The organism is Streptomyces sp. NRRL F-5123 (assembly GCF_000721495.1).
Taxonomy (GTDB): domain Bacteria; phylum Actinomycetota; class Actinomycetes; order Streptomycetales; family Streptomycetaceae; genus Actinacidiphila.
Window position 1 is genome coordinate 340,301 of sequence record NZ_JOHY01000001.1, and the last position, 56,274, is coordinate 396,574.

Consider the following 56,274-nt stretch of genomic DNA (forward strand, 5'->3'; position numbering starts at 1 on the left):
CGAATCGGCGCCGTTCACGCGGTGCTTCCGCCGTACCGGTACGAGCAGTACGAGATCACGGAAGCGCTCGCGAGACTGACGCCGAGCCCGGCAGGGCAGGAGCGGCGGGGCCCCTCCCGTGTCCCGGGACCCGACGTCCTCGCGCGTATGCACGCCGCGTCCGGCGTACGGACCCGGCACCTCGCGCTCCCCCTCGAGAGCTACGCGCGGCTCACGGGTTTCGGCGAGGCCAACGACCGCTTCATCGAGCAGGCCCAGGTGCTGGGCGGCGAGGCGGTGGGCGGCGCGCTGGAGGCGGCGGGCATCGCGCCGGACGAGGTGGATCTGGTGATCTCCACCTCGGTCACGGGCGTGGCCGCCCCGTCGGTCGAGGCACGGCTCGCGGGACGGCTGGGGCTGCGGCCGGACGTGAAGCGGCTGCCGCTGTTCGGGCTGGGGTGCGCGGGCGGGGCCGCGGGCCTCGCGCGGCTGCACGACTACCTGGACGCTCGCCCGCGCGCGGTGGCCGTCCTGCTGTCGGTGGAGCTGTGCTCGCTGACGCTGCAGCGCGACGACACCTCCGCGGCGAACGCGGTGGCGGGCTCGCTGTTCGGGGACGGCGCCGCCGCGGTCGTGGCGGTGGGGCGGGAGCGGGAGGCGGCCGGGCCGGAGGTGGTGGCGGCCCGCAGCCGCCTCTACCCGGACACCGAGGGCCTGCTCGGCTGGGACATCGGCGCCGGCGGCTTCCGTATCGTGCTGGGCGGCGAGCTGCCCCGGCTGGTGCGCCGTCATGTCGGGCCCGAGATCGAGGACTTCCTCGCCGGGCACGGGCTGAAGCCGCGGGACGTGACCGGCTGGGTGTGCCATCCGGGCGGCCCGCGGGTGCTGGAGGCGGTGCGCGAGGCGCTGGACCTGCCGGCCCGCGCGCTGGAGGCGTCCTGGCGCTCGCTCGCCGAGGTCGGCAACCTCTCGTCGGCGTCGGTGCTGCACATCCTGCACGACGTGCTCTCGGGCGAGCGCCCGCTGTCCGGCAGCCCGGGGCTGGTGATGGCGATGGGGCCGGGCTTCTGCTCCGAGACCGTCCTGCTGCGCTGGTAGGGGGCCGCCGATGTCCGCGTACACCCTGCTGGTGCTGCTCGTGGCCGCCGAGCGGCTGCTCGAACTGGTCGCGGCCCGCCGCGGCGCGCGCTGGAGCTTCGCGCGCGGCGGCACGGAGTTCGGCGCCGGGCACTACCCGGTGATGGTGCTGCTGCACACCGGGCTGCTGGCCGGCTGCCTGGCCGAGGTCCACGCCGCCGGGCGGCCGTTCGTCCCCGCGCTGGGCTGGCCGATGCTGGGGCTCGCGCTCGCCGCACAGGCGCTGCGCTGGTGGTGCGTCGGGACACTGGGGCCGCGCTGGAACACCCGGGTGATCGTCGTCCCGGGGCTGCCGCTGGTGGACCGCGGGCCGTACCGGGTGCTGCGGCACCCCAACTACCTGGCCGTGGTGGTGGAAGGCGCGGCGCTGCCACTGGTGCACGGGGCGTGGCTGACGGCGCTGTGCTTCAGCCTGGCGAACGCCGCCCTGCTCGCGGTGCGGCTGCGGTGCGAGAACGCCGCTCTCGCGACGGCGGCGCCCGCGTGATCGACCTGCTGGTGGCGGGCGGCGGTCCGGCGGGCCTGGCAACCGCGATCCACGCCGCCCGCGCGGGCCTCGACGTGGTGGTCGCGGAGCCCCGGCCCGGGCCGGTGGACAAGGCGTGCGGCGAGGGCCTGATGCCCTCGGCGGTACGGCGGCTGGCCGCGCTGGGCGTGGACGTGCCGGGCGCCACGCTGCACGGCATCGCGTACCTGGACGGGCGGCACCGCGCCGAGGCCCGCTTCCGCGGCGCGCCCGGGCGGGGGGTGCGGCGCACCGCGCTGCACGCCGCGCTCGCGGAGACCGCGGCGGGACTCGGCGTGCGGACCCTGCCGCTGCGGGTCGACGGCGTGCGGCAGGACGCCCGCAGCGTCACCGCCGCCGGCATCACAGCCCGCTACCTGGCCGCGGCCGACGGGCTGCACTCGCCGCTCCGGCGGGCGCTGCGGCTCGGCACGGACGGCGGACCGGCCGCGGCGGGGGAGCGGCCCGCCCGCTACGGGCTGCGCCGGCATTTCGCGGTGCCGCCGTGGAGCGACGTCGTCGAGGTGCACTGGTCGGCGCGCGCCGAGGCGTACGTCACGCCGGTCGGCCCGGATCTGGTGGGCGTCGCGGTGCTGACCGCCGACCGCGGCCCCTTCGCCGCGCACCTCGCCGCCTTCCCGCGGCTGCTGGAGCGGCTGCCCGCGCAGGCCGCGACCGCGGCCCGCGGCGCCGGTCCGATGCGGCAGCGGGTACGTGCCAGGAGGGCGGGCCGGGTGATGCTGGTGGGCGACGCGGCGGGCTACGTCGACGCGCTGACCGGCGAAGGCGTCGCGGTGGCGCTGGCGGCTGCCGAGCAGCTGGTCCGCTGCGTGCTGGCGGACCGCCCGCAGGACTACGACGCGGCATGGCGCCGTGTCACCCGCGACTACCGGCTGCTGACCGGCTCCCTGCTGTGGCTGCGCGACCGCCCCTGGTCGGCCCGCCGTATCGTCCCGGCCGCCGCCCGCTGCCCGGCGCTCTTCAGCGCCGCGGTCAACCGCCAGTCCTGACGGCCCGTCCGCACGGGTCCGGTGCCGGGGACGCCCCCCTCAAGGCGTCCCCGGCTGTGGCGCCGTACGCCCGGCCCACGCGCCGGGCGTACGGCTCTCCCTCCCGCACCGGCGGCGGGGTCCATGGGGGAACCGGCTAGTCGGCCGCGGGGCCGTAGCGGAACCAGTCGTAGTCGGCGTGGCCCGTGCCGCCCGCGGGGCCGGTCGCGTACGGGCCGAGGTAGACGCCGGTGAAGCCGCCGGCGACCTGGCTGCTGAGGAAGCGGCCGTCGACGGTGCCGACGTCGCGGCGGCCGTCCGGGGACCGGGTCACGGAGAAGGTGTAGGCCTGGCCGCGGGTGCGCAGGGCCAGCCGCAGCGGGCCCGGGCCGACCGGGAGTTCGCCGCGGACGGTGCTCGTGCCGGCGACGTGCTCGGTCAGCCGCACCACGGTGCCGCCGTCCGCGGCGGTCGTGACCAGCAGCGTGATGTGGTGGGTGTCGTTCTGGAGAACCGCGATCCCCGCGGCCTCGCCCGGCGCGCCGGGCGTGAAGTCCAGCTCGGTCTCGGCGGCGCAGTCGATGTGCTGCTGGCGGCGCCCGACGAAGGCGGGGGTGCTGCGCTCGGCGAGGGTCTGCGGGAGCAGCCGCAGCCGCAGGTGGCCGGGCCGCTCGGTGAGGCTGTAGGCGTCGGCGGCGGGGCCGCGCAGCAGGTTCCAGACGGCGGTGTCGAGCGTGCCGGCGTCGAAGTGGTCGGTGGTGTCCGGCACGGGCCAGGGGTGCGCGGGCAGCGCGACCTCGACATGCTCGGTGAGCCGCCCCTCGCCGGGGTTGAGGACCGGCCAGCCGTGCTCCCACTCCACGCGGGCCAGGAAGGTCTCGCGGCCGAGGTTGGAGTGCGGGCCGCCGTAGATGCGGGAGGCCAGCATGAGCGCGTACCAGTCGCCCGCCGGGGTCTGGACGAGGTCGGCGTGGCCCACGCCCGACACCGGGTAGGAGCGGCCCAGGTGGCGGTGGGTGAGCACCGGGTTGCCGGGGTGGTTCTCGTACGGGCCGGTCAGCTCGCGGCTGCGGGCCACGGTCACGGCGTGCTCGTGGGCGGTGCCGCCCTCGGCGAGCAGCAGCACGTACCAGCCGTCGACCTTGTAGATGTGCGGGCCCTCGGCCCAGCGGGCGTCGACCAGCGCGCCGCTGAAGAGCACGTGCTCGGGGCCGGTGAGCTTGCCGGCCTCCAGGTCCAGGCCGCGCAGCCAGATCTCGGTGCGGCCGCCGGTGCCGGGGATCTCGCGGGTGCCGAGCAAGTGGGCCGAGCCGTCGTCGTCGAAGAAGAGCGAGGGGTCGAAGCCGGGCGCCTCGGGCAGCCACACCGGGTCGGACCAGTCGCCGGCCGGGTCGTCGGCGGAGATCAGGAAGTTGCCGGAGGCGCCGCGCCCAGCGACGACCGTGCAGACCAGGTGGTAGCGGCCGTCGGCGTACCGCAGCGTCGGCGCGTAGATGCCGCCGCTCGCCTTGATGCCGCCGAGGTCGATCTGGTCGGCGCGGTCGATCGCGTGGCCGATCGGCCGCCAGTGGACGAGGTCCCGGCTGTGGTGCAGCGGGATGGCGGGGTGGTAGGCGAAGGACGAGCTGGCCAGGTAGTAGTCCTGCCCGACGCGGATCACCGACGGGTCGGGGAAGCAGCCGGGGAGGACCGGGTTGGTCGCCGTGAGCGTCATGGGTGATGCGTGTCCTTCGCTGGCCGAAACTTTTCGGGCGCACACCGCAGACCGCGTCAGGTCTGCGGCCGGGTCGCCGGTGACCCGGTCAACGCTCTCGTGGTCATCGGCGCTGACCACGAGAGCGCCGCCGTGCCCGCCGCGGCGGGCGGGAAGGTGCCCGCGCGGAGGTCGTGCTGGGACGCCCCGGAGCGTCGAAACTTGCGAAATGCTGTCGGAAGTTTCAGCGTGACGTTAGAAGCGGCGACCGGTCCCGTCAACCCTCCCGCCGCAACTCGCCCGCGCGGCGGGCCCGTACGCCCGCCCGCGGAGCCCGGACGGGCCGGTGTCCGCCGCGCACCGGTGCTGCGGGCCCGGGGCGTTGCCTATGCTGGGAGCCCACCTGCGACAGGAGGCACCGGTGGCGGCAGACAGCGCGGGCCGGGTCACGATCGCCGACATCGCCCGCGAGGCCGGGGTGTCCCTGCCCACGGTCTCCCGGGTGCTCAACGGGCGAAGCGACGTGGCCGCGGCCACCCGGCGCCGGATCGAGGACCTGCTGGCCGAGCACGGCTACCGGCGCCGCGCCGGCAGCGGCGCGAGCCGCGCCAACCTCATCGACCTGGTGTTCAACGACCTCGACAGCCCCTGGGCGGTGGAGATCCTGCGCGGCGTGGAGAAGGTCGCGCACGCCGCCGGCGTCGGCGCGGTGGTCTCCGCGGTGCACCACCACGCGGCCTCCATGCAGCAGTGGCTGGTCGGGGTGCGCTCGCGCAACTCCGACGGCGTGATCCTGGTCACCTCGCAGCCCGCGCCGCAGCTGAACGCCGAGCTGCGGCGGCTCGGCATGCCGCTCGTGGTGATCGACCCCGCGGGCGTGCCGACCTTCGACATCCCGACCATCGGCGCCACCAACTGGGCCGGCGGCCGCAGCGCGGTGCTGCACCTGCTGGGCCTCGGCCACCGCCGGATCGGCATCATCACCGGGCCGCCCGCCCTGCTGTGCAGCCGCGCCCGGCTGGACGGCTACCGCGCCGCCCTGGAGTCGGCCGGCGCCGAGGTCGACGACGCCCTGGTGCGGGAGGGGGACTTCTCGCACGAGTCGGGCTTCACCCTCGGCGCCGAGCTGCTGGCCGCCGCGCGCCCGCCGACCGCGGTCTTCGCCTCCAGCGACCAGATGGCGCTGGGCGTCTACGAGGCCGCCCGGCAGCGCGGCCTGCGGGTGCCCGACGACCTGAGCGTGGTCGGCTTCGACGACCTCCCGCAGGCCCGCTGGTCGCCGCCGCCGCTGACGACGGTGCGGCAGCCGCTCGCCGAGATGGGCGCGGCCGCCGCCGACATGCTGCTGCAGCTCGTCCAGGGCCGCACCCCCGACGTGCTGCGGGTGGAGCTGTCGACGTCCCTGGTGGTCCGCGACAGCTCCGCCGCGCCGCGTCAGGACTCCGACGCCGGCACCCGGCCCGGCGGCTCGGGCTCGGCGGTGGGCAGGAACCGCCCCACGAAGATCTTGTAGAGCGCCCCGCCCAGCACTCCGCCGACCAGGGGGCCGAGGATCGGCACCCACCAGTAGAAATTCCCCCACTGGTCCCGCCAGGCGGAGTGGTAGCCGGTGATGAAGCTGGCCAGCCGGGGGCCGAGGTCACGGGCCGGGTTGATGGCGTAGCCCGCGTTGGCGCCGTAGGCCATGCCGATCGCCACCACGATCAGGCCGATGATGAACGCGCCGAGGTTGGCGCCCGGCGGGGTGTTGAGCACGTCGGTGACGGCCAGGATCAGCAGCAGCAGGATCGCGGTGCCGATCACCTGGTCGCGGAAGGCCCCCCACTCGTGCACCCCGGCGGTCAGCGAGCCGTTGCCGGGCAGCGTGGAGAAGACGATCTGCGTCTTGAAGGTGTGCCCGGGGTCGGCGTGCCCGAGGATCTCGCTGTAGTTCCAGCGCACGATCAGCGCCGCGACGAAGGCACCCGCGGTCTGCGCGAGCGCGTACGGCACCACCTTGCGCCACGGGAAGCCCTTGAAGGCCGCGAGCGTCAACGTCACCGCCGGGTTGAGGTGCGCGCCGCTGAGCCGGGCCGCCACGTACACGCCGAGCGTCACGCCCAGGCCCCAGGCCCAGGCGATCGCGTCGTGCCCGCCGAGGCCGCCCTTGGGGGCGGTGAGGTCGCCGCCCGCGACCACCTGGGCGACCACCCCGGCGCCGATCAGCAGCAGGATCATCGTCCCGGCGAACTCCGCCGCCAGCTCGCCGACCAGTCCCGAGCCCCGTGCACGTGACGCCATGGCTACCGCTTCCCGCCGGCCCCGCGGGCCGACTGTGGTCGCTGTCGAGTGCGCGCACCGCTCCGGTGCGTGAGAGATCCACCGAAACACGGGCGCGGCGCGGGGGCGCGCGGGATTAGCCCGTCCGGTCGGAGCGCGGCCCGGTCGCGATGGCGGGCGAGGGGGCGCGCCGCGGCAGGCGCGCCCCCTCGTCGTGCTCCCGACGGCAACGGGATATCTTGATATCAAGCAATGTTCTCGATGCCGGCAACGTAGTGCTGGAAACTGGAGCGGAGTAACCGGTGGCTGACTCGACCATCATCTATACGCACACCGACGAGGCGCCTGCCCTGGCGACGTATTCGTTCCTGCCGGTGGTCGAGGCCTACGCCTCGACGGCCGGCGTCACGGTCGAGAGCCGTGACATCTCGCTGGCGGGCCGGATCATCGCCGCCTTCCCGGAGTATCTCGAGGAGGGGCAGCGGATCGACGACGCGCTCGCGGAGCTGGGCCGGCTGGCCCGCACGCCGGGTGCGAACATCATCAAGCTGCCGAACGTCTCGGCGTCCATCCCGCAGCTCAAGGCCGCCCTGGCCGAGCTCCAGCAGCAGGGCTACGCGCTGCCCGACTACCCGGACGACCCCAAGTCGGACGAGGAGCGCGACATCCGCGCCCGCTACGACAAGATCAAGGGCAGCGCCGTCAACCCGGTGCTGCGCGAGGGCAACTCCGACCGCCGCGCCCCCGCCTCGGTCAAGAACTACGCCAAGGCCCACCCGCACCGCATGGGCGCCTGGACGCCGGAGTCGAAGACCAACGTGGCGACCATGGCCGCGGACGACTTCCGCAGCACCGAGAAGTCCGCGGTGATCGCCGCCGACGGCGCGCTGCGCATCGAGCTGGCCGGCGACGACGGCAGCACCACCGTGCTGCGCGAGTCGGTGCCGGTGCTGGCCGGCGAGGTCGTCGACGCCTCCGTGATGCGGGTCGCCGCGCTGCGCGAGTTCCTGGCCGCCCAGGTCGCCCGCGCCAAGGCCGAGGGCGTGCTGTTCTCGGTGCACCTGAAGGCCACCATGATGAAGGTCTCCGACCCGATCATCTTCGGCCACGTCGTGCGCGCCTTCTTCCCGAAGACCTTCGCGGAGTACGGCGCCGCGCTCGCCTCCGCCGGGCTCACCCCCAACGACGGCCTCGGCGGCATCCTCAAGGGCCTGGAGTCGCTGCCCGAGGGCGACCAGGTCAAGGCGTCCTTCGAGGCCGAACTGGCCGACGGCCCGCTGCTGGCCATGGTCGACTCCGACCGCGGCATCACCAACCTGCACGTACCCAGCGACGTCATCGTGGACGCCTCGATGCCGGCCATGATCCGCACCTCCGGCCACATGTGGGGCCCGGACGGCAACGAGGCCGACACCCTCGCGGTCATCCCGGACAGCAGCTACTCCGGCGTCTACCAGACCGTCATCGACGACTGCCGCGCGCACGGCGCCCTGGACCCGGCCACCATCGGCTCGGTGCCGAACGTCGGCCTGATGGCGCAGGCCGCCGAGGAGTACGGCAGCCACGACAAGACCTTCGAGATCCCGGTCACCGGCACCGTACGCGTCCTGGACGCCGGCGGCGAGGCGGTCCTGGAGCAGGTCGTCAGCGCCGGCGACATCTTCCGGATGTGCCAGACCAAGGACGTGCCGATCCGCGACTGGGTCAAGCTCGCCGTCACCCGGGCCCGCGCCACCGGCGCCCCGGCGGTCTTCTGGCTCGACGAGGGCCGCGCGCACGACGCCAACCTGATCGCCAAGGTCCGCGAGTACCTGCCCGAGCACGACACCGACGGCCTCACGATCGAGATCATGACGCCGGAGGCCGCCACCGCGTACTCGCTGGAGCGCATCCGCCGCGGCGAGGACACCATCTCGGTGACCGGCAACGTGCTGCGCGACTACCTGACCGACCTCTTCCCGATCCTGGAGCTGGGCACCAGCGCCAAGATGCTCTCGATCGTCCCGCTGATCAACGGCGGCGGCCTGTTCGAGACCGGCGCCGGCGGCTCCGCCCCCAAGCACGTCCAGCAGCTGGTCAAGGAGAACTACCTGCGCTGGGACAGCCTCGGCGAGTTCTTCGCGCTCGCCGCGAGCTTCGAGCACCTGGCGAACGCCACCGGCAACGCGCGGGCGCAGATCCTCGCGGACACCCTGGACCGCGCCACCGGCACCTTCCTCAACGAGGACAAGTCGCCGAGCCGCCGCCTCGGCGGTATCGACAACCGCGGCAGCCACTTCTACCTCGCCCTGTACTGGGCGCAGGAGCTGGCGTCGCAGTCCGACGACGCGGCTCTCGCGGCGGCCTTCGAGGGGCTCGCGAAGACCCTCGCGGAGCACGAGGAGGCCATCGTTACCGAATTGATCGCTGTCCAGGGGCAGCCCGCGGACATCGGCGGCTACTACCAGCCGGACCCCGCGAAGGCGGCCGCCGTGATGCGCCCGTCGGCCACGTTCAACCAGGCCATCGCCTCGCTGGGCTGATCGGCAGCCCCTTCGGACACCTGTCCGCAACACCCCTGTCACCCCGGCCGGTCGGTCACCGAGCCGGGGTGACGGCGTCTCGGTGCGTGATCCCTCCGATGATTTACTTCTTGACGAGCGGGCAGGGTGCCGAGTTGACTTCGCGGCACGTGGGCCGCGTCGTGGCGGCCTTATCAGGGGAGGCACCGCCCAAATGAACACGACAGCCCGCCGAATTGTCGTCGGAACCGCAGTGGCCGCGCTGGCGCTCGCCATGGGCGCGTGCGGCAAGGCCGGTGACGACAAGAAGTCCGACACCAAGGACAGCAGCGCCAGCAGCGGCGGCGGCAACAAGTCCATCGGTCTGCTGCTGCCGGACACCGTCACGGCCCGCTACGAGAAGTTCGACCGGCCGCTCATCGAGCAGAAGATCAAGGAGCTGTGCTCCGACTGCAGCGTGGAGTACGCCAACGCGGGCGGCGACCCGGCCAAGCAGGCGCAGCAGGTCAGCGCGATGGTCGCCAAGGGCGTCAAGGTGCTGATCCTGGACGCGCAGGACTACGTCGGCATCAGGTCCTCGGTCCAGGCGGCGGTGGAGAAGGGCATCAAGGTCGTCGCGTACGACCGTCTCGCGCAGGGCCCGGTGTCGGCCTACGTGTCCTACGACAACGAGAAGGTCGGCGAGCTGCAGGGCCAGGCGCTGCTGGACGCGATGGGCGCCAACGCCACCCCGCAGTCCAAGATCGTGATGATCGACGGCGACGAGGCCGACCCCAACGCGGCGGAATTCAAGGCGGGCGCGCACAAGGTCCTGGACGGCAAGGTGACCGTCGCCTACGAGCAGTCCGGCCTGTGGAAGGGCGATGTCGCCAACCAGAAGGTCACCGCGGCGATCAGCTCGGTCGGCAAGGACAACATCAAGGGCGTCTACTCCGCCAACGACACGATGGCCGGCGGTATCGCCACCGCCCTGCACGCCAAGGACATCAACGTACCGCTGACCGGCCAGGACGCCGACCTGGCCGCGATCCAGCGGATCCTGACGGGCAGCCAGACCTCCACCGTCTACAAGGCCGCCAAGCCGGAGGCCTTCGCGACCGCCGAGATCGCGGTGGACCTGCTCCAGGGCAAGGACTTCAAGTCCGTCGCCGACACCACCAAGAAGAGCGGTTCCGGCGAGATGGTGCCGGCCAAGCTGCTCGACGCGGTCTCGGTGACCAAGGCGAACATCAAGGACACCGTGCTCGCCGACGGCACCTACACCGCCGCGCAGATCTGCACCGGTGACGCCGCCGCCGCCTGCGCCGCGGCCGGCGTCAAGTAACCACCGCCGAGCGGCACCGCACCACCGCAGCACAGAGCGGGATTCACGCGTCCAGCGCGTGAATCCCGCTCTTCTTCTTGACGGCATGCCATGGCCCCCTTGACACTGCCTTACGGATTCAGGGGTTCCTTCATCCGCAGACTGAGAGCGTTTTCAACCAGCTGAATCCAAGGGCCGTGGCCGTGTCATGGCCTGAAATGCGCAGTGCTGAGCGCGATTCGACCCCCACATACGCGCTGACCTGGCCTTCACTTCGCGAAGCCAGGGAAAGGACCTCACCATGCGCAGAACCCTCCTCCCGGACCGGCCCCGGACGCCCTCCCGCCGGCGCCCCGTCGCCCTGTCGGCCGCGCTGGTCCTCGCCCTCGCCGGGCTGCTGGGCCTGATCGGCACCGCCGGAAGCGCCTCGGCGGCCTCCGACTGGACCCAGAGCGTGTCCGAACCCACCTCCACGCAGGCGAAGTTCACCTTCACCCCCACCTCGCCCGCGAGCTATGTGATCATCCACTACCAGGCGGGCGCCGCCGGCCAGCAGAACGTGCAGATGGCCGCCTCCGGCAGCAGCTGGACGTACACCGTCTCACCGGTGTCCGCCGGCACCGTCCTGACGTACTCGTTCACGTACACCAAGAACGGCCCGCAGTACGACACCCCGCAGTTCACGTACACCCAGGGCAGCGGCGGCGCCACCAGCACGGGCACCAGCACCGGAACGAGCACGGGCACCAGCACGGGCACGAGCACCGGCACCAGCACCGGCACCAGCGGCGGCAGCACGGGCGGGACGACGCCGCCTGCGGGCAACTGCACCGGGCAGTCCGACACCCCGGACTTCGGGCCCAACGTGCACGTCTTCGACCCCTCGATGGGCAACGCCGCCATCCAGGCGCAACTGGACGCGCAGTTCAACCAGATGAAGGACACCGGCACCGCGCAGTTCAGCGAGAACCGGGTCGCCGACCTGTTCAAGCCGGGCACCTACAACGTCGAGGACAACGTCGGCTTCTACACCTCCGTCGCGGGCCTGGGCCAGAACCCCGACCAGGTCACGATCAACGGCGACGTCACCGTCGACGCCTTCAACGCCTCCGACGCGGGCAACGCCACCCAGAACTTCTGGCGCAGCGCGGAGAACCTGGCGATCAACCCCTCCAGCGGCACCAACCGCTGGGCCGTCGCGCAGGCCGCGCCCTTCCGCCGGATCGACGTGCACGGCAACCTCGCCCTCTACCCGGCCGGTTACGGCTGGGCCAGCGGCGGCTACATCGCCGACACCAAGGTCAGCGGTCAGACCGCCTCGATCTCCCAGCAGCAGTGGTACACCCGCGACAGCAACCTGGGCAGCTGGGACGGCGGCGTGTGGAACATGGTCTTCTCCGGAGTGGCCGGCGCGCCCGGCAACACCTTCCCCAACCCGCCGGAGACCACGCTCGGCACCACCCCCGTCTCGCGCGACGTGCCCTACCTCTACATCGACGGCAGCGGCAAGTACCGCGTCTTCCTGCCCTCACTGCGGCAGAACGCGTCCGGCGCGAGCTGGGCGAACGGCTCCACCGCCGGCAGTTCGCTGCCGATGAGCCAGTTCTACGTGGTCAAGCCCGGCGACACCGCGGCCACCGTCAACAGCGCCCTGGCGGCGGGCTGCAACCTGTTCGTCACCCCCGGCGTGTACCACCTCAGCCAGACGCTCCAGGTGAACCGGGCCGACACCGTGGTCCTCGGCATCGGCTACCCGACCTTCGTACCCGACAACGGCGTCAACGCCATGCAGGTCGCCGATGTGGACGGGGTCCGCCTCAAGGGCCTGCTCTTCGACGCCGGCACCACCAACTCGCCGGCGCTGCTGACGATCGGCCCGTCCGGCTCGGCCGCGAGCCACGCGAGCGACCCGACGAGCATCCAGGACGTCTTCTTCCGCATCGGCGGCGAGCGCGCGGGCAAGGCCACCACCTCGCTCGTCGTCAACAGCGACAACACCCTCATCGACCACATCTGGGCCTGGCGCGCCGACCACGGCAACGCCGGGACGGTCGGCTGGGGCACCAACACCGCCGACACCGGCCTGGTCGTCAACGGCGACAACGTGCTGGCGACCGGCCTGTTCGTGGAGCATTACCAGAAGTACGAGGTGATCTGGAACGGCAACGGCGGCCGCACGATCTTCTTCCAGAACGAGAACCCGTACGACCCGCCGAACCAGGCCGCCTGGACGAACCCGAACGGCCGCAACGGCTACGCGGCCTACAAGGTGGCCGACGGCGTCACCAGCCACGAGGCGTGGGGCCTGGGCAGCTACTGCTACTTCAACGTCAACCCCGCGGTGAACAACTACCACGCCTTCGAGGTGCCCAACACCTCCGGCGTGCGCTTCCACTCCGTGCTCACCGTCTCGCTGGGCAATGTCGGCACCATCAGCCATGTCATCAACGACACCGGCGCCGTCACCCCGACGAACACCACGCCCGTCAACGTCGTCAACTTCCCCTGAACGGCGGTGTTCTCCGCACACGCGCCGGGTTCCCGCAGCACGCGGGGCCCGGCGTCCGGCGTCGAGGGGCCGGGGGCGCGCGGGGCCGAGCGGCCGGGCCCCCGCGTGCCGTGGGGCCGAGGGGCCGGGGCGCGCGGGGGGAGCGCGCGACGCGCACCGAATCCGCCCCGGCCGCACCCGTGACGTGATCGCGCTACGGGCCGATAATGCCGCTCATGAAGTCGGCGATCACCTGGGTGTCCGTCACGCTGGTGATCACCGGCGCGGCGGCCGCGCTGTTCTGGCTGGTCCGCGGCCGCCGCGCGTTCGGCACCCCGGTGGAGCGCGCCGCCTTCGCCGCGCTGCACGAGGCCTCGCTCGCCGCTCCGCTGCTGCGCGACGGGCTCAACCCCGAGTCGGCCCGCAAGGCCGCGCGCCATCTGCGGGCGCTGCTGGCCACCCCGGCGCTCGCCGTGGTCGCCGGCGGCGAGCTGCTGGCGTGGGACGGCGCCGGGCGCCGGCACGCGGCGCAGGCCGTCGCCCACACCGCGGACGCGATGGAGGCCGGCCGCCCCTGGCTGGTGCCCGTCGGCGCGATCGAATGCGCCGACCTGGACTGCCCGGTGCGCGCCGCCGTGGTGGTGCCGCTCGTCGTCGACGGCCTGGTGGTCGGCGCCCTCACCGTCTACGCCCGCCAGGTCTCGGCCGGGCTGGTGCGGGCCGCCGGCGAGGTCGCACACTGGGTCATCGCCCAGCTGGAGCTGGCCGAGCTCGACCGCTCCCGCACCCGCATGGTCGAGGCGGAACTGCGCGCGCTGCGCGCCCAGATATCCCCGCACTTCGTCTACAACTCCCTCACCGCCATCGCGTCCTTCGTGCGCACCGACCCGGCCCGGGCCCGCGAGCTGCTGCTGGAGTTCGCCGAGCTGACCCGCTACAGCCTGCGCAAGCACGGCGAGTTCAGTACCCTCGCCGAGGAGCTGCGGTCGGTGGACCGGTATCTGCGGCTGGAACGCGCCCGGTTCGGCGCCCGGCTGCGGGTCGACCTGCTGATCGCCCCCGAGGTCCTGCCCGTCGCCGTGCCCTTCCTCTGCCTCCAGCCGATCGTGGAGAACGCGGTACGGCACGGCCTGGGCCCCAAGGCGACCCCGGGGCTCATCACCATCAGGGCCGAGGACGCCGGCGCGGAGTGCCGGATCAGCGTGGAGGACGACGGCGTGGGCATGGACCCCGAGGAGGTACGGCTCCAGCTCGCGGGCGAGGCGGAGGGCGACTCGCTGGGCCTGGGCAACGTCGACGAGCGGCTGCGCGCGGTCTTCGGCGACGACTACGGGCTCGTCGTGGAGACCGCGCCGGGCGCCGGGACCAAGGTCAACGTCCGGGTGCCGAAGTACCGGAACGGAGTGCACGCCTCATGAGACCCCTGCGGATCCTCGCCGTGGACGACGAGCCGCCCGCCCTGGACGACCTCAGCTACCTGCTGCGCGGCGACCACCGGGTCGGCCGGGTGCTGGCCGCCGACAGCAGCGCCGCGGCCCTGCGGCTGCTGGAGGCCGAGCCCGTCGACGCGGTTTTCTGCGACATCCGCATGCCGGGTCTTGACGGCCTGGACCTGGTCCGGGTGCTGGGCCGCTTCGCCCACCCGCCGGCGGTCGTCTTCGTCACCGCCTACGAGGACTTCGCCGTCGACGCCTTCGCCCTCAAGGCCTGCGACTACCTCCTCAAGCCGGTCGGCGGCGAGCGCCTCGCCGAGGCGGTGCGGCGCGTCGCCGCGCTGCTGGACGCGCCCGCGGAGCCGCGCGGCGAGGCCCGTGAGGAGCGGCCCGCCGAGCGCCGCGCCCCCGGCCCCGGGCCCGAGCGCATACCCGTCGACCTCGGCGGGGTCACGCGCTTCGTCTCCCGCGACGACGTCGCCTACGTCGAGGCCCAGGGCGACTACGTCCGGCTGCACACCGCGGGCCGAGCGCCGCTGGTCCGGGTGCCGCTCGCCGTGCTCGCCGAACGCTGGGAGCCGCACGGCTTCCTGCGCATCCACCGCAGCTTCCTGGTCTCGCTGCGGCACGTCGAGGAGCTGCGCTCGGACGCCGGTCACTGGACCGTACGCGTCGCGGGCACCGAACTCCCCGTCAGCCGCCGCCACACCCGCCAGCTGCGGGACGTGCTGGTGCGCTGGGCGCCCGCCCCCGGACCGGACACCGTATGACCGGCGGGCCGGGCGAGGCACCCCAGGCGGCGCGCCGGGTCGCCGTCTCCGCACCGCGCCGGCACCGCGCCGGCGGCTACTCCGCCCGCGCCCGCGCCGCCGACCTGCACGCCCAGCCGCAGCTCGCCCAGGTCTACGTGCGCTCCCTGGTGCGCAACCAGCTGCGGCTCGCCCTCGGGGTGCTGGCCGTGCTGGGCGCGGTGCTCGGCGGGCTGCCCGCCGCCTTCGCGCTGCTGCCGGGGCTGCGCACCGCGACCGTCCTCGGGATCCGGCTGCCCTGGCTGCTGCTGGGCGTCGTGGCCTACCCGCTGCTGGTGGGCGCGGCAGCCTTCCACGTCCGGCACGCCGAGCGCGTCGAACGGGACTTCACCGACCTGCTGGGCGGCCCGGACCCCGCGGAGGCGCGACCGGCTCCCGAGCCGCGGCCGGGCGGCCCCGACGAGGCGGAGCCGCCGGACGGCGGACCCGACGCGCCGCACGAACCCCCGCGCGCCGCCCGGTGAACCCGGGCCTGGGCCTGGCCGCCCTCGCCGTCGTGCTGGTCGCCACCGCCGCCTTCGGCATCTACGGCCTGCGGCTGTCGCGCGCCACCTCGGACTTCTACGTCGCCTCCCGCGAGGTCTCCCCGCTGTGGAACGCCGCGGCGATCGGCGGCGAGTATCTCTCGGCGGCCTCCTTCCTGGGCGTCGCCGGGCTCGTCATGGCCTACGGCGTGGACATGCTGGCCTACCCGGTCGGCTACACCGCCGGGTATCTGGTGCTGCTCCTGCTGGTCGCCGCGCCCCTGCGGCGCTCGGGCGCGTACACCCTGCCGGACTTCGCCGAGGAGCGGCTCGGCTCGGTCGCGGTGCGCCGGGTCGCCGCGGTGCTGGTCGCGGTCATCGCGTGGCTCTACCTGGTTCCGCAGCTGCAGGGTGCCGGCCTGACGCTGGAGACGGTGACGGGCGCGCCACGCTGGACCGGAGCGCTCGTCGTCGCCGTGGTGGTGGTCGGGGTCGCGGCGGCGGGCGGCATGCGCTCGGTCACGCTCGTCCAGGGCTTCCAGTTCTGGCTGAAACTCACCGCCATCGCCGTGCCCGTCGTCTTCCTGGTGCTGGCCTGGCGTTCGGCCGGCGCGCCCGCCCTCACCGGCCCCGACGTCCCGCGCTTCCACGGCACCACCGTCGTACGCCTCCAGGACGCGGTGCGCTTCGACGTCACCGCCCCGGTGACGGTACGGGTCACCGGCACCCTCGACGGCAGGACGTACCCGGCCCCGCCCGCGGACACCGCAGGCCCGCACCCCTCAGGCAGCGGCCCAGCCACCGTACGGCTCGGCAAGGGCGGGCACACCGCGGCCGGCGGGGCCGCACTGACCTTCCCGGGCGGCGCCGCTGTCCCGCACCGCCACGGGCTCACCCCCGCCACCGGCGCGAGCTGGGCGAACCCGCTGTCCGGCGCGGGCGGCAGATCCCATCCGCTGTACGCGCTCTACTCGATCCTGCTGGCCACGCTACTCGGCACGATGGGCCTGCCGCACGTCCTGGTCCGCTTCTACACCAACCCCGACGGCCGCGCCGCGCGCCGCACCACCGTGCTGGTGCTCGTCCTGCTCAGCGCCTTCTACCTGCTGCCGACGGTCTACGGGGCGCTCGGCCGGGTACTGGCGCCGCAACTGCTGCTCACCGGGCAGACCGACACCGCGGTCCTGGTGCTGCCGCAGCTCACGCAGGCGGGGGAGGGCGGCCGCCTGCTGGCCGCGCTCGCGACCGCGGGTGCCTTCGCCGCCTTCGTGTCCACCGCCTCGGGCCTGACCGTGTCGGTGGCCGGCGTGGTGTCGCAGGACCTGCTGCGCGGCTCCACCCGCGGTTTCCGCTGGGCGTCGCTGGTCGCGGGGGTGCCGCCGCTGGTGATGGCCACCGCGACCGACGGCCTGCCGGTCGCCGACGCGATCGGGCTGGCCTTCGCGGTGGCCGCGTCGTCGTTCTGCCCGCTGCTGGTGCTGGGCATCTGGTGGCGCGGGCTGACCGACCGCGGGGCGCTGCTCGGGCTCGTCGCAGGGGGCGGGCTGGCCGCGGTCGCGGTGGTGCTCACCAGCGTCCGCGGGCCGGGCAGCGGCTGGAGCGCGGCCCTGCTGGAGCAGCCCGCGGCCTGGACTGTGCCGGTCTCCTTCGCCGTGATGGTCACGGTGTCGCTGCTGACCCGGCACCGCCTCTCGCCGGCCGCGGTGGACCGGGTGATGCTGCGGATGCACCTGCCCGAGGAGGTCGGTTCGGGCCCTGCGCCGCTGCCCGGCCCCCGCGCGTCCGCTGCCGAGCGCGCCTGACCCGGCTCCCCGCCGTACCGCCGGCCGCCGCCTGAGCGGGCTCCCCGCCGTACCGCCCGGCGCGGGGGCCGGCCGCCGGGCGCACCGGGCCGACCGTTCACCGACTGCTCGCCGACCGCTGGGCGCACCCGGCGTACCGCCCGTCGTGCCGAGCGCGCCGCTGGGCGAATGTCACCGACCGTAGCCTCCCCGCCCGTTGTCCGCGGACCTACGGTGTGCCGCGACCCGAAACGGTCATTCCCCCTACCGCCCTGCCGTTCCTCGATGAGGAGGGATTCCGCAGATGAGCACTTCTGCGCCCGCGCCCACCATTGCCGACCCCGGCCCCCTCGGCCTGGCCGGCTTCGCCGCCACCACGTTCGTCCTGAGCTCCTTCAACGCCAACCTGATCGACGCGAGCCTGGAAGCCGTCGTGCTGCCGCTCGCGCTCTTCTACGGCGGGCTGGTCCAGCTGCTGGCCGGCATGTGGGAGTTCCGCAAGGGCAACACCTTCGGGGCGACCGCCTTCTGCTCCTACGGCGCCTTCTGGCTGTCGTACGCCGGGTACGCGAAGTTCGTCGCGGGCGGGCTGCCCGCCGACACCGCGCACCAGGCGACGGGGCTCTTCCTGCTCATCTGGGCGATATTCACCGTCTACATGACGGTGGCCGCGCTGCGGACCAACGGCGCCCTGCTCGCCGTCTTCGTGGCGCTGTCCGCCACCTTCGTCGTGCTGACCGTCGCGGAGTTCGGCGAGTCCTCCGGCGCCACCAAGGTCGGCGGCTGGCTCGGCCTGGTCACCGCGGTTCTCGCCTGGTACGCGTCCTTCGCCGTGGTCACCAACAGCACCTGGAAGCGCGGGGTGCTGCCGCTGTTCGCGGCGGCCGACACGGCGCAGGGCGGACCGGTCGAGGGCGCTCACTGATGTCCGACGAGACACTGTCGAACCTGCTCAGGGAGGACCGGCGGTTCCCGCCGCCGGCCGCCCTGGCGGAGCACGCGAACGTCACGGCCGCGGCCTACGACGCGGCCGCGGCGGACGACGAGGCCTTCTGGGCCGAGCAGGCCGCCCGGCTGGACTGGGCCGAGCCCTGGACACAGGTGCTGGACTGGAGCCGGGCGCCCTTCGCCCGCTGGTTCACCGGCGGCCGGCTCAACGTCGCCGAGAACTGCCTGGACCGGCACGTGAGGGCCGGCCTCGGCGACCGCGTCGCCTTCCACTGGGAGGGCGAGCCCGGCGACACCCGCACGCTGACCTACGCCGGTCTGAAGGACGAGGTCTGCCGTGCCGCCAACGCGCTGCTGTCGCTCGGCGTGCGGGCCGGCGACCGGGTCGCCGTCTACATGCCGATGATCCCCGAGACCGTCGTCGCGATGCTGGCCTGCGCCCGGATCGGCGCCCCGCACACGGTGGTCTTCGGCGGCTTCTCCGCCGAGGCGCTGCGCAGCCGCATCCTGGACTGCGACGCCCATGTGGTGATCACCGCCGACGGCGGCTACCGCAAGGGCGCCGCCTCCGCGCTCAAGCCCGCCGTGGACGAGGCGCTGGAGCAGTGCCCCGACGTGCACAGCGTGCTGGTCGTCCGGCGCACCGGCCAGGACGTCGGCTGGACCGAGGGCCGCGACGCGTGGTGGCACGACCTGGTCGACGCGGCGAGCGCCGAGCACACCCCCGAGGCGTTCGACAGCGAGCACCCGCTCTACATCATGTACACCTCGGGCACCACCGCCCGCCCCAAGGGCATCCTGCACACCACCGGCGGCTACCTCACCCAGGTCGCGTGGTCGCACTGGGCGGTCTTCGACATCAAGCCGGAGACGGACGTCTACTGGACGGCCGCCGACATCGGCTGGGTCACCGGGCACTCGTACATCGTCTACGGCCCGCTCGCCAACGCCACGACGTCCGTCCTCTACGAGGGCACCCCCGACTCCCCGCACCAGGGCCGCTGGTGGGAGATCGTGCAGAAGTACGGGGTGACGATCCTCTATTGCGCCCCCACCGCGATCCGCACCTTCATGAAGTGGGGCGACGCGATCCCGGCCGGCTACGACCTCACGTCGCTGCGGCTGCTCGGCTCGGTGGGCGAGCCGATCAACCCCGAGGCGTGGGTCTGGTACCGCAGGGCCATCGGCGGCGACCGCACCCCGGTCGTCGACACCTGGTGGCAGACCGAGACCGGCGCCCACATGATCAGCCCGCTGCCCGGCGCGAGCACCTGCAAGCCCGGCTCCGCGCTGCGCGCGCTGCCCGGCGTGTCCGCGGAGGTCGTCGACGACCAGGGCGAGCCGGTGCCGAACGGCTCGGGCGGCTACCTGGTGCTCACCCGCCCGTGGCCGTCGATGCTGCGCACCATCTGGGGCGACGAGCAGCGCTACGTCGACACGTACTGGTCCCGCTTCCCCGGCCGCTACTTCGCCGGGGACGGCGCCAAGAAGGACGACGACGGGGACATCTGGCTGCTCGGCCGGGTGGACGACGTCATGAACGTCTCCGGGCACCGCATCTCCACCACCGAGGTCGAATCGGCCCTGGTGTCGCACCCGCTGGTCGCCGAGGCCGCCGTCGTCGGCGCCGCCGACGCGACGACCGGGCAGGGCATCGTCGCCTTCGTGATCCTGCGCGGCGACGCGGCGCAGGGCGCGGCGCAGGACCCGGCGGCCGAACTGCGGGCCCACGTCGGCCGGGAGATCGGGCCGATCGCCCGGCCGCGGCAGATCCTGGTCGTCGCCGAACTGCCCAAGACCCGCTCCGGCAAGATCATGCGCCGCCTGCTCCGGGACATCGCGGAGAACCGCGAGCTCGGTGACGTGACGACGCTGACCGACTCCTCGGTGATGGACGCCATCCGGGAGCGGCTGCCGGACGCGCCCGACGGCTCCTGACCTTCCCCGCGTCACCCGGGAGCCGTGGCCCCCGGGCGGACCCGTAAGGGGGCCCGCCCGGGGAAGAGGTGCGGGAGTCCGGCCCGTTACGGGGGCGGGCCGGACTCCCGCGCCTTCACGCGCGCCGCGTCAGCAGCCGATCGGCGAGGTGCCCACGGCGACGTCGTCGAACCACAGCGTGTCGTCACCGGTGCCGTAGCTCTCCCAGCCGAAGCGCAGCGCGGTCGGCCGCGGCGGCGTGGTGCGCGAGAGCCACTGCTGGTCGATGTCCGCGGTCGGCACACCGTCCACCCGCAGGCCCGCAACGTCCTGGTCGTTCAGCCAGGTCTCCAGGTTCGGCGAGGTGGTGCCGATGGCGAACCGCAGGCACTGCCAGCTGCCGGTCGGCAGCGGGGTGCTGAGCGCCACTCCCGCCGGGCTCTGCGCGGGCAGCGTCGCGTCGTCCGTCTCGCGGTTCCACTGCAGGGCGCCGTTCTGGCCGCCGATCCGCAGCGCCTTGCCCGACTGCGAGGAGTCGGGCATCGACACGAAGGCGACGTGCGCGGTCGGCAGCGCGGTGGTGTGCCGCACCCACATCCGCACGTACACCGTCGGGCCCACCGAGGACAGGTCCTGGGTGCTGGCGACGAACATGTGGTTGCAGTAGCCGGCGTGTCCGTCCACCCGGATCGAGCGGCTGCCGCTGTGCGCGACGGAGGTGTCGACGGTCGCGGTGCCGCTGCCCGAGCAGTCCGGCGCCGCGGTCGTCCACTGGCCGGACGGCGCGCTGCCGGTCTGGTCCTCGAAGCCCGAGCAGATCACCGCGCCCGAGCAGCCGGCCGGCGGAGCGCTGGTCGGCGGCGTGGTCGGCGGGGTCGTCGGGGGCGTCGTGGGCGGGGTGGTGGGAGGTGTCGTCGGGGGAGTGGTGGGCGGGTTGCTGGTCGGGGGGGTGCCGTTGGCGGTGCACGCGGTGCCGTTGAGGGCGAAGGCCGAGGGCGTGGGGTCCGCCGAGCTCCAGGTGCCCTGCACGCCGAAGTCGGCGGAACCGCCGGTGGCGAGCGCCGCGTTGTAGCCGGCGTCGGCGGCGGTGACCGCGGTGCCGGTCTGGGTGACGGTGGCGTTCCAGCCGGACGTGATCTTCTGGTCGCCCTGGTAGTTCCACACCACCCGCCAGCCGTTGACCGCCGGGCCGTTGTTGGTCACCTTGATCTGGGCGGTGAAGCCGCCCGTCCACTCGTTGACGGTGTAGCCGACCGAGCAGCCGGAGCCGGCGGCGCCGTGGGCGGCGGGCAGCGCCACCAGGGCGGGCAGCAGCAGCGCGACTGCGGCCACCGGCCACAGCCACGGTCTGACGAGTAACCGACGCGAGGATGCGCGCACGGGGGACCTCCTGGACATGTGGGGGGAGTTGCTGCTCGCCACATGACATCCACATGCCGTATGACATCCACATGCCGTATGGGAGCGCTCCCACACTATGGAAGGGGCTCAACACCCTGTCAATGCCGCGTGCGCGGATGCCGTCCGTCCGGACGGGCATCCGCGCACGCGGGCTGCCGCCGTCAGCCCTTGCTGGAACCCAGGGAGAGGCCGGCGATGAACTGCTTCTGGAGGCAGATGTAGACCACCAGGGTCGGCACGGCCGCGATGAGCGCCGCCGCCGCGATCATGTTCTGGTTGCTGACGAACTGCCCCTGGAGGTTGGCCAGGGCCGAGGTCACCGGCCGCTTGTCGCCCGACGACATCAGGGTGATCGCCCAGAAGAAGTCGTTGTAGATCCAGGTGGTCAGCAGCGTCGCGAGCGCCGCGAGCGCCGGGCGGCACAGCGGCAGCGTCAGCCGCCAGAAGCGCGTCCACAGGGAGGCGCCGTCCACCAGCGCGGCCTCGTACATCTCGTCCGGCACCGCGCGCATGTAGTTGCTCAGCACGAAGACGCAGAAGCCCAGCTGGAACGCCACGTTGATGGCGACCAGACCGAAGACCGAGTTGTACATCAGCCCGCTGTCGCTCAGGAAGTGCGGCAGCGTGATCTTCAGGTACATCCGGTACAGCGGAGTGATGATGACCTGCTGCGGCAGCAGGTTGCCCGCCGTGAACAGGATCAGCAGCGCGATGTTGACCTTGACGTTGATCTTGCTCAGCACGAAGGCCACGCCCGACGCCAGCGCCAGCACGATGATCACCGAGGGGACGGTGATCAGCACCGAGTTCCAGAAGAAGTGCAGCATGTCCGACTGGGTCCACGCGTCACTGAAGTTCTTGAACGTCAGATGGTGCGGCATCGAGACGTAGCCGTACTTGCGGGTGTCGGAGTACGGCCGGACCGCCACGTACAGCGCGAACGCGATGGGCAGCAGCCACAGCACGCAGGACACGATGAGGAAGACCTGGGAGGCCGCCTGGCCCCACGGCCGGGTCCTCCGGCGGCCGGGCGCGGACGGGCGTGCCGCCTTGGCCGGCCGGGTGAGGGCTTCGGTCGTCATGGTGCTTCCTCCCGGCGGAACGTCTGGTAAAGGAACACCGAGATCGGCACCAGCGAGATGACCAGCAGCACGACCCCCAGCGCGGAGCCGAAGCCGACCCGCTGGGTCTCGCCGACGATGTTCGAGGTGACCAGCACCGACAGCAGTTCGAGGCCGTTGATGCCCTTGTTGGTGATGTAGACCAGGTCGAAGGCGCGCAGCGACTCGATCACGGTGACCACCATGACGACGATGTTGATCGGCTTCATCACCGGGAAGACGACCCGCCAGAAGGTCTGCCAGGCGTTGGCGCCGTCCATCCGCGCGGCCTCGCGCAGTGTCGGGTCGACGGCCTTGAGGCCGGCGAGGTAGAGCACCATCACGTAGCCGGCCTGCCGCCAGGTCGCCTCGACCAGCACCGCCCACAGGTTCAGATGCGAATTGCCGAGCCAGTCGATGGCGTTGTCGTTGCCGTTGCGCCCGATGACGGTGTTGATCAGCCCGAAGTTCTGCGAGTAGATGAACTCCCAGATGATGCCGACCAGTGCGAGCGACAGCATCACCGGCAGGAACAGGATGCTCTGGTACATCCGGCTGCCCTTGATACCGCGGTCGATGATCACCGCGAAGAGCATGCCCAGCGGGGTCGCGATCAGGACGAACACCGCCAGCCAGATGAGGTTGTGGCGGACCGCCGGCCAGAACTCCGGGTAGATCGTGGTGGCCTGGTGGTAGTTCTGGATGCCGTACCAGCATCCGTTGTTGAGGATCGAGGGGACGTTGGGCTTGCACGTCTGGCTGTGCAGGCTGCCCACGCCGTTCCACTTGGTGAACGACAGCAGCACGGTGCCGATCGCCGGGAACCACACGAAGGCCAGGTCCAGCAGCAGCGGGATCCCCAGCAGCAGCGCGACCACCACGCGGTCGCGCCGGGTGAGCTTGCGGACGCCGCCGCGGCGGCGGCGCGGGGACGGGGCGGCGGTGGCCCCGTCCCGCACCGCTGCCGCGGTGTCCGCAGCGGACGTCTCGGTCATGACGTGTAGATCGACTTCGCCTGGGCCTCGGCGCTCTTCTGCAGCTTGGCGATGTTGCCCGTGCTCGGGTCGTCGATGAACTTCTGGATGATGGAGATCATCGCGTTCGCCATGGCCGGGTCGGAGTCGCGGTCCATGAACTGGGCGACCGACTTGCACTTGCCGATCACCTCGACCGACTTCTTCTGGATCGCGTTGTACGTCGGCACCTGGAGGCCGTTGGCCAGGCCGACGTCCCACTGGTCGGTCTTGAGGTACGCGGCCTCGGCCGGGCCGGTGCCGATGTACTCCAGGATCGCCTTGGCGGCCTCGGGGTTCTTGGCCTTCTTGCTGAGCATGAAGCCGTCGGTGGGGGCGTCCATGTAGTCCTGGCCCCACTTGGGGTTCACCGTCGGGAAGGTGAAGAAGTCCAGGTCGGCCAGGTCCGCCTTGTCCGTGACGTACTGAGCGGCGACCTGGTTGGTGCCCTGGAAGGCCATGCCGGCCTGCTTGGTCTCCAGCGTCTTGACCGCGTCCTGCCAGATCCGGCCGTTGGCGCCGGACTGGACGTAGGGCATCAGCTCGGCCCAGTGCTGGAAGACCGTGGTGACGCCCGCGTCGGTCCACGGGATCTCGTGCTTCATCAGCTTGATGTGGTAATCGTAGCCGTTGATGCGCATGTTGAGGATGTCGAAGGTCCCCAGCGCGGGCCAGCCGTCCTTGTCGCCGAAGGCGATCGGCACCAGGCCGTCCGTCTTCATCTTCTTGGCGAGCGCGACGTACTCGTCCCACGTGGTCGGGACGCTGTAGCCGCGCTTGGCGAACTCGCTCTTGTTGTAGAAGACCACCCAGGGGTAGTTGTAGAGCGGCACCAGGTACTTCTTGCCGTCCAGGCCGGTGGACAGCTGCTTGGCGGAGTCGCCGAAGTTGCCGCCGATCTTCTCCCAGACGTCGTCGATCGGCTGCGCGAGGCCCTGGGCGGCGAAGTACTGCATGCGGTAGCCGGCGAACCAGGTGAAGAGGTCGTCCGGGGTGCCCTGCAGGTAGCTGGTGATGTTCTGCTGGAAGGTGTTGTGGTCGACCGTGTTGATCTTCACCTTCACCTGGGAGGACGCCGTGGCCCCGGCCGTGAGGGCGGCGAACGCGGCCTTGGCGGCCGGGTCGGAGTAGTTCGACCCGAAGGTGACGGTGCTGCCCGCGACCGACTTCCCGGAGTCGCCGCTCTTGCTGCTGTCGTCAGAGGAGTCGGAGCTGCTGCACGCCGTCAGCAGCCCGCCGGACACTGCCGCGAGCCCCGCGGCGCCGGCCGCGCCCCTGAGCAGGTTCCTCCGCGTCGGGGACGGGCTGCTGCCCGCATCGGTACCCGACGTCTCGACGTCCGACATGGTGCCTCCATGTGTGTGTGGGCGCTTATAGGGGACTTGTGGGAGAGCTGAAGGCGAAATGCTGACGGAGCGGAGGCTCTCGCGGGTCCATGGGCCCGAGCCGTTTCCAACAGAAGTCACCAAGATGAAACGCCATCGCAACTGCAGGGTAGTTCTACGCCACATGCAGATGGCCGTCAACGCCTAATTCCTGATGCGTTGCCGGACCGTGATGTCCCCAGGGTGTTGAAACATGTTCGCTTCGGTTGGCATTGCCGCCGCCGCACACGACGGCCGCCGTACACCCCCTGCAGGGCCTACGGCGGCCTGCCCGTGCCGTGTCCGGCTCCGGCGGGCTCCGGGGTGCCGCGGCCGCCTCAGCCGCGCCGCTGGGGCGCCGCGGCCGGCTGGTCGATGAGCAGGTCGGCGGTGCGGCTGCCGAGGGTGGTGCCGGCCTGGACGAGGGTCACCGTCAGCCGCAGCCGGTCGGCCGTGCAGCCGGGGAAGACCAGGTAGCCGGTTGCGGAGGTCACCGACGCGTGGGGGGCGACGGTGACCGGGCGCGGCAGCGGGTCGACGACGGGGCAGCCCGCCGGTAAGCCGGCCGAACTGCCGGAGAGGAAGCGCCCGTACCAGGTCTCGCCGACCGTCTGCGGCTCGCCGGTGCAGTTCGTCACCGTGAGGGAGGCGGAGGAGGTGCCGCCGGGCGACACCGACGGCGGGGAGAAGGCGAGGTCGCCGGCCACCACCGCGGGCGCGCACGCGGCGGGGGGAGCGGTGTCCGCGGCGGCGGGGCCGCCGGCCGCCGGCACGGCCGCGGCGGCGAGGGCGGCGGCAGGAAGTGCGAGGAGACTGCGCAGCATGACCGGATCCTGACTCTCGGCGGGCGGGGCCGCCCGGTTGCGGAACTGACCGCTCCACGGTGGGGGGCGCCCGGCGGTGTTGGCAATGGCCGCGCCGCGGCGCTCGGGCACCGCCGGGCGGGAACCGGCCGTCCGGGCAGGGCGCATGGCGGGGCCGACCGGCGGGCTGTCGGGCAGGTGGCCGACCTTCGTCCCCGCGATCTACGCGCGCCATAGAATGGGGCGCGGCGGCCGGCGGCGGGCGCTGCGACCGCGGAGACCACACCCCGGTACCGTGATCCGATCCGTACCGGCCCACCGGCCTGAAAGGCTCACATGAAAGCTGAGATCGCGGAGTCCGCCGGTGCGCGGCACGCCCGGATCCTCGGAGTCGGCTCCTATCGCCCGCGCCGGATCGTCGGCAACGACGAGGTGTGTGCGCACATCGACTCGACCGACGAGTGGATCCGCTCCAGGACCGGCATCGTCACCCGCCGCTGGGCCGCACCGGACGAGACTTTGGGCGTCATGGCCGAGCAGGCCGCGAGCAAGGCCGTTGCGGCGGCCGGCATCACTCCCGCAGACATCGGCCTGGTGATCGCCGCGACCTTCACGCACCTGAAGCAGACGCCCGCGATCGCCACCGAGATCGGCCACCGGATCGGCGCGGCCGGCGCGGCCGGCTTCGACATCTCGGCGGGCTGCGCCGGCTTCGTGCACGGCCTCGCGCTCGCCGCGGACGCGGTGCGCTCGCGTGGCGGCCACGTGCTGGTCGTCGGCGTCGAGCGGATGACCGACATCCTCGACCTGACCGACCGCTCCACCGCGTTCATCTTCGGCGACGGCGCCGGGGCGTGTGTCGTCGGCCCGTCCGACACCCCCGGGATCGGCCCGGTCGTGTGGGGCGCGGACGGCTCGCAGGCCGACGCGATCACCCAGAGCGTGCCGTGGGACGCGCTGCGCACCGACCCGCAGCAACCTTTCCCCGCGCTGCGCCAGGAGGGTCAGCGGGTCTTCCGCTGGGCGGTGTACGAGGTGTCGAAGGTCGCCGTGCGCGGGCTGGAGGCGGCCGGGCTGACCGTCGACGACCTGGACGCGTTCGTCCCGCACCAGGCCAACGAGCGCATCATCGACGCCATGACCCGCTCCATCGGCCTGCCCGCCCGGGTCGCCGTCGCCAAGGACATCGTCACCACCGGCAACACCTCGGGCGCGTCCATCCCGCTGGCCATGGACGCCCTGCTGGCCTCGGGCAAGGCCGTCTCCGGCGACACCGCGCTGCTGGTGGGCTACGGCTCGGGCCTGTCCTACGCCGCCCTGGTCGCCGCACTGCCCTGACGCGGGCCCGGCCGCCGCGGGTGCGGGGTGCGGGGCGGAAGCCCCGGACCCCGCACCTGCCGCCTCAGCTCCCCGCCGCCACCGCGTCGAGCGCCGCCGACAGCCGGGAGCCGGCGAAGTCCCGCACCCACGCGAGGTGCTCGCCGGTGGTGCCGCGGGGCACCACCTCGACCAGCATGATCAGGTAGAGGTAGCACCGGTAGAGCGCCAGCCGCACGCGCGCGGCCGCGTCGAAGGAGGTGCGCCCGCCCGCCGCCCCGTAGCCGGCGAGGAAGGCGGGGTCGTCCTCCAGGTGGCCGAAGAACAGCGACAGCGACGGGAAGTCCGCCAGCGGGTCGCCCCAGAACATCCGCTCGCCGTCGATCAGCCCGCCGACCGTACGAGCCCCCGGCTCCCCGTCCAGCAGCACGTTGCCCGACCACAGGTCGAAGTGCACCAGCACCGGCCGCGTCACCTCGGCCAGCGCCGGCGCGCCGCCCGCGAGCAGCGTGCGGATCTCCGCGACCGGCCGCGGCAGCCACGGGCCGTACGCCTCGGCGTCGGCCAGCAGCGCGTCCGTCATCGCCGCGAAGGCGGCCGGCCAGCCGGCGGCGAGTGGGGCGAAGCCCTGCGCGGGGTAGCCGAAACCGGCGCCGCCGTGCACCGCGTGCAGCCGGCCCACCAGGCCGCCCAGTTCGGTCAGCAGCCGCTCGTGCTCGCCCGGCGCCATCGCGTCGGCGACGCCGTTCCACGGCACGCCGGGGGAGTGCGTCATCACCAGGAAGGGCGGGGCGCCCGCGTCCTCGCGCCACTCGCTGTGCACCACGCGCGGGGCGGGGACGCCGGCCGCGGCGGCGTGCTCGTAGAACAGCGCCTCGCCGCACAGCAGTTCCGCCTCGTAGCGCAGCCGCGGCGTGCCCTCGGGCGGCGGCACCTTCAGCACCAGCCGGTCGCCGCCGACCAGGATGACCGAGAAGAGCGCGTTGTACGAGCCGCCGGGAATCCGGTCGCGCGACACGACCTGCGCGGCGTCGATCCCCGCGCGGGCCAGCAGCCTGTCCACCGCCTCGTCCGTCACCGTGTGCGCAGCCGCCATGTGGCCCCCTCCTCGGTCGCTGACGGCACCTTACGGTGCAGGCCGGCCGTACCGCCGGTCGGGTGCTTGTCGCTCCGCTGATGATTGGTCACCGTAACGGCGGGAAAGTCAGATGAAAGCGGGATCCAGAGCGCAGGGGCTCGGACGAGGGGGACGGGTCACAGAGGGTGATGCGGACGGAGGACGGGAGCGGATGAGCCGGCAGACCACCGACCCGCGGCCCGAGGGACGAGGCGGCCCCGGCGGTTCCGGAGGGCCGGCTTCCGGGCCCGCGGAGCAGCCGCCGTCCGCCCGGCGCCGGCGGCTGCTGCCGTGGAAGCACCGGCGCGACCTGACGCCGGAGCAGCTGCGCCGCCGCAGGCTCGTCACCCGCGGCCTGACCGGCACGTGCCTGGTCTGCACCGGCTGGCTCGGCTGGTCCGTCGCCCAGGCCCTCACGTACCCCGGCAAGGACAGCACCACCGCCAGGCTCGCCGAATGGGCGCGCGACCACGAGCTCGGCTTCGTCGTCGACAAGCTGGAGGACGTGCAGTACTCGATGCACCCGCCCAAGGTCGGCGGCGACCTGCCCGCCGACGCGCTGGCCCGGATGAGGGCCACGCAGCCGGCCGTGCCCACGCCCGCGCACCTCCCCTCCCAGCCCCTCGTCCCGCTGCGCGCCCCGCTGCGCCCGCCGGTCACCCCCGCCCTTCCCGGCGAGGGCGTCTACCGCACCCTCGCCACCGCGGGCGGCGAGCCGATCGTGCAGGGCACCTACGTCCGCCCGGACGGCGCTCACACCTCGTACGAGGCGGCGGTCGCCTGGATCAGCGGCAAGCACAGCCGCTTCCAGCTGCACCCCGGCTTCCGCGAGCCCGGCGGCGCCTTCGACGTGCCGCCCACCGTCCCCGAGGGGCAGCGCACCGGCCTGGTCGCCACCTGGAACGGCGGTTTCCGCATCACCGACGGCGGTTCCCGCGGCGGCTTCTACCTCGACGGCCGCACGGCGGGCGAGCTGCGCGACGGCGCCGCCTCCGAGGTCTTCTACCGCGACGGCTCGATGCGCATCGGCGTCTGGGGCCGGGACGTGACGATGACCCCCGAGGTCGTGGGCGTGCGCCAGTGCCTGGAGCTGATGGTCGACGGCGGCCGCGTCGTCCCGGACATCGGCGACGACTCCAAATGGGGCGTCAGCGACCAGAGCCGGATGTTCGTCCCCCGCTCCGGCGTCGGCGTCACCGCCGAGGGCGACATCGTCATGGTCGTCGGCCAGGCCCTCTCCGCCCGGACCCTCGCCGAACTGATGCAGCGCGCCGGCGCGGTCCGCGCGATGCCCCTCGACATGAACCGCGCCTGGCCGTCCTTCATGTCCTACGACGGCACCCGCACGCCGTCGAACCCGAAACCCACCAACATCCTCGACTTCGAGGACCCCCCGGACCGCTACTACACCCAGGCCACCCGGGACTTCGTCGCCGTATACGGCCGCTGAGCGCCTGAGCGCCTGAGCGGCTGTCAGGCCTCCGGGGCGAGGAAGGCCGCGAGCCGGTGCCAGGCGTCCCCGGCCGCCGCGGGGCGGTAGGTGTCGCGCTCGTCGGCGAGGAAACCGTGCGGGGTGCCGGGGTAGACCACGACCTCGTGCGGCACGCCCGCGGCGGCGAGGCGCTCGCGGACCCGGGCGGTCTGCTCGGGCGTGGCCACATGGTCGTCGGCGCCGGCGAGGTAGAGCACACGGCAGCCGCCCCGGCCGGCGATCCGCGGGGTGAGGTCGAGCAGCGGTTCCGGGCGGCTCAGCGCGGTGCCGGGGGTGTCCAGCCAGCCCGGGTAGACCGCGGCGACGGACGCGAGCGGAACGCGCGTCGCCGCGAACCAGGCCAGGTGCCCGCCGAGGCTGAAGCCGGCCATCGAGGGGCGCCCCACGGTGTCCGCGCGCTGCTCCAGATGGGCGAGCACCGCCTCCAGGTCCGCGCCCACCTCCTCCCGGGTGAGCCGGCCGATCAGTTCCAGGCCGCGGGCCCGGCCCCCGGCGTCGGCGATGCCGCAGTGGCCCGGGGCGGTGCGGTGGTAGAAGTCGGGCACGACGGCGACCAGCCCCAGCCCGGCGAGCCGGTCGGCCACCCGGCGGATGTACGGCGTCACCCCGAACATCTCGAAGCCCACGACCACCGCGGGCCACGGCCCTTCCCCGGCGGGCCGGGCGACGTACACGGCCATCGGCCGCGGCGCGCCGGGCACGGCGACCGCGGCCGACCCACGGACGACCGGCACGGCGCCTGCGGCCGCCCCCGGCTCCGCGGCGGCTCCCCGCCCCCTGACCGCTTCCTGCCCGGCAACCGCTTCCTGCCCGGCGACCGCTTCCTGCTGCCCGGCGGCTTCCTGCTCCATGACGGCGACACTCCTGGTACGGGTCTGCGTGACGCCTCCGATTCTGCGGGCGGCCCCACCGCCCGGTCCAAGACCCGTTCCGCCCGCGGCGATACCCTCGGGGCATCGCCGCGGGCAGAGCGCGGACGGGGGAGAGGCGGGGCCGTGGATCTCGACCTGCGCAAGGTGCGCTACTTCGTGGCCGTGGCCGAGCGGCTGCACTTCGGGCGCGCCGCCGAGGACCTGCTCATCGCGCAGCCCGCGCTCAGCCGGCAGATCCGCGCGCTGGAACGGGAGCTGGGCGCCGAGCTGTTCGTCCGCGACAGCCACCGGGTGCGGCTCACCGCCGCCGGCGAGCGGCTGCTCGACGACGCCCGGCCGCTGCTCGCCGCCGCGGACGCCGCCCGCCGCCGGGCCGGCCGGGCGGCGCACGGGGCCGGCCGGCTGGTGGTGGGCTTCCGCAGCGGCATCCGGGTGACCGAGGCGGTACGCGGCTTCGGCGCCGCGCATCCGGACGTCGCCGTGGAGGTGCGCCGGGTCGACTGGGACGACCAGGCCGCCGCCGTGCTGGACGGGCGCGTCGACGTGGCGTACGTCCGGCTGCCGGTCGTCGAGCCCGGCCTGGAGCTGACCCCGCTCTACGGCGAGCCGCGGATGGCGGCGCTCCCGGCCGGGCACCCGCTGGCCGGGAGCGCGGAGCTGACGGCCGCGCAGTGCGCGGCGCAGACCGAGATCCTGCACCTGTGCACCAACGCCGAGGCGTCCGGCCCGCGGCAGCCCCCCGCGGTGCGCACGGTCGAGGAGAAGCTGGAGTACGTGGCGGCGGGCCGCGGGCTCACGTACCTGCCGCGCTCCACGGCCCTGCTCCACCGCCGCCCCGACGTCGTCTACCGCCCGGTCGTCGACCTGCCCGAGGACCGGGTCGCGCTCGCCCGCCCGGCGGGGGAGCCGGCGCCGCTCGCCGCGGCCTTCACCGCGGCGGCCCTGCGCGCGGCGGCTGCGGCGCACCCGTGACCGTACCGCCTGCTCAGCCGCAGCTGAGCAGGCCCACCTTCTGCTTGGCCGCCAGGACCCGCCGCACGCTGTCCGACACCGCGTTGGCGAGCACCTTGTCCTTGGGCATCTGTGCGAGCACCGCGGACGTCATCGGCGCGATGTCGGAGGCCTTGACGGTCAGCAGCAGGTTGCCGCCGGCCTTGAGGTAGTCCACCGCGCGCTCGGCCGGGGTGCGGTCGCTGACGGCGGCGGCCTGGCCGAGGTCGTCGGAGATGACCGCGCCCTTGAAGCCCAGCGAGTCGCGCAGCATGCCGCGGATCACCGCCGAGGAGAAGGCCGCCTGGTTGTGGGGGTCGATCTTGGAGTAGATCGCCGAGGACACCATCACGAAGGGCGCGCCCGCCGAGACGGCGCTGCGGAAGGGCTGGAGGTAGGCGTCGTTGCGGGTGGTGACGTCGTCGGTGACGCCAAGGGTGAAGTCGGTGTTGCCGGTGACCCGGCCCAGGCCCGGGAAGTGCTTGGGGCTCGCGAGCAGGCCCGCGTCCAGGGTGCCGCGCAGGAAGGCGGTGCTGTGGGTGGCCACCGCCGAGGGGTTGGTGCCGTACTCGCGCTGGAGCTTGCCGATCGGCGCGTTGACGTTCGTCAGGTCGGGCGGCACGGTGTCGGCGACGGGCGCGAGGTTCATCGTGACGCCGGCCGACTTCAGCTCCCTCGCCCACTTCTCGGCGTCCTTCTGCAGGGTGGCCGCCGGGAGCTTGCCCTGGTCGACGGCGGTCGGGATGGTGCTGAAGCCGGGGCCGTTCAGGACCTGGACCCGGCCGCCCTCCTGGTCGGTGGAGACCAGCATGCCGACCTTGGCGCCCTTGACCGAGGGCGCGAGCTTGCGGACCTGGTCGGTGACGCGCTTGACCGCCGCGGTGCCGGAGTTGGTGTGCCCCATCAGGAAGACCGAGCCGACGCGGCCTGCGGTGATCGCGCTCGACTGGGCGGAGGTCATTCCGGTGCTGGTGACGGAGGTCATGAAGAGCTGGCCGACCTGCTGCGTGCGGCTCATCCCGGCGACCGCCTTGTCGACGCAGCTCGCCGGCTTGGCGGTGGCGGACGTGGCGGGCGGCGGCGCGGCGGTCCTCGACGGCGACGCCGAGGTGGCGGTGGGCGACGGGGTGGCGCTCGTCGGGGTGACCGAGGCGGGGGAGGAGACCGTCGTCGTGGTCGCCCCGCCGCTTCCGGACGAGCCGGAGCCGTCGCCGCACGCGGTCAGGGCGGTGGTGGCGGTCACGATCAGGCCGAGGACGAGCCCGGTACCGCGCAGTCCGGGACGGCGCGGCGGGCGGTGCCGGCCGCGGGGCGCGGGCGCGCGGCGGGCGCGCGGGGCGGCGGGGCTGGGGGTCGGCTGGCGCACGGCGGGACCTCACACCTCATCGGTCGTCGTCCGGCGGAGCCGGACGGCTGCGGCTGCTGCTTCTTCCGCTCCTCCGCGCCGCCCGGGACGCCGGTCGTCCCGGGCGGCGGGAAGAAAAACCCTCGTGAGTTGATCATCCTGCCCCGCCCTTCCGTTTCCCGCATCTCCTGCGCCGCCGTACGCACACTTCTTGACGGTGCGCGAGCTGCGGGGCCAGCATGTGGGAGCGCTCCCATGGGCGGGTGGGCGGCTGACAACTCCCGGTCGGCCGACCGCCCGCCCCTGGGTGCGTTTCCCCCCACCACGACCATGGCCCTCCCAGGAGGACGCGTGCCCAGAACCCGCGTGCCCCGCAGAACCGGCAAACCCTTCTCCGTACTCCCGGCATTCCCCGCATTCCGCGCACTTCCTGCTCTCGGCGCTGTCCGCGTACGAGGCGCCGCCCGCCGCGCCCGGACCGCGGCGGTCACCGCAGCGGCCGCGCTGCTGCCGCTCACCATGGCGGCCACCGCCGGCGCCCCCGCGGCCCACGCAGCCGCCCCGGCCGCCGCGCCCGCCGCCGCCGGGAGCTACAACTACGCCGAGGCGCTCCAGGACTCGATGCTCTTCTACGAGTCGCAGCGCTCCGGCAAGCTGCCCGCCGACAACCGCGTCACCTGGCGCGGCGACTCCGACCTCACCGACGGCGCCGACGCCGGACTGGACCTGACCGGCGGCTACCACGACGCCGGTGACGAGGTGAAGTTCGGCTTCCCGATGGCCTTCTCGATGACCATGCTCGGCTGGGGCGGCATCGACGAGGCGTCCGGCTACGCCAAGAGCGGCCAGAACACCTACCTGCTGCGCAACCTGCGCTGGGGCGACGACTGGCTGCTCAAGGCGCACCCCTCGGCCAACGTCCTCTACGGCCAGGTGGGCGACGGCGGCAGCGACCACTCCTTCTGGGGCCCGCCCGAGGCCAACCCCTCGCCGCGCCCCTCGTTCAAGATCGACGCGTCCTGCCCCGGCTCCGACCTCGCGGGCGAGGCGGCGGCCGCGCTCGCGTCCTCGTCCATGGTCTTCAAGCAGAGCGACGCCGCCTACTCGGCCACCCTGCTGGCCAACGCCAAGCAGCTCTACACCTTCGCCGACACCTACCGCGGCACGTACGACAAGTGCATCACCGCCGCCCAGGGCTACTACAACTCCTGGAGCGGCTACTGGGACGAGCTGGTCTGGGGCGCGCTGTGGCTCTACCGCGCCACCGGCGACAGCACGTACCTGACGAAGGCCGAGACGTACTTCGCGCAGCTGCCGAAGATGAACCAGACCACCACGCCGGAGTACAACTGGACGCTCGCGTGGGACGACAAGTCCTACGGCGACTACGTGCTGCTCGCCGAACTCACCGGCAAGCAGACCTACGTCGACGACGCCGAGCGCTGGCTCGACTGGTGGACCACCGGCGTCAACGGCCAGAAGGTGAGCTACTCGCCGGGCGGTGAGGCCTTCCTCGACACCTGGGGCTCGCTGCGCTACTCGTCCAACACCGCCTTCGTCGCGCTCCAGTTCTCCGACTGGCTCACCGCGCAGGGCAAGGACGCGTCGAAGGCGCAGACCTACCACGACTTCGGTGCCCGGCAGATCGACTACGTCCTCGGCGACAACCCGCTGAAGGAGAGCTACGAGATCGGCTTCACCAACTCCGGCAAGAACACCAAGTGGCCGCAGAACCCGCACAGCAGGGCCGCGCACGGCTCCTGGTCGCAGTCCATGACCGAGCCGGCCACCACCCGGCACCTCGACTACGGCCTGCTGGTCGGTGGCCCCGGCTCGGCGGACGACGGCTTCTCCGACGAGCGCTCCAACTACGGCGAGACGGAAGGCGCGCTCGACTACAACGCGGGCTTCTCCGGCGCGCTGGCCGCCCTCACCGACGAGTACGGCGGCAGCCCGCTGGCGAACTTCCCGCCCAAGGAGACCCCGGACGGGCCCGAGGAATTCCTCCAGGCCGCGGTCAACGCGTCGGGCACGAACTTCTACGAGCTGAAGGTGCAGGTGGTCAACAAGTCCGGCTGGCCCGCCCGGCACCTCACCCACGGCAGCTTCCGCTACTACTTCACCCTCGACCCGGGCACCAGCCCCTCGCAGGTCACCCTGACCTCGGCGTACAACCAGTGCTCGGCGCCGACCGGGCCGACGCAGTTCTCCGGCAGCGTCTACTACGTGACGGTCAGCTGCGAGGGCCAGGACATCGCGCCCGCCGGGCAGTCGGCCTTCCACCGCGAGGTGCAGTTCCGGCTGAGCTTCCCCGGTGCGCACGACCCCACGAAGGACTGGTCCTACCAGGGCGTCTCCACCACGCCCGGCTCCACGCCGGTCACCGTGAACGACATGGTGCTCTACGACGGTTCGACCGCCGTGTGGGGCAACGCGCCCAGCGGTGACGGCGGCACCCCGCCGGCCACCACCCCGCCGGGCGCGCCCGGCAAGCCCACCGCCTCCGCGGTCGCCGACTCGTCGGTCACCCTCACCTGGGCCGCGGCCACTCCCGGCAGCCTGCCGCTGGCCGGCTACCAGGTCTACGCCGGGTCCACGCTGCTCGCCACCACCACGGCGACGAGTTACACCGCCACGGGCCTGACGCCGGGCACGCCGTACACCTTCACCGTCAAGGCCGTCGACACCGCGGGGAACACCTCGTCGGCGTCCCCCTCGGCGACCGTCACCACCACCACGACCGGCACCCCGCCGGGCGGCGGCACCGGTGCGGCCTGCACGGCCGTCTACAAGGTGACCAACTCCTGGTCGGGCGGCTTCCAGGCGGACGTCCTGGTGACCAACGCCGGCTCGGCCGCGCTGAACGGCTGGACGCTGACCTTCACCTTCGGCGGTGACCAGAAGGTCGGCAGCGGCTGGAGCGGCACCTTCACGCAGTCCGGCCAGAAGGTCACGGTGACCAACCCGTCCTGGGCGGCCTCGCTGCCGGCGGGCGGCACGGTCGACCCGGGCTTCACGGCCACCTACTCCGCGAGCAACGCGGCGCCCACGGGCTTCGCCCTCAACGGGGTGGCCTGCACCTGAGCCGCACCCGCTTCCCCCGACCCGTTGACCCCCCCGCGGCGAGCGCTCCCCCGTTCGCCGCGGGGGCGGTGGGCTCCGCCGGAGAGCGGGACGCCACGGGGGCCGGGCGGGCGGCCCCGCAGGAGCTCGCTCAGGCCAGGCTCGCCAGGCGGCGGGCCAGGAAACGGCGTTCGGCCTCGGTCGGGGCGAGGTCCAGGGCCGCGCGGTAGGCGGCCGCCGCTTCCGGGGTGCGGCCCAGGCGGCGCAGGAGGTCCGCGCGGGTCGCGGGCAGCAGGTGGTAGCCGGCGAGCGCGCCGGACGCGTCGAGGGCGTCCGCCAGGGCCAGTCCCGCGGCAGGGCCCTGCACCATGGCCACAGCCACCGCACGGTTGAGCTCGACGACGGGTCCGGGCGCCATCCGGGCCAGCTCCCCGTACAGTCCGGCGATCTGCGCCCAGTCCGTTGCCTCGGGCTTCTCCGCCTCCGCGTGGCACGCGGCGATCGCGGCCTGCACCTGGTAAGGGCCGGGCCGCCGACGGGCGAGCGCCGCGTCCAGGACGGCCGTGCCCTCGGCGATGCGCTGCCGGTCCCAGCGCGAGCGGTCCTGCTCCTCCAGCGGCACCAGATCCCCGGCGGCGTCGGTCCTGGCTGCCGCCCGGGCGTGGTGCAGCAGCATCAGCGCCAGCAGCCCCGCCGCCTCCGGCTCTTCTGGCAGCAGCCCGGCGAGCAGCCGCGCGAGCCGGATCGCCTCCGCGGTGACGCGCTGCTGGTCGGGGCCCGCGGCCCCGGGCGCGTACCCGGCGTTGAAGAGCAGGTAGAGGATGGCCAGCACGGCCTCCGTCCGCTCGGGCAGCAGCTCCTGCGGGGGCACCCGGAAGGGGATCCCGGCGTTCCTGATCTTGTTCTTGGCGCGGGTCAGCCGCTGCGCCATCGTGCCCTCCGGCACCAGGAACGCGCGGGCGATCTCCGCGGTGGTGAGCCCGGTGAGGGTCCGCAGGGTGAGCGCGACCTGCGCGGGCAGCGGCAGCGCCGGGTGGCAGCAGGTGAAGACCAGCCGCAGCCGGTCGTCGGGCAGCCCGTCGTCCCCGGCGAGCGCGTCCGAACCGGCGTCCGGCGGCCCGGGTTCGAGCCGGGCCGCCTGGCGCAGCTTGACGCTCTCGTTGGCGGCCCTGCGCAGCAGGTCCAGCGCCCGGTTGCGAGCGGTGGTGGTCAGCCATGCGCCCGGGCTGCGCGGCACCCCGTCGCGCGGCCAGCGTTCGAGCGCGTGCTCGAACGCGTCCTGCGCGCACTCCTCCGCCAGGTCCCAGTCGCCGGTCTGCCGGATCACCGCCGCCACGACCCGGCCCCACTCCCGGGACCAGGCCGCGGCGACGGCCTCCTTCACCGCGTCCCGCACGCCGGCCTCAGTCCGTCCAGAACGGCCGGACCTCGACCATGCCGAACTTCGCCACCGGGTGGGCGGCCGCGACCTCGATGGCCTCGTCCAGATCGGCGCACTCGATGATGTCGAATCCCGCCATCTGCTCCTTCGTCTCGGCGTAGGGCCCGTCGGTGACGAGCTGGGAGCCGTTCCTGACCCGGACGGTCGTGGCGTCCTCCGACGGCCGGGTCCGGTTCCCGTCCAGCCGCACCCCGCGCCGGGTCATCTCCTCGACCCACGGCTCGGCGTCCAACTCCTCGGGCGTCGCCCCCGGGAAGCCCTCGGCGGTCTCCTGGCAGATCAGCAGCAGGTACTTCATGGCACCTCTCCTCGTTCGCGGTTCGCGCCCGGGCTCCATGGTGCCCGGTCACCCTTACGACGATCGGCAACCCCCCGGATGTACATCCCGCGGCGGATCCGGCCGGGTTTTTTCTCAGGCGCCCGTCCAGCCCGCCGCGGCGCGCCGGGAGGGGAGCAGCGCGGCGCCGACCGCGGCGAGGACGGCCGCGGCGACCGGGAGCGGCAGGGACCGCGCGGCGTGCCCGACGAGGGCGGCGCCGGCCAGGGCGCCGGTGAACATCGCCGCCGCCGACAGCAGCCGGCTGCCCGCCTTGGCGTCCGGGCCGCCCGCGAGCCGGCCGTCCGCGGCCATGCCGGTGATCGTCATCGTCAGGACGGTGGTCGTCAGGTCCGGTACGGCCAGCCGCCGCACCACCGCGTTCTGACCGCCCATCGCGAGGCCCAGCAGCACGATCAGCGCCGCCCGCGCGCCGCCGCGCGCGGGCAGGTCGGCGGCGGCCGCGACCGCCCACGCCACCAGCACCAGCGCGGTCTGCGCGGCGCAGACGGCGAGCAGCAGCCGCCCGCGGTGCGCGGGCAGCGCGCGGGCGAGGCGCCCGCCGAGCACCGCCCCGGCGGCGAAGGCGGCGAGCGCGAGCAGCGAGGCGGTGAGCGAGAAGCCGCTCGCGCCGGCCAGTGCGAAGCCCAGGAAGACGACGTTGCCGGTCATGTTCGCCACGAAGACGTGGCCGAGGACGAGATAGCTGAAGGCGTCCACCAGCCCCGTGACCAGGGTGAGCGCGAGCAGCAGCGGCGGCAGCGGGCCGTGCGGGCCGGCGGGGCGCGGGACGAGCGTGTCGCGGGCTTCGCGGAGCAGCGGATGCACGGCGGGCGGTCTCCTGGGCGTGGCGGACGGCGTACGGGACAGACGTACCCACCAGGGCGGCGCCGGCGCAACCACCCGCGCGCGGCGGTGGCGGATCACCCCCATGGGGCGCTCCCCGCCGGGCGTGGCGGCCGTGCCCGGACCGCCGCCCGGTGTGAGACTGCGACGCGGAGGTGATCTTCATGCCCGGATCGGCGGCCGGACCTGCGGACGAAGCGGCATCCGGCCAGGAGCGGGGACCGGCGCCCGGGAAGGCGGACGCGCCGGTGCCCGGCGGTGACGGGGGGTCCGGTGACACCGTCACCACGGATGTGCCCGCGCGGCTCGACCGGCTGCCGTGGTCGCGCTGGCACTGGATGATCGTGATCGGGCTCGGCACCGTCTGGATCCTGGACGGTCTGGAGGTGACCACGGTCGGCAACATCGCGGGCCGTATCGCCGAGCCCGGCAGCGGCCTGTCGGTGACGGCCTCCCAGATCACCGGCATCGCCGCCGCGCTGTACGTCGCGGGCGCGTGCTCGGGCGCGCTGTTCTTCGGCTGGCTGACAGACCGCTACGGCCGCAAGAAGCTCTTCATGATCACGCTCGCGGTGTATCTGAGCGCCACCGCGATGACCGCGCTGTCCTTCCAGCCCTGGTGGTTCTTCACCTTCCGCTTCCTGACCGGCTTCGGTATCGGCGGCGAGTACGCGGCGATCAACTCCGCGATCGACGAGCTGATCCCCTCCCGCTTCCGCGGCCGGGTCGACCTGATCATCAACGGCAGCTACTGGCTGGGTGCGATCGGCGGCTCGCTGCTGTCCATCGTCATGCTCAACACCAGCATCTTCCCCAAGGACGTCGGCTGGCGGCTGACCTTCGCACTCGGCGTCGTCCTCGGCCTGGTGATCATGCTGGTGCGCCGCCACGTACCGGAGAGCCCGCGCTGGCAGTTCATCCACGGCTACGGCGACGAGGCGAACGGGCTGGTCGCGGACGTCGAGAAGCAGATCGAGGGGGAGAAGCACGAGAAGCTGCCGGAGGCGGCCGGGCGGATCACCATCCACCAGCGGGCGAGCATCGGCTTCGGCATCATCGCCCGGACCGTCTTCACCCGCTACCCGCGGCGCGCGGTGCTGAGCCTGTCGCTCTTCGTCGGCCAGGCCTTCCTCTACAACGCCATCACCTTCGGCTTCGGCAACATCCTGACCACCTTCTTCGGTGTGGGGACCGGCGACACCGGCTACTACTTCGCGGTGATCGCGGCGGGCAACTTCCTGGGCCCGCTGCTGCTCGGCCACCTCTTCGACACCGTCGGGCGGCGCGTCATGATCTCGTCGACGTACCTGCTGTCCGGCGTGCTGCTGTTCGGCACCGCGTGGCTCTTCGACCGCGGTTCGCTGAACGCCACGACGATGACGGCGTGCTGGTCCGTGGTGCTGTTCTTCGCCTCGGCGGGCGCGAGCAGCGCGTACCTGACGGTCTCCGAGATCTTCCCGATGGAGACCCGGGCGATGGCCATCGCCTTCTTCTACGCGATCGGCACCGCGGCGGGCGGCATCAGCGGCCCGCTGGTCTTCGCCGACCTGACGAAGTCGGGCGTGGTCTCCGACACCGTCACCGCGTTCGTCATCGGCGCTTCGCTGATGTGCGCGGCCGGCCTGGTCGCGGCCTTCCTCGCCGTCAAGGCCGAGCGCCGGTCGCTGGAGGACATCGCCACCCCGCTGTCCCAGACGTCGCCGCCGTCGTCCGGCACGACCCCGGCCGCCGGCCGCGCGTGAGGCGCGGGCCGGCGGCCGGAAAGCCTGGGCCGGGGTGCTGGACGCCCGGGGCTCTAGTCCTGGGCGAGCAGCCCGGCCCGCAGCCGGGCGATGGTGCGGCTGAGCAGCCGGGAGACGTGCATCTGCGAGCAGCCGAGGCGCTCGCCGATCTCCGCCTGCGTCAGCTCCTCGCCGAAGCGCAGCTGCAGCAGCAGCCTGCTGCGTTCCGGCAGTTGCTCGATGAGCGGGGCCAGCGCGTGGAAGTCCTCGAAGAGGTCGAGGGCCGGGTCGCACTCGCCGAAGGTCTCGCCGAGGGTGCGGCCCTCGCCGTCGGCGGAGGTGTCGGCGTCGGTGTAGGGGGTGTCGATGGAGCCCGCGGTGTAGCCGTTGGCGGCCACCAGTCCCTCGACGACCTCGTGCTCCGGGAGGCCCAGGTGTTCGGCCAGCTCCGCGACGGTCGGGTCGCGGTCCAGCCGCAGCGCCAGCGTCTCCTTGGCCTTGCTCAGCTCCACCCGCAGCTCCTGCAGCCGCCGCGGCACGTGCACGGCCCAGCTGGTGTCGCGGAAGAAGCGCTTCATCTCCCCGACGATGTAGGGCACCGCGAAAGTGGTGAACTCCGTCTCCCGGGAGAGGTCGAAGCGGTCGATCGCCTTGATCAGGCCGATCGTGCCGACCTGGACGATCTCCTCGTGGTCGGTGGCCGGGCGGTTGCGGTAGCGCGCGGCGGCGAAGTACACCAGCGAGAGGTTCATCTCGATCAGGGTGTTGCGCGCGTACGCGTGCTCCGGCGTGCCCTCCTCCATCTCCTGCAGGCGGTCGAAGAACAGCTTGGACAGGACCCGCGCGTCCTGGGGGGCCATCGCCGAGGGCTCGTCGACGAACGGCAGCCCGCCGGTGGCCGCCTGGGATCCTTGCGGCCACCGTACGTCCTGCTGCGGCGCACTCGTCGCCGTCGCCGCTTCGTCCGTGCTTACGGTCTGTTCCAGCTGTGCGGTCACGTCATCGCCCCATTCGTACGACTGATGGCGTACCACCTGCCCGGGAAACGGCGGGGCATGCCTTCTTTTTCGGCCGCTGCTCCGGCTACTCCGGCTTGGGGTCGGCCAAGCGCTCCGGGAGCCAGCGCAGTTGCACGGCCTGCTGGGCGGCGCCGCCGCCCTCGTGGCCGTTGAAGTCGTAGACCTCTATCTGCTTGTCCCGGCCCGCGTAGGCGTTGAAGGCCGCGAAGACGGTGGAGGGCGGGCAGACCTGGTCCTCCAGTGCGGTGGAGAAGAGCGCGGGCGCCCGGCCGCGGGCGGCGAAGTGCACGCCGTCGAAGTACGCCAGGGTCTCCAGCACCTTGGCCCGGCGGGCGCGGTGCACCGACAGGTACCGGCCGACCTCCCGGTAGGGCAGCTCGTCGGTGACCGTGATCGCGCGCGGGAAGTCGCACAGGAAGGGCACGTCGGGCATGACCGCGGCGAGGTCCGGCACCAGACCGCCGACCGCCGCGGAGATGCCGCCGCCCTGGCTCACCCCGGCCGCGACCGTACGGGAGGCGTCGACCAGCGGGTGGGAGCGGGCGGCCTCGACGGCGCGCACCGCGTCGGTGAAGACCCGGCGGTAGTAGAAGTCGTAGGGGTCCTCGATGCCGCGGGTCAGGAAGCCGGGGGTGGCCGGGGCGCTGCCGACCGGGTCCTCGGTGTCGCCGACCGACCATCCGGAGCCCTGGCCGCGGGTGTCCATCACGAAGTGCGCGCAGCCGGCCGAGGCCCACAGCAGATGGCTGTGCGCCAGCCCCCGCCCGCCGCCGTAGCCGATGAACTCCACGACCACCGGCAGCGGCTCCGTGGTGCCCGCGGGCAGCGTGAACCAGCCCTTGACCGGGTGGCCGCCGAAGCCGGCGAAGGTCACGTCGTAGGTGTCGACGGTGGTCAGCCCGATCTGCACCGGTTCGAAGACGGCCGCCAGATCGTACTGGCGCGCCTGGCCGAGGGTGTCGGCCCAGAACTGGTCGAAGTCCGCGGGCTCCACGGAACTGCTTCGCCTCTCGCGGAGCTCGTCGAGCGGCAGGTCGAACAGGGCCATGGGACGTCCTTCTGGCTGGCGGCGGATCGATCACCCACACGGTACGTCCTGAGCGGCCCGTACAGAAGCCCCTGCTTAACCGGTTGAGGTCGATGGGAAGGGGTGGAGCGGCCGGGCGTATCCGGAAGTGCGGCGCCGCCGGAGGGCGCCGGCCGTCCCGATTATGACGACATGGGAGGAAAGATCGGAACGGCCGGAATCGCCGGAAAGATCGGGTAGGTCGGATCTGTGCGGTTATTACCGCGGTCCGGCGCAGGTCAGCGCTCGGCGCCGCCGCTGCCGGCGGGTCGGCTGCGGCCCGGGTCGGTTGTGCAGCCACCCTTGCGGCAGTTCACGTCGGGGCAGGACATGGTGGTCACCTCTTCTCTGCGAGGTCGTCGGGCACACAGTCGAACAGCAGCTTGTCCACCCGCCTGCCGTGCCACAGGGCGGCGTTGCGCAGCCGTCCGGCGGCCCGGAATCCCGCCTTCACGTAGGCGTTCACCGCGGGGGTGTGGGGGGCGGGCACCTGGAGCCACACCGAGTTCAGCGACGCGATGGCGAACGCCCACTCCAGGGTCAGGGCGGTGGCCTCGGCCGCGTATCCCCGGCCGCGCTGCTCCGGGGCGATCACCAGGATGAATTCTGCGTTGTTGACGGACTGGTCGACGCTGAGCGCGGCCGTGCCGACCGGTGTCGCGCTCCGCGTGTGGAGGACTTCGAAGAGCTGGTAGTGAGCCGACGTGTGGGCGGAGTGGAAGCGCGCCTGGAAGACCTCCCAGGACACCGGCCAGCGGGCACCGAAGCCGACGACGGTCGCCGGGTCCGTCTCCCACCGGTGGTATTCCTGCATCAACTCTTCCCTCGCCAGAGCCAGTGCCAACCGGCTGCCGGCGCGCAGCGGTAGTGGTGCGGTCGGTGTGGTGTCGGTCGTCACGTCCTGTCTCTCCTACGTGTGCCCGTGCTACGGGGGTTGCAGCCGTCCATAAAGCGTCAATCCGGCGGACCCTGGTGCGGACCAGATCCGGCGAACTGTACGTGTGTGCGGGCGTTGTGTGCTTAGCCCACGCACCGCGGCGGTCGCGCAACGCGACCGGTGCGCACGGACGGTCGTACCGCACGGCTCAGCAGCCGCTGCCGTCGTCTGACACCCCATCACCTGTCACCGCGGTGTGTGACACCTTGCGAACCGGTTCACATGCCGGGCTCCGGACAGCCCGTGAAGGCGTGGCCGAAACCCGTACCCCCCGCCGCCCGCCACACCGGGGCGCCCGGCCGCGGTAGCGGGGCGCGGATCGGGGGAAGGGACAGGGCACGGAAGGGGCCGGGTACGGGCGGGGCCGCCGCGCGGCGCCGCGCGGCGGCCGGCCCAGGAGCGTAGGAGCGGGAGGCACCGGTGAAGGTCGGGCTGCTGACCCGGGAGTATCCGCCGGAGGTCTACGGCGGTGCCGGGGTGCACGTGGAGTTCCTCGCCAGGCAGTTGCGCGCGCTGGCCGACGTCGAGGTGCACTGCTGGGGCGATGCGCTGGAAGGCGACCGGGACGCCGGGGTGGTCAGGCACCGCGCCCCGGCGTCCCTGGACGGCGCCAACGATGCGCTGCGCACCTTCGGCATCGACCTGGCCATGGCCGCCGGGCTGCAGGGCCGCGACCTGCTGCACTCGCACACCTGGTACGCGGGGCTCGCCGGTCACCTCGGCAAGCTGCTGCACGGCGTGCCGCACGTCGTCACCGCCCACTCGCTGGAGCCGCTGCGGCCGTGGAAGGCCGAGCAGCTCGGCGGCGGCTACGCCCTGTCGAGCTGGGCGGAGCGGACCGCGATGGAGTCCGCGGACGCGGTGGTCGCGGTGTCCGACGGGATGCGCCGCGACATCCTGTCCTGCTACCCCGCGCTCGACCCCGACCGCGTCCACGTCATCCGCAACGGCATCGACACCGGCGCCTACCGGCCCGACGAGCGCACCGACGTCCTGCGCCGCATCGGCGTCGACCCGGCGCGGCCGTACGTGCTCTTCGTCGGCCGCATCACCCGGCAGAAGGGCGTACCGCACCTGCTGCGCGCGGCCCGGGCGCTGGACCCCGCGGTGCAGCTCGTGCTGTGCGCCGGCGCGCCCGACACGCCCGCGCTCGACCGGGAGTTCCGCGCGCTGTTCGACGAGCTGAACGCGGTGCGCGACGGGGTGCACTGGATCCCGGCGATGCTGCCGCGCCCGGCGGTGGTGCAGCTGCTCAGCCACGCCACGGTCTTCGCCTGCCCGTCGGTCTACGAGCCGCTGGGCATCGTCAACCTGGAGGCGATGGCGTGCGGCACCGCGGTGGTCGCCTCGGCCGTCGGCGGCATCCCGGAGGTCGTCGAGCACGGCGCCACCGGGCTGCTGGTGCCCTATGACGAGCAGCGGCCGGAGGAGTTCGAGGCAGGCCTCGCGGCTGCGCTCGGCGAGCTGACCGCCGACCCCGCGCGGGCCGCCGCGCTCGGCGCGGCCGGCCGCGAGCGCGCGGTCGGGGAGTTCGGCTGGGACACCGTCGCCCGCCGGACCGCCGACCTGTACGGGCAGGTGCTGGACGCCGCGTAGCGCCAGGCGATGCGGCAGGCGGAAGACGACCCAAGGGGGACGCGATGCGCGGTGGACCTTCGGTGCTCGGCATAGTGCTGGCGGGCGGCGCCGGGAAGCGGCTGATGCCGCTGACCGCCGACCGCGCCAAGCCGGCGGTGACCTTCGGCGGCACGTACCGCCTGGTGGACTTCGTGCTGTCCAACCTCGTCAACGGCGAGGTCATGCGGATCTGCGTGCTGACGCAGTACAAGTCGCACTCACTGGACCGCCATGTGACCACCACCTGGCGGATGTCCAGCCTGCTGGGCAACTACGTGACGCCGGTGCCCGCGCAGCAGCGGCTCGGACCGCGCTGGTACCTGGGCAGCGCCGACGCGATCCTGCAGTCGCTCAACCTGGTGTACGACGAGCAGCCCGACTACATCGCCGTCTTCGGCGCCGACCACGTCTACCGCATGGACCCGCGGCAGATGCTCGCCCAGCACCTGGAGCACGGCGCGGGCGTCACCGTCGCCGGCATCCGGGTGCCGCGCGCCGACGCGCCGTCCTTCGGGGTCATCACGCCCGCCGCGGACGGGATCGCGGTGGAGCGCTTCCTGGAGAAGCCCGCCGACCCGCCAGGCCTGCCCGGCGACCCGGACCGGGTGTTCGCCTCGATGGGCAACTACCTCTTCACCACCAAGACGCTCGTCGACGCGCTGCACGCGGACGCCGAGGACCCGCAGTCCGTGCACGACATGGGCGGCAGCATCCTGCCCCGGCTGACCGCGGCCGGCGTGGCGCAGGTCTACGACTTCGACACCAACCACGTGCCCGGCGAGACCGCCCGCGACCACGGCTACTGGCGCGACGTCGGCACCCTGGACGCCTACTACGACGCCCACATGGACCTGATCTCCGACCAGCCGGCCTTCAATCTGGACAACCGCAAGTGGCCGATCTACACGCACCCCGGCCAGCTGGCGCCCGCGAAGATCGCCGCGGGCGGCATCGTGGGGGAGTCGGTGATCAGCCCCGGCTGCGTGATCCGCGGCCAGGTCACCCGCTCGGTGCTGTCGCCCGGTGTGGTGGTGGACGCGGGGGCGGTGGTGCAGGGCTCGGTGCTGCACGACGCGGTCCGGGTGGGCCGCGGCGCGATCGTGCGCGGGGCGGTGCTGGACAAGAACGTCGACGTGCCGCCGGGCGCCGTGATCGGCGTGAACCCCGACCGCGACCGCGAGCTGTACACGGTGTCCGCGGGCGGGGTCATCGCGCTGGGGAAGGGGCAGCGGGTGGGATGACGGCCTCGGCTGCCGGGGCGGGGGCGCGGCCGCGCCCCCGCCCCTCAGCGGGCGGTCAGCTCACCGACCACTGCTGGTTGGCGCCGCCGTTGCACGTCCACACGTCCAACTGCGTGCCGTTGGCGGAGTTCGAGCCCGGGACGTCCAGGCACTTGTCCGCCGCCGCGTTCACCAGCTGGGTGCCGCTGACCGTCCACTTCTGGGCGTTGCTGCCGTTGCACTCCCACAGCTGCACCAGGGTGCCGTCGGCGGTGCCGCTGCTCGCGTCGTCCAGGCACTTGCCGAGGGAACGGACCGTGCTGTCGGTGCCCACCGTCCAGGACTGCGCGTCGGTGCCGTTGCAGTCGTAGAGCTGGACGTGGGTGCCGTTGGCGGTGCCGGAGTTGGCGACGTCGACGCACTTGCCGGCCAGGCCGGTGATGGCGTGCGGGACCGCGGCGCCGCCGGACTTGCCGAAGACCTGGAATTCGTAGATCCGCGCCGCCGTGTCGCCGCCGGTGTTGGTGGGCGCCGAGACCGCCAGTCTGACGTAGCGGGCCTGCCGCGGGGCGATGGCGTGGAAGGTGCGGCTGGCGCGCGAGCCGGTGACGTTCGCCGCGAGCGACCAGGTGCTGTTGTCGGTGCTGGTGAGGATCTGGAAGGCGGCGGTGTTCCACGAGGTGTTCTCGCCGCCGAGGCCCGCGTGCTCGACCGCGAAGGAGCCGACGGTCTGGGCCGACCCGAGGTCCACGGTCAGGGTCGGGTCGGCGTCCTTGGAGCACCACTTGCTGTTGTTCTTGAGCGAGCCGTCGACCGCCTTGTCCGCCGACTCCGTGCTCGCGCACGGCGTGGATCCGGTGGCCGCCTTGCCCAGGGCCAGGTCGGGGCCGGTGTCCGGGGCTGCCGGGAGCGGCGTCGCGCCGTCCTGGAAGGAGGGCGGGACGTCGCCCGCGCCGGTGCCCCAGCTCGCGCTCGGGGCGCCGCCCATGGTGTAGTCGAGCGTGGCGCCGCCGGACACGTCCGGGTAGCGCAGCCAGCTGTGCGTGGTGGCCGCGCCGTTGACCTTCAGGCCCTGGACGTAGCCGCCGCTGCCGGAGGAGTTGACGGTGATGTCGCCCGCGGCCCGCTTGACCACCACGGAGGGGAACTGCGGGCCGTTGACGGCCAGGGTGTCCGCGCCGGGCGTGACCGGGTACATCCCGAGCGCCGCCCAGACGTACCACGCCGAGGTGGCGCCCAGGTCGTCGTTGCCGGGTAGGCCGCCCGCGCCGGTCGTGAAGGACTCGGTCATCACCTTGCGCACCGCGTCCGCCGCGCCCGCCGGGTCGCGTGCGAAGTCGTACGCCCACGGCACGCCGTGCTCGGGCTCGTTGCCGATGTAGTAGTACGGCAGGCTCTGGCCCGCGTTGACCTGCGTGAAGTGGTGGTCCAGGCGCTGCGCCGCGGTCGCCGGGCCACCCATCGCGTTGATCAGGTCGGCGTAGTCGTACGGCACCATCCAGGTGTACTGCGCCGCGTTGCCCTCGGTGAAGTTCGACTGGCCGGCGGGCAGCAGCGGCCAGGGCCAGCTGCCGTCGGAGTTGCGCGGCTGGACGTAGCCGGAGTCGGGGCCGAAGGTGTTGCGCCACCACTGGGCGCGGGTCATGTGGGTGGTGTAGCTGGAGGTGTTGCCCATCGCCTTGGCGAACTGCGCGACCGCGAAGTCCGACGCGCTGTACTCCAGCGAGTCCGAGGGCGCGGTCAGGTAGTGCTGGCTGGTGTACGGTCCCTGGTTGCCGCGGATCGGCGAGCCCTGCGCGGTGCCGCCGTTGGAGGCCTTCTCCATCAGCGACAGCGCGGCCGAGGTGTCGAAGTTGCGCGCGCCGAACGCGTACATGCTGCCGACCACGATCGGGCCGGGGTCGCCGGTCATCACGAAGTCCTCGTTCGTCTCCTGCGACCACTTGGGCAGCAGGCCGCCCTGCTGGCCGTCCAGCACCATCGAGTTGGCGATGTCGGAGGCCTCGTCCGGGGCGATGAGCGCGACGAGCGCCGCCCACGAGCGGTAGATGTCCCAGCCGGAGTAGTTCTGGTAGACCGGGCGGGAGGAGTTGTGCACCGCCCCGTCGAAGCCGCGGTAGTCGCCGCCCACGTCGCTGGAGATGTTGGGGCTCTGGAAGACGTGGTAAAGCGCCGTGTAGAACTTCTTCAGGTTCTCCGCGGAGCCGCCGGTGACCTGCGCGCGGCCGAGCATCCCGTTCCACGCGGCCGAGGTGGCGGCGCGGGTGGCGTCGAAGTTCCAGCCGTTGTTCTCCGCGGTGAGGTCGGCCTGGGCGTTGGCCACGCTCACGTAGCTCAGGCCGATCTTGGCCTGCACGGTCTGGCTGCCGGTGGTGTCGAAGGTGACGTACGCGCCGGTGTTGGTGCCCGACGTCGACGTCGAACCTGCCGAGACCGTACCGCCGTTCCAGGTGCCGTAGCCGCTCGGGGCGCGGTCGAAGCGGATGTCGAAGTAGATCTGGTAGGTCTTCGACGAGCCGCAGAAGCCGCCCGCGGTGATGCTGCCGGTCAGCTCCGAACCGCTGATCCGCACCGATCCGCTGCGGTTGCCCGTCGCGCTGCGGCTGGTGTTGACCAGCAGGCCCGCGCCGGTCGTCGAGGGGTACGTCAGCCGCGCCATGCCGGTGCGGGTGGTGGCGGTCAGCTCCACGCCGGTGGCGTACTTGTCGAGCCGGTTCTTGTAGTAGCCGGGCGAGGCCGACTCGTTGGCCTTGGTGTACGCCGACGCGTAGCTCGTCCAGTTGCTGCCCGGGGAGGTGCCGACCGAGCCGGTGAACGGCATCAGCGGCAGGTCCTCGTTGTTGGGGCAGCCCGCTCCGTCGAAGTGGGTGAGGCTGAAGTCCTCCACCGAGGTGTCGGAGTAGCGGTACCCGGACGGCGACGCGGTGGGCGTGTCGGGGCTGAACTGCACGCCGCCGAACGGCGCCACCGCGCCCGGGTAGGTGCTGCCGCCGGCGCCGCCGCCGACCGGGTTGGGGGCGTTGCTGTCGTCGGTGCCCACGAACGGGTCGACGTAGCCGGTGTAGTCGGTCGCCGCCTGGGCGGCCGGTGCGGCGGTGAGGCCGCCGATGCCGAGAACGGCGAGTAACAGGGCGCCGGCGGCGCCCGCTGTTCTGCTGCGTAACACGGGAGGGAGCACGGGGGACCACCTTCTCGTGGCGGCGGCCGGCCGTGACGGCGCACGGCCCGGCAGCCTCTTGGGCACTGTGGGGGGCTCACGGACGAGCGGGACGTCCGGCACGCGGGGCGACCCGCGGCGGCGATGACGTGGGCCGCGGGGCGCCGTTGATGTGAACGTTACCAAGCCGGAGTGCATCGTGCGGCGCGGCTGACGGCATGTCAATACCCCGCGGCGCGGGGGTATTCCGTATCGACCACCGCAAGGGCGCGGACGAGACGGATGCGTGCGCGGCGTCTTGACATGTCATGATCACGATCGCACAATCCCGGCACGCCTGCGAACGTTACCAAGCACCGTGCACCACGACACCGGGGGAATCGCCGATGGCAGAACCGCTCCTGGAAGCACGCCGGTTGACCAAGAGATTCGGCCATGTCACCGCGCTCGGCGAGGCCGACTTCACCGCCTACCCCGGCGAGGTCGTCGCCCTGATCGGCGACAACGGGGCCGGGAAGAGCAGCCTGGTCAAGGCGCTGTCGGGGGCCGTCACCCCGGACAGCGGCGAGATCCTCGTCGAGGGCCGCCCGGTGCGGTTGGAGAGCCCGCTGGACGCCCGCCGGCACGGCATCGAGACCGTCTACCAGGACCTCGCGCTCGCCCCCGACCTCGACGCGGCCGCCAACCTGCACCTCGGCCGGGAGATCTACCGCGGCGGACTCCTCGGCCGTCTCAAGGTCCTCGACAGCGCGGCCATGCGCCGCTCCGCGGTCAAGGCCTTCGCCGAGCTGGGCGTCGACCTCAAGGACGTCGGCGCCCCCGTCGCGACCCTGTCCGGCGGGCAGCGGCAGTCCGTCGCCGTCGCCCGCGCGGTGGCCTTCGCGCACCGGATCATCTTCATGGACGAGCCGACCGCCGCCCTCGGCGTCGTGCAGCGCGGCCGCGTCCTCGACACCGTCCGGCGCGTCCGCGACCGCGGTATCTGCGTCGTGATCGTCAGTCACAACATGCCCGAAGTGCTGTCCGTCGCCGACCGGATCGAGGTGCTGCGGCTCGGCCGCCGGGTCGCCCGCTTCCCCGCCGCCGGGACCAGCGTGGAGGACCTCGTCGGCGCCATGACCGGCGCCCTGGACACGGCCGGCGGCCCCGCTGCCGGCCGCGGAGAGGACGGCCCCCGGTGACCGCCCAGGCCCCCGCCCCCGCCAAGGACGGGCAGCGGAAGGCTGCCCGCGGCCCCGCCGTGCCCCCGTGGCTGCGGCGGCTCGCGCGCGCCAACGAGTCCTGGACCTTCGGCGTGCTCGCGCTGCTCGTCGCCTTCTTCACCGCAGCCCGGCCCAGTACCTTCCTGACCCGCTACGACGTCACCCAGATCGCCACCAACGCCGCCATCTACCTGGTGCTCGGCGTCGGAATGACCTACGTCGTCATCGTCGCCGGCATCGACCTGTCCGTCGGCTCGGTGCTCGTGCTCTCCGCCGTGCTGTCCGCCGAGTACACCATCCACCACGGCGGCGCCGGCGCCGGCTGGGGGACCGTCGCCGTCAGCACCCTCATCGCGCTCGTCACCGGCCTGGTCTGGGGCGCCCTGCAGGGCTGGCTGGTCGCCAAGGCGAAGGTCCCGCCGCTCATCGTCACCCTCGGCGGCTTCGGCGCCGCCCTCGGCGTCGCCCAGATCATCACCGGCGGCCAGGACCCGGCCGGCGCCGTCTCCGGCAAGCTCCAGCGCACCATCGGCTTCGGCAAGCTCTTCGGCCAGATCCCCTGGCTGGTCGTCATCGCCTTCGCCACCACCCTCGTCTTCGGCCTCGTCCTGGCCTTCACCCGCTTCGGCCGCTACACCTACGCCATCGGCTCCAACCCGGAATCCGCCCGGCGCGTCGGCATCGACGTCGACGCGCACCTGGTCAAGGTCTACGCCCTGGTCGGACTGCTGTCCGGCCTGGGCAGCGTGATGTGGCTGGCCTACTTCGGCAGCACCTCCATCGCCGGGCACTCCACCGACAACCTGAAGGTCATCACTGCCGTCGTGCTCGGCGGCGCCAGCCTCTTCGGCGGCCGCGGCTCCGTGCTCGGCACCGTCATCGGCGTCTTCATCCCCGCGGTCCTCAGCACCGGGCTGATCATCATGGACGTCCAGCAGTACTGGCAGGACGTCGCCATCGGCGTCGTCCTCGTCGCGGCCGTCTACGTGGACCAGCTCCGCCGCCGCGGCACCGACCGCCGCTGACCCGCGCGCCCGCCGCCCCGGTCGCCGCGTCCCGCGCGCTCCTCCGCAAGGCCCACCCTCGTACCCACGAAAGGCCGCCCGCCATGCGCCAGTCCAGAAGAACCGTCCGGATCGCCGGCTGCTGCGCCGTGCTCGCCCTGACCGCCGCCACCACCGCAGCCTGCGGCGGCGACTCCGGCGGCGGCTCGGGCTCGCACTCCCTCGAACTCGTCACCGGCGTCAAGAGCGACCCCTTTTACATCACCATGGCCTGCGCCGCCCAGCAGGAGGCCAGGAAGCGCGGCGTGAAGCTCACCGTCAACGGCTCCGCGCAGTGGGACGTGTCCGTGCAGCGCCCGATCATCGACTCGGTCGCCGCGACCCACCCCGACGGACTGCTGATCTCCCCGGTCGACACCGCCGCCCTCACCCCCGCCCTCCAGCAGATGCAGGGCGCCGGCACCAAGATCGTGCTGGTGGACACCGACGTCAGCGACTCCTCCGTCGGCGTCTCCCGCATCTCCTCCGACAACGAGGCGGGCGGCCGCACCGCCGCCAAGGCGCTCGCCCAGCTCATGGGCGACAAGGGCTCGGCGATCGTCATCAGCGTCAAGCCGGGGGTGTCCACCACCGACGCCCGTATCAAGGGCTTCACCGACGAGATGAAGCAGAACCATCCCGGCATCACCCTGCTGCCGGTGCTCTACGACAACGACCTGCCCGCCACCGCCGCCTCGCAGATCCAGTCCACCCTCGCCGCGCACCCCGACCTCGGCGGGGTCTTCGCCGGCAACACCAACACCGCCCAGGGCATCTCCACCGGCCTCCAGGCCGCGGGCCGGCAGGGCAAGGTCAAGGTGGCCGCCTTCGACGCCGAGCCGGACGAGATCACCTCGCTGACCAGCGGCACCCTCGACGTGCTGGTCGCCCAGGACCCCGGCGCGATCGGTCGGCAGGGCGTCGACCAGGCGCTCGCCGCGATCGACAAGAAGCAGGTCACCGCGCACATCGGCACCGACATGGTCGCCATCACCAAGGCCAACATGAACCAGCCCGGCATCAGGAAGTACTACTACCAGGCGGCCTGCTGACGCCGGCCCCGCACCGGCGGCCCCCGCGGGACGGGCCGCCGGGGACGGGCGGCGGCGCGCGCGAGTCGGCCCCGGGCCGGGCCGTACGGGAGCCCGCGCGGGCCCGGCGACGGCCTGCGGCGGCCGCCCTGCCATCATCGACGCACCAGCCGGCCAGGCACAGCGACGAGGAGGCCCGTGAACCGCCCGACGATGAAGGACGTCGCCCGCGCGGCCGGCGTGAGCCCCATGACGGTCTCCCGGGTGGTGTCCGGCGCGCCCGGTGTCGCCCCCGAGACCGCCGCCCGCGTCGGCCAGGCGGTACGCAGACTCGGCTACCAGCGCGACGACAACGCCCGCAGCCTGCGCCAGAAGAACCTCGGCACCTCCACCATCGGCCTGGTCGTCGACGACCTCGCCAACCCCTTCTACGCACTGATGGCCCGTTCGGTCGAGGACGAGGCCCACCGCCGCGGCCACGTCGTCCTCGTCGGCAGCACCAACGACGAGCCGCAGCGCGAGCGCGAGGTCATCGCCGCCTTCACCGCCCGCAGGGTGGACGGCCTGATACTCGTCCCCACCAGCGGCAGCCACGCCTTCCTCAAGCGCCCGATGGACGGCGGCACCCAGGTGGTCTGCGTCGACCGGCCCGCCAGGGGGCTGGCCGTGGACACCGTCACCGTCGACAACCGGGCCGCCGCCGGACGCGCCGTCACCCATCTGCTCGGCCACGGCCACACCCGCATCGCCTACCTCGGCGACCGCTACGACATCTGGACCCAGGCCGAGCGGCACACCGGCTACCGCGACGCGCTCGCCGCCCACGGCATACCCGAGGACCCGGCCCTCGTCCGGCACGAGCTGCGCTCGCAGCCGCAGGCCCGCGCCGCGCTCGACGCGCTGCGCACCCTTCCCGACCCGCCCACCGCCGTCTTCACCAGCAACGACGTGATCACCCTCGGCGTCCTGGACGCCCTCGGCGACCCGGCGCCGCTCGCCCTGGTCGGCTTCGACGACCTGCCGCTCGCCGAGCGGCTGACCCCGCCGCTGACCGTCGTCAGCCAGGACCCGGTCGCCCTCGGCGGCACCGCGGCCAACCTGCTCTTCTCGCGCATCGCCGGTGACCGCTCCGCGCCGCGCTCGGTCGTGCTGCTGACCCGGTTCGTGGTCCGCGGCTCCGGCGGGCCGCTGCCCGCCGGAGCCTGAGCGCTCTCCCGGCGGGCGGGTCCGGGCCGGTGTGTCCCCGCCGGTGGCCGGGGCGTCAGTCGTCGGGCACCCAGTTGAAGGTGTCCGGGTCCGGTCCGGTGCGCTCGCCACGGTCCAGGGCGGTGATCGCCGCCATGTCGTCCGGGGTCAGGTCGAAGTCGAAGATCCGGAAGTTCTCCGCCACCCGGGCCGGGGTCACCGACTTGGGGAAGACGATGTCGCCGCGCTGGATGTGCCAGCGCAGGGTCACCTGCGCGGGCGTGCGCCCCAGCCGCTCGCCGATCGAGGTGATCACCGGGTCGGCCAGCACCTTGCCCTGCGCGATGGGCGACCACGCCTCGGTCGCGATGCCGTGGGCGGTGTCGTAGGCGCGGACGTCGTCCTGGGTCAGGTAGGGGTGGATCTCGATCTGGTTGACCGCCGGGACGGTGGAGGAGGTCTGCGCCAGCCGCTCCAGGTGGTGCGGGTTGAAGTTGGACACCCCGATCGCCTTGGCGCGGCCGGAGGCGTAGATCTCCTCCAGTGCGTGCCAGGTCTCGGTGAAGTCGCCGATCCCGGGCAGCGGCCAGTGGATGAGGAAGAGGTCGAGGTAGCTGAAGCCGAGGTCGTCCAGCGAGCGGGCGAAGGCGGTGAGGGCGGCGTCGTGGGCGTGGTAGCCGTTGTTGAGCTTGCTGGTGACGAAGACGTCGCCGCGCGCCAGCCCGGACTCCCGGACGGCGGTGCCGACCTCCTTCTCGTTGCCGTACATCTCGGCGGTGTCGATGTGCCGGTAACCGCTCTCCAAGGCGGTGAGCACCGCTTGCCGGGTGTCGTCGGGCGGGATCTGGAAGACCCCGAAGCCGAGTTGGGGGATCGAGGTGCCGTTGCTGAGGGTGAGGCTGGGGATGTGCGTCATGGATACGGTCCCTTGCTCCCCCCGCTTTCCTGGACGTCCTGGTATGTGCCGGGCCGGTATGTTCCGGTTCGTGCCGGCCCCGGGGCCGTCGGTGCCCGGCGGCGACGGCCGGGGGCCCGGCCGGATTCCTCTTCCGGGCGGCTGCCCGGTCCGCCGGAGGTCATGCCTGTGCGTGCGGGCAACCCCCGGGAGAGCGCTCTCGCAGGGGGTCACGACCCGATACGCTGTGGCCCTGCCCGGCCGTCGGCGCACCGCCCGCCCGTGTCGCGCCCCCGCACGTGCCCCTGCCGTCCGCCGCCGACCCCTCTGGCCCCCGACCCGTTCCCCCGCCCCCCCGCAGCCCCGCCGTCTGCCGCGCGAAGGAGTCCTCCCGTTGTCCGAGCCGCCCGCCGCCGCCCGCCCCACGCTGGAAGCCGTCGCGGCCGTGGCCGGGGTGTCGCGGGCCACGGTCTCCCGGGTGGTCAACGGGGGAGCGGGGGTGCGCAGCCCGCTCGCGGAGCGCGTCCGCGCAGCGGTCGACGAACTGGGGTACGTGCCCAACCGGGCCGCCCGCACCCTGGTGACCCGGCGCAACGGGGCCATCGCGGTGGTGGTCGCCGAGCCGGAGTCGCGGTTCTTCACCGATCCGTTCTTCGCCCAGCAGGTGCGCGGCATCAGCCGTGAGCTGTCCGCCCACGACAACCAGCTGTTGCTGCTGCTGACCGGCGGCGCCGCCGACCGCGAGCGGGTCGGCCGGTATCTGACCGGCGGGCACGTGGACGGCGCGCTGATCTTCTCGCTGCACGCCGACGACTCGCTGCCCGCCCTCGCCCGCAAGGCGGGCGTGCCCACCGTGATCGGCGGGCGCCCCACCTGGCCCGATCCCGGCGCGCGGAGCCGCACCCTCTACGTCGACTGCGACAACCGCGGCGGCGCGCGGGACGCCGTGCGGCGGCTGCTGGGGATCGGCCGGCGGCGCATCGGGCACATAGCCGGGCCGCTCGACCAGCCCGCCTCCGTCGACCGCCTCGACGGCTTCCGCGACGTGGCTCCCGACAGCGGGCCCGCGCTGGTCGCCGAGGGCGACTTCACGCCCGAGGGCGGTGCGCGCGCGATGGAGCAGCTGCTGGAGCGCTCTCCCGACCTTGACGGCGTCTTCGCCGCCTCCGACGTCATGGCTTCGGGCGCGCTGCGGGTGCTGCGGGCCCGCGGGCTGCGGGTGCCGGAGGACGTCGCGGTGGTCGGCTTCGACGACATGGTCTCGGTCGCCGAGTGGACCGACCCGCCGCTGACCACCGTCCGGCAGGACATCGAGGAGATGGGCCGCCTCATGGCCCAGCTGCTGCTGCGGACCCTGGAGCTCCAGGACAGCCCGGACGGCACCGCCGCCGCGCCGATCATCACCCCGACCCGCCTGGTCCTCCGCGCCTCGGCCTGAGCGCGCTGTGCGGCTGCTGTCTCTTATACACATCTCCGAGCCCACGAGACAGGCAGA

Annotated in this window: 43 protein-coding genes (1 of these 43 running past the window's edge); 25 read left to right on the forward strand and 18 right to left on the reverse strand. The window is 73.1% G+C overall.

The annotated features are described in order from the left end of the window. The 3 genes in view from IH54_RS0101525 to IH54_RS0101535 are tightly spaced (at most 10 nt apart) and all read left to right on the forward strand, a layout consistent with a single transcriptional unit that may run on beyond the window. Window positions 1–1,077: the 3' portion of a type III polyketide synthase gene (locus IH54_RS0101525; protein ID WP_031512257.1), read on the forward strand. Its footprint begins 6 nt before the window's first position; only the last 1,077 of its 1,083 coding nucleotides appear in the window; its start codon lies off the left edge, out of view; the stop codon is at window positions 1,075–1,077. Between the two features lie 10 nt (window positions 1,078–1,087). Further along, complete coding sequence (locus IH54_RS0101530) at window positions 1,088–1,603, forward strand: isoprenylcysteine carboxyl methyltransferase family protein (RefSeq protein WP_031512259.1); 516 nt, start codon at window positions 1,088–1,090, stop codon at window positions 1,601–1,603. Next, window positions 1,600–2,631 (forward strand): NAD(P)/FAD-dependent oxidoreductase, encoded by a 1,032-nt coding sequence (locus IH54_RS0101535; protein WP_031512260.1) that lies wholly within the window; start codon window positions 1,600–1,602, stop codon window positions 2,629–2,631. The genes IH54_RS0101530 and IH54_RS0101535 overlap by 4 nt, the downstream gene beginning before the upstream one ends. 136 nt (window positions 2,632–2,767) lie before the next feature. Here IH54_RS0101535 and IH54_RS0101540 read toward each other — a convergent pair whose 3' ends face one another. Next, window positions 2,768–4,324 (reverse strand): glycoside hydrolase family 43 protein, encoded by a 1,557-nt coding sequence (locus IH54_RS0101540; RefSeq protein ID WP_031512262.1) that lies wholly within the window; start codon window positions 4,322–4,324, stop codon window positions 2,768–2,770. A gap of 367 nt (window positions 4,325–4,691) precedes the next feature. On the opposite strand from IH54_RS0101540, the gene IH54_RS0101545 reads away from it, so the two are divergent. Beyond that, window positions 4,692–5,816 (forward strand): LacI family DNA-binding transcriptional regulator, encoded by a 1,125-nt coding sequence (locus IH54_RS0101545; RefSeq protein ID WP_052396938.1) that lies wholly within the window; start codon window positions 4,692–4,694, stop codon window positions 5,814–5,816. Here the strand turns inward: IH54_RS0101545 and IH54_RS0101550 are convergent. After that, window positions 5,738–6,583 carry an MIP/aquaporin family protein gene (locus IH54_RS0101550; protein WP_031512265.1) on the reverse strand — a complete coding sequence of 282 codons (846 nt, stop codon included), beginning with the start codon at window positions 6,581–6,583 and terminating at the stop codon, window positions 5,738–5,740. The genes IH54_RS0101545 and IH54_RS0101550 overlap by 79 nt on opposite strands. 281 nt (window positions 6,584–6,864) lie before the next feature. Here IH54_RS0101550 and IH54_RS0101555 point away from each other — a divergent pair, with 281 nt between their 5' ends. The 9 genes from IH54_RS0101555 to acs all read left to right on the forward strand — a co-directional run bounded on the left by IH54_RS0101555 (window position 6,865) and on the right by acs (window position 20,227). After that, on the forward strand, window positions 6,865–9,084 hold the full coding sequence (locus tag IH54_RS0101555) for an NADP-dependent isocitrate dehydrogenase (protein WP_031512266.1): 2,220 nt from the start codon (window positions 6,865–6,867) through the stop codon (window positions 9,082–9,084). Window positions 9,085–9,277: 193 nt separating this feature from the next. Then, window positions 9,278–10,387: a sugar ABC transporter substrate-binding protein gene (locus IH54_RS0101560; RefSeq protein ID WP_031512268.1), complete on the forward strand. Its 1,110-nt coding sequence runs from the start codon at window positions 9,278–9,280 to the stop codon at window positions 10,385–10,387. 280 nt (window positions 10,388–10,667) lie between these two features. Continuing rightward, a complete protein-coding gene (locus tag IH54_RS0101565; protein ID WP_031512269.1) occupies window positions 10,668–12,875 on the forward strand; it encodes a hypothetical protein in 2,208 nt (735 codons plus the stop codon). Window positions 12,876–13,081: 206 nt separating this feature from the next. Beyond that, window positions 13,082–14,272, forward strand: coding sequence for a histidine kinase (locus IH54_RS0101570; RefSeq protein ID WP_107060062.1), 1,191 nt, complete (start codon window positions 13,082–13,084; stop codon window positions 14,270–14,272). Further along, on the forward strand, window positions 14,269–15,057 hold the full coding sequence (locus tag IH54_RS0101575) for a LytR/AlgR family response regulator transcription factor (RefSeq protein WP_031512272.1): 789 nt from the start codon (window positions 14,269–14,271) through the stop codon (window positions 15,055–15,057). The genes IH54_RS0101570 and IH54_RS0101575 overlap by 4 nt, the downstream gene beginning before the upstream one ends. Beyond that, complete coding sequence (locus IH54_RS0101580) at window positions 15,054–15,560, forward strand: hypothetical protein (protein WP_063762143.1); 507 nt, start codon at window positions 15,054–15,056, stop codon at window positions 15,558–15,560. Before IH54_RS0101575 ends, IH54_RS0101580 begins: the two co-directional genes overlap by 4 nt. Then, entirely contained in the window at window positions 15,557–17,362 is a 1,806-nt protein-coding gene (locus tag IH54_RS0101585) for a cation acetate symporter (protein ID WP_031512275.1), read from the forward strand. Before IH54_RS0101580 ends, IH54_RS0101585 begins: the two co-directional genes overlap by 4 nt. A 283-nt stretch (window positions 17,363–17,645) precedes the next feature. Continuing rightward, entirely contained in the window at window positions 17,646–18,266 is a 621-nt protein-coding gene (locus tag IH54_RS0101590) for an acetate uptake transporter (RefSeq protein ID WP_052396939.1), read from the forward strand. Beyond that, window positions 18,266–20,227, forward strand: a complete 1,962-nt coding sequence (gene acs / locus IH54_RS0101595; protein WP_031512277.1) for an acetate--CoA ligase — start codon at window positions 18,266–18,268, stop codon at window positions 20,225–20,227. The genes IH54_RS0101590 and acs overlap by 1 nt, the downstream gene beginning before the upstream one ends. A 129-nt stretch (window positions 20,228–20,356) precedes the next feature. Here acs and IH54_RS0101600 read toward each other — a convergent pair whose 3' ends face one another. From IH54_RS0101600 to IH54_RS0101620, 5 genes are all read right to left on the reverse strand, one after another. Beyond that, a complete protein-coding gene (locus tag IH54_RS0101600) occupies window positions 20,357–21,604 on the reverse strand; it encodes a cellulose-binding domain-containing protein (protein WP_078861839.1) in 1,248 nt (415 codons plus the stop codon). A 164-nt stretch (window positions 21,605–21,768) separates the two neighbouring features. Then, the gene (locus IH54_RS0101605; RefSeq protein WP_031512280.1) at window positions 21,769–22,689 is read right to left on the reverse strand and encodes a carbohydrate ABC transporter permease; all 921 of its coding nucleotides are present in this window, start codon (window positions 22,687–22,689) and stop codon (window positions 21,769–21,771) included. After that, complete coding sequence (locus IH54_RS0101610; RefSeq protein ID WP_031512281.1) at window positions 22,686–23,702, reverse strand: carbohydrate ABC transporter permease; 1,017 nt, start codon at window positions 23,700–23,702, stop codon at window positions 22,686–22,688. Before IH54_RS0101610 ends, IH54_RS0101605 begins: the two co-directional genes overlap by 4 nt. Then, window positions 23,699–25,066, reverse strand: coding sequence for an extracellular solute-binding protein (locus tag IH54_RS0101615; RefSeq protein ID WP_031512283.1), 1,368 nt, complete (start codon window positions 25,064–25,066; stop codon window positions 23,699–23,701). The genes IH54_RS0101610 and IH54_RS0101615 overlap by 4 nt, the downstream gene beginning before the upstream one ends. Before the next feature lie 356 nt (window positions 25,067–25,422). Continuing rightward, window positions 25,423–25,908 (reverse strand): hypothetical protein, encoded by a 486-nt coding sequence (locus IH54_RS0101620; RefSeq protein ID WP_031512284.1) that lies wholly within the window; start codon window positions 25,906–25,908, stop codon window positions 25,423–25,425. Window positions 25,909–26,223: 315 nt separating this feature from the next. Between IH54_RS0101620 and IH54_RS0101625 the strand changes: the two genes are divergently transcribed. Then, on the forward strand, window positions 26,224–27,225 hold the full coding sequence (locus IH54_RS0101625) for a beta-ketoacyl-ACP synthase III (protein ID WP_031512286.1): 1,002 nt from the start codon (window positions 26,224–26,226) through the stop codon (window positions 27,223–27,225). A gap of 64 nt (window positions 27,226–27,289) precedes the next feature. Here IH54_RS0101625 and IH54_RS0101630 read toward each other — a convergent pair whose 3' ends face one another. Continuing rightward, window positions 27,290–28,300 carry a phosphotransferase family protein gene (locus IH54_RS0101630; protein ID WP_031512287.1) on the reverse strand — a complete coding sequence of 337 codons (1,011 nt, stop codon included), beginning with the start codon at window positions 28,298–28,300 and terminating at the stop codon, window positions 27,290–27,292. 193 nt (window positions 28,301–28,493) lie between these two features. On the opposite strand from IH54_RS0101630, the gene IH54_RS41270 reads away from it, so the two are divergent. Next, window positions 28,494–29,771 carry a phosphodiester glycosidase family protein gene (locus tag IH54_RS41270; protein ID WP_052396940.1) on the forward strand — a complete coding sequence of 426 codons (1,278 nt, stop codon included), beginning with the start codon at window positions 28,494–28,496 and terminating at the stop codon, window positions 29,769–29,771. A gap of 23 nt (window positions 29,772–29,794) precedes the next feature. Here the strand turns inward: IH54_RS41270 and IH54_RS42710 are convergent, their stop codons facing one another. Beyond that, entirely contained in the window at window positions 29,795–30,664 is an 870-nt protein-coding gene (locus IH54_RS42710; protein WP_078861840.1) for a dienelactone hydrolase family protein, read from the reverse strand. Between the two features lie 144 nt (window positions 30,665–30,808). Here IH54_RS42710 and IH54_RS0101645 point away from each other — a divergent pair, with 144 nt between their 5' ends. After that, window positions 30,809–31,657, forward strand: a complete 849-nt coding sequence (locus IH54_RS0101645; RefSeq protein WP_043179410.1) for a LysR family transcriptional regulator — start codon at window positions 30,809–30,811, stop codon at window positions 31,655–31,657. A 13-nt stretch (window positions 31,658–31,670) separates the two neighbouring features. Here the strand turns inward: IH54_RS0101645 and IH54_RS0101650 are convergent, their stop codons facing one another. Further along, on the reverse strand, window positions 31,671–33,041 hold the full coding sequence (locus IH54_RS0101650) for a glycoside hydrolase family 3 N-terminal domain-containing protein (RefSeq protein ID WP_234343310.1): 1,371 nt from the start codon (window positions 33,039–33,041) through the stop codon (window positions 31,671–31,673). Window positions 33,042–33,371: 330 nt separating this feature from the next. Here IH54_RS0101650 and IH54_RS39205 point away from each other — a divergent pair, with 330 nt between their 5' ends. Further along, window positions 33,372–36,104, forward strand: coding sequence for a glycoside hydrolase family 9 protein (locus IH54_RS39205; protein WP_234343311.1), 2,733 nt, complete (start codon window positions 33,372–33,374; stop codon window positions 36,102–36,104). Between the two features lie 130 nt (window positions 36,105–36,234). Here IH54_RS39205 and IH54_RS0101660 read toward each other — a convergent pair whose 3' ends face one another. From IH54_RS0101660 to IH54_RS0101670, 3 genes are all read right to left on the reverse strand, one after another. Continuing rightward, on the reverse strand, window positions 36,235–37,479 hold the full coding sequence (locus IH54_RS0101660; RefSeq protein WP_031512295.1) for an RNA polymerase sigma factor: 1,245 nt from the start codon (window positions 37,477–37,479) through the stop codon (window positions 36,235–36,237). Window positions 37,480–37,486: 7 nt separating this feature from the next. Further along, on the reverse strand, window positions 37,487–37,822 hold the full coding sequence (locus IH54_RS0101665; RefSeq protein WP_031512297.1) for a YciI family protein: 336 nt from the start codon (window positions 37,820–37,822) through the stop codon (window positions 37,487–37,489). A 114-nt stretch (window positions 37,823–37,936) separates the two neighbouring features. Next, window positions 37,937–38,668: a YoaK family protein gene (locus IH54_RS0101670; RefSeq protein ID WP_031512299.1), complete on the reverse strand. Its 732-nt coding sequence runs from the start codon at window positions 38,666–38,668 to the stop codon at window positions 37,937–37,939. Between the two features lie 182 nt (window positions 38,669–38,850). On the opposite strand from IH54_RS0101670, the gene IH54_RS0101675 reads away from it, so the two are divergent. Next, window positions 38,851–40,428, forward strand: coding sequence for an MFS transporter (locus tag IH54_RS0101675; RefSeq protein WP_078861854.1), 1,578 nt, complete (start codon window positions 38,851–38,853; stop codon window positions 40,426–40,428). A 53-nt stretch (window positions 40,429–40,481) separates the two neighbouring features. On the opposite strand, the gene IH54_RS0101680 is transcribed toward IH54_RS0101675, so the two are convergent. The 3 genes from IH54_RS0101680 to IH54_RS0101690 all read right to left on the reverse strand — a co-directional run bounded on the left by IH54_RS0101680 (window position 40,482) and on the right by IH54_RS0101690 (window position 43,390). Then, a complete protein-coding gene (locus tag IH54_RS0101680) occupies window positions 40,482–41,405 on the reverse strand; it encodes an RNA polymerase sigma factor SigF (protein ID WP_420711694.1) in 924 nt (307 codons plus the stop codon). 85 nt (window positions 41,406–41,490) lie between these two features. After that, window positions 41,491–42,474, reverse strand: coding sequence for an acetylxylan esterase (locus IH54_RS0101685; RefSeq protein WP_031512303.1), 984 nt, complete (start codon window positions 42,472–42,474; stop codon window positions 41,491–41,493). Window positions 42,475–42,829: 355 nt separating this feature from the next. After that, the gene (locus IH54_RS0101690) at window positions 42,830–43,390 is read right to left on the reverse strand and encodes a GNAT family N-acetyltransferase (RefSeq protein ID WP_159011603.1); all 561 of its coding nucleotides are present in this window, start codon (window positions 43,388–43,390) and stop codon (window positions 42,830–42,832) included. Between the two features lie 459 nt (window positions 43,391–43,849). Here IH54_RS0101690 and glgA point away from each other — a divergent pair, with 459 nt between their 5' ends. Both glgA and glgC read left to right on the forward strand, forming a co-directional pair. After that, the gene (gene glgA / locus IH54_RS0101695; protein WP_031512305.1) at window positions 43,850–45,025 is read left to right on the forward strand and encodes a glycogen synthase; all 1,176 of its coding nucleotides are present in this window, start codon (window positions 43,850–43,852) and stop codon (window positions 45,023–45,025) included. Window positions 45,026–45,069: 44 nt separating this feature from the next. Continuing rightward, complete coding sequence (gene glgC, locus IH54_RS0101700) at window positions 45,070–46,287, forward strand: glucose-1-phosphate adenylyltransferase (protein WP_031512306.1); 1,218 nt, start codon at window positions 45,070–45,072, stop codon at window positions 46,285–46,287. Window positions 46,288–46,342: 55 nt separating this feature from the next. Here glgC and IH54_RS0101705 read toward each other — a convergent pair whose 3' ends face one another. Beyond that, a complete protein-coding gene (locus tag IH54_RS0101705; RefSeq protein WP_063762146.1) occupies window positions 46,343–49,432 on the reverse strand; it encodes a GH92 family glycosyl hydrolase in 3,090 nt (1,029 codons plus the stop codon). Window positions 49,433–49,809: 377 nt separating this feature from the next. Between IH54_RS0101705 and IH54_RS0101710 the strand changes: the two genes are divergently transcribed. The 4 genes from IH54_RS0101710 (at window position 49,810) to IH54_RS0101725 (ending at window position 53,905) form a co-directional block, all read left to right on the forward strand. Beyond that, window positions 49,810–50,604: an ATP-binding cassette domain-containing protein gene (locus tag IH54_RS0101710; RefSeq protein WP_043179413.1), complete on the forward strand. Its 795-nt coding sequence runs from the start codon at window positions 49,810–49,812 to the stop codon at window positions 50,602–50,604. After that, the gene (locus IH54_RS0101715; RefSeq protein ID WP_031512310.1) at window positions 50,601–51,650 is read left to right on the forward strand and encodes an ABC transporter permease; all 1,050 of its coding nucleotides are present in this window, start codon (window positions 50,601–50,603) and stop codon (window positions 51,648–51,650) included. Before IH54_RS0101710 ends, IH54_RS0101715 begins: the two co-directional genes overlap by 4 nt. Window positions 51,651–51,733: 83 nt before the next feature. After that, window positions 51,734–52,720 carry an ABC transporter substrate-binding protein gene (locus IH54_RS0101720; RefSeq protein ID WP_031512311.1) on the forward strand — a complete coding sequence of 329 codons (987 nt, stop codon included), beginning with the start codon at window positions 51,734–51,736 and terminating at the stop codon, window positions 52,718–52,720. Window positions 52,721–52,897: 177 nt separating this feature from the next. Then, complete coding sequence (locus IH54_RS0101725; protein WP_234343313.1) at window positions 52,898–53,905, forward strand: LacI family DNA-binding transcriptional regulator; 1,008 nt, start codon at window positions 52,898–52,900, stop codon at window positions 53,903–53,905. 55 nt (window positions 53,906–53,960) lie between these two features. Here the strand turns inward: IH54_RS0101725 and IH54_RS0101730 are convergent, their stop codons facing one another. After that, on the reverse strand, window positions 53,961–54,800 hold the full coding sequence (locus tag IH54_RS0101730) for an aldo/keto reductase (RefSeq protein WP_031512313.1): 840 nt from the start codon (window positions 54,798–54,800) through the stop codon (window positions 53,961–53,963). A gap of 373 nt (window positions 54,801–55,173) precedes the next feature. Between IH54_RS0101730 and IH54_RS0101735 the strand changes: the two genes are divergently transcribed. After that, window positions 55,174–56,217, forward strand: a complete 1,044-nt coding sequence (locus IH54_RS0101735) for a LacI family DNA-binding transcriptional regulator (protein WP_031512315.1) — start codon at window positions 55,174–55,176, stop codon at window positions 56,215–56,217. Window positions 56,218–56,274 lie beyond the last annotated feature (57 nt).

Excerpts from the sequence above, each read along its gene's own strand:
- IH54_RS0101530 (WP_031512259.1), top strand. The coding sequence starts at position 1,088 with ATGTCCGCGTACACCCTGCTGGTGCTGCTCGTGGCCGCCGAGCGGCTG.
- IH54_RS0101540 (WP_031512262.1), bottom strand. The coding sequence starts at position 4,324 with ATGACGCTCACGGCGACCAACCCGGTCCTCCCCGGCTGCTTCCCCGAC.
- IH54_RS0101545 (WP_052396938.1), top strand. The coding sequence starts at position 4,692 with ATGCTGGGAGCCCACCTGCGACAGGAGGCACCGGTGGCGGCAGACAGC.
- IH54_RS0101550 (WP_031512265.1), bottom strand. The coding sequence starts at position 6,583 with ATGGCGTCACGTGCACGGGGCTCGGGACTGGTCGGCGAGCTGGCGGCG.
- IH54_RS0101560 (WP_031512268.1), top strand. The coding sequence starts at position 9,278 with ATGAACACGACAGCCCGCCGAATTGTCGTCGGAACCGCAGTGGCCGCG.
- IH54_RS0101565 (WP_031512269.1), top strand. The coding sequence starts at position 10,668 with ATGCGCAGAACCCTCCTCCCGGACCGGCCCCGGACGCCCTCCCGCCGG.
- IH54_RS0101570 (WP_107060062.1), top strand. The coding sequence starts at position 13,082 with ATGCCGCTCATGAAGTCGGCGATCACCTGGGTGTCCGTCACGCTGGTG.
- IH54_RS0101575 (WP_031512272.1), top strand. The coding sequence starts at position 14,269 with ATGAGACCCCTGCGGATCCTCGCCGTGGACGACGAGCCGCCCGCCCTG.
- IH54_RS0101580 (WP_063762143.1), top strand. The coding sequence starts at position 15,054 with ATGACCGGCGGGCCGGGCGAGGCACCCCAGGCGGCGCGCCGGGTCGCC.
- IH54_RS0101590 (WP_052396939.1), top strand. The coding sequence starts at position 17,646 with ATGAGCACTTCTGCGCCCGCGCCCACCATTGCCGACCCCGGCCCCCTC.
- acs (WP_031512277.1), top strand. The coding sequence starts at position 18,266 with ATGTCCGACGAGACACTGTCGAACCTGCTCAGGGAGGACCGGCGGTTC.
- IH54_RS0101600 (WP_078861839.1), bottom strand. The coding sequence starts at position 21,604 with ATGTCCAGGAGGTCCCCCGTGCGCGCATCCTCGCGTCGGTTACTCGTC.
- IH54_RS0101605 (WP_031512280.1), bottom strand. The coding sequence starts at position 22,689 with ATGACGACCGAAGCCCTCACCCGGCCGGCCAAGGCGGCACGCCCGTCC.
- IH54_RS0101610 (WP_031512281.1), bottom strand. The coding sequence starts at position 23,702 with ATGACCGAGACGTCCGCTGCGGACACCGCGGCAGCGGTGCGGGACGGG.
- IH54_RS0101615 (WP_031512283.1), bottom strand. The coding sequence starts at position 25,066 with ATGTCGGACGTCGAGACGTCGGGTACCGATGCGGGCAGCAGCCCGTCC.
- IH54_RS0101620 (WP_031512284.1), bottom strand. The coding sequence starts at position 25,908 with ATGCTGCGCAGTCTCCTCGCACTTCCTGCCGCCGCCCTCGCCGCCGCG.
- IH54_RS0101625 (WP_031512286.1), top strand. The coding sequence starts at position 26,224 with ATGAAAGCTGAGATCGCGGAGTCCGCCGGTGCGCGGCACGCCCGGATC.
- IH54_RS0101630 (WP_031512287.1), bottom strand. The coding sequence starts at position 28,300 with ATGGCGGCTGCGCACACGGTGACGGACGAGGCGGTGGACAGGCTGCTG.
- IH54_RS41270 (WP_052396940.1), top strand. The coding sequence starts at position 28,494 with ATGAGCCGGCAGACCACCGACCCGCGGCCCGAGGGACGAGGCGGCCCC.
- IH54_RS42710 (WP_078861840.1), bottom strand. The coding sequence starts at position 30,664 with ATGGAGCAGGAAGCCGCCGGGCAGCAGGAAGCGGTCGCCGGGCAGGAA.
- IH54_RS0101665 (WP_031512297.1), bottom strand. The coding sequence starts at position 37,822 with ATGAAGTACCTGCTGCTGATCTGCCAGGAGACCGCCGAGGGCTTCCCG.
- IH54_RS0101675 (WP_078861854.1), top strand. The coding sequence starts at position 38,851 with ATGCCCGGATCGGCGGCCGGACCTGCGGACGAAGCGGCATCCGGCCAG.
- IH54_RS0101685 (WP_031512303.1), bottom strand. The coding sequence starts at position 42,474 with ATGGCCCTGTTCGACCTGCCGCTCGACGAGCTCCGCGAGAGGCGAAGC.
- glgC (WP_031512306.1), top strand. The coding sequence starts at position 45,070 with ATGCGCGGTGGACCTTCGGTGCTCGGCATAGTGCTGGCGGGCGGCGCC.
- IH54_RS0101710 (WP_043179413.1), top strand. The coding sequence starts at position 49,810 with ATGGCAGAACCGCTCCTGGAAGCACGCCGGTTGACCAAGAGATTCGGC.
- IH54_RS0101720 (WP_031512311.1), top strand. The coding sequence starts at position 51,734 with ATGCGCCAGTCCAGAAGAACCGTCCGGATCGCCGGCTGCTGCGCCGTG.
- IH54_RS0101730 (WP_031512313.1), bottom strand. The coding sequence starts at position 54,800 with ATGACGCACATCCCCAGCCTCACCCTCAGCAACGGCACCTCGATCCCC.